The sequence below is a fragment of the Mesorhizobium tianshanense genome (genome assembly GCF_007830515.1).
Taxonomy (GTDB): domain Bacteria; phylum Pseudomonadota; class Alphaproteobacteria; order Rhizobiales; family Rhizobiaceae; genus Mesorhizobium; species Mesorhizobium tianshanense.
On the sequence record NZ_VLKT01000009.1, the window covers coordinates 108,991 to 165,080 of the forward strand.

At 62.7% G+C, this 56,090-nt stretch carries 60 protein-coding genes (2 of these 60 only partly in view); 37 read left to right on the forward strand and 23 right to left on the reverse strand.

Annotated features, from left to right (window positions below; genetic code table 11):
* The 3 genes from IQ26_RS09250 to IQ26_RS09260 form a co-directional block, all read left to right on the forward strand.
* A protein-coding gene (locus IQ26_RS09250; protein ID WP_145716084.1) for a LysR substrate-binding domain-containing protein crosses the window boundary here: on the forward strand, positions 1–519 show its 3' portion. 396 nt of this gene lie to the left of the window's left edge; the window shows 519 of its 915 coding nt (coding positions 397–915); the start codon falls outside the window, past its left edge; the stop codon is at positions 517–519.
* 84 nt (positions 520–603) lie between these two features.
* Positions 604–1,860, forward strand: coding sequence for an aminopeptidase (locus IQ26_RS09255; protein ID WP_145716086.1), 1,257 nt, complete (start codon positions 604–606; stop codon positions 1,858–1,860).
* Between the two features lie 22 nt (positions 1,861–1,882).
* Positions 1,883–2,239 (forward strand): DUF488 domain-containing protein, encoded by a 357-nt coding sequence (locus tag IQ26_RS09260; protein WP_145716088.1) that lies wholly within the window; start codon positions 1,883–1,885, stop codon positions 2,237–2,239.
* A 142-nt stretch (positions 2,240–2,381) separates the two neighbouring features.
* On the opposite strand, the gene IQ26_RS09265 is transcribed toward IQ26_RS09260, so the two are convergent.
* The 5 genes from IQ26_RS09265 to IQ26_RS09285 form a co-directional block, all read right to left on the reverse strand.
* Complete coding sequence (locus IQ26_RS09265) at positions 2,382–3,449, reverse strand: ABC transporter ATP-binding protein (protein WP_145716090.1); 1,068 nt, start codon at positions 3,447–3,449, stop codon at positions 2,382–2,384.
* A gap of 30 nt (positions 3,450–3,479) precedes the next feature.
* Positions 3,480–4,205 carry an SDR family oxidoreductase gene (locus IQ26_RS09270; protein WP_145716092.1) on the reverse strand — a complete coding sequence of 242 codons (726 nt, stop codon included), beginning with the start codon at positions 4,203–4,205 and terminating at the stop codon, positions 3,480–3,482.
* Positions 4,206–4,269: 64 nt separating this feature from the next.
* On the reverse strand, positions 4,270–5,775 hold the full coding sequence (locus tag IQ26_RS09275; RefSeq protein ID WP_145716095.1) for an ABC transporter substrate-binding protein: 1,506 nt from the start codon (positions 5,773–5,775) through the stop codon (positions 4,270–4,272).
* 59 nt (positions 5,776–5,834) lie between these two features.
* Positions 5,835–6,707, reverse strand: a complete 873-nt coding sequence (locus IQ26_RS09280) for a carbohydrate ABC transporter permease (protein WP_145716097.1) — start codon at positions 6,705–6,707, stop codon at positions 5,835–5,837.
* Position 6,708: 1 nt separating this feature from the next.
* Positions 6,709–7,596, reverse strand: a complete 888-nt coding sequence (locus IQ26_RS09285) for a carbohydrate ABC transporter permease (protein WP_145716099.1) — start codon at positions 7,594–7,596, stop codon at positions 6,709–6,711.
* A 155-nt stretch (positions 7,597–7,751) separates the two neighbouring features.
* On the opposite strand from IQ26_RS09285, the gene IQ26_RS09290 reads away from it, so the two are divergent.
* Positions 7,752–8,672, forward strand: coding sequence for a sugar-binding transcriptional regulator (locus IQ26_RS09290; RefSeq protein WP_162457903.1), 921 nt, complete (start codon positions 7,752–7,754; stop codon positions 8,670–8,672).
* A gap of 189 nt (positions 8,673–8,861) precedes the next feature.
* Here the strand turns inward: IQ26_RS09290 and IQ26_RS09295 are convergent, their stop codons facing one another.
* A complete protein-coding gene (locus IQ26_RS09295; RefSeq protein WP_145716103.1) occupies positions 8,862–9,665 on the reverse strand; it encodes an HAD-IIB family hydrolase in 804 nt (267 codons plus the stop codon).
* A gap of 4 nt (positions 9,666–9,669) precedes the next feature.
* Positions 9,670–10,998: a sn-glycerol-1-phosphate dehydrogenase gene (locus tag IQ26_RS09300; protein WP_145716104.1), complete on the reverse strand. Its 1,329-nt coding sequence runs from the start codon at positions 10,996–10,998 to the stop codon at positions 9,670–9,672.
* Positions 10,999–11,137: 139 nt separating this feature from the next.
* Between IQ26_RS09300 and IQ26_RS09305 the strand changes: the two genes are divergently transcribed.
* Both IQ26_RS09305 and IQ26_RS09310 read left to right on the forward strand, forming a co-directional pair.
* Positions 11,138–12,121 carry a sugar-binding transcriptional regulator gene (locus IQ26_RS09305; protein ID WP_145716106.1) on the forward strand — a complete coding sequence of 328 codons (984 nt, stop codon included), beginning with the start codon at positions 11,138–11,140 and terminating at the stop codon, positions 12,119–12,121.
* Between the two features lie 38 nt (positions 12,122–12,159).
* Complete coding sequence (locus tag IQ26_RS09310; protein ID WP_145716108.1) at positions 12,160–13,656, forward strand: xylulokinase; 1,497 nt, start codon at positions 12,160–12,162, stop codon at positions 13,654–13,656.
* 20 nt (positions 13,657–13,676) lie between these two features.
* Here the strand turns inward: IQ26_RS09310 and IQ26_RS09315 are convergent, their stop codons facing one another.
* Positions 13,677–14,033 (reverse strand): ArsC family reductase, encoded by a 357-nt coding sequence (locus IQ26_RS09315; RefSeq protein ID WP_145716110.1) that lies wholly within the window; start codon positions 14,031–14,033, stop codon positions 13,677–13,679.
* A 180-nt stretch (positions 14,034–14,213) separates the two neighbouring features.
* On the opposite strand from IQ26_RS09315, the gene IQ26_RS09320 reads away from it, so the two are divergent.
* Both IQ26_RS09320 and IQ26_RS09325 read left to right on the forward strand, forming a co-directional pair.
* The gene (locus IQ26_RS09320; RefSeq protein ID WP_145716243.1) at positions 14,214–14,573 is read left to right on the forward strand and encodes an ArsR/SmtB family transcription factor; all 360 of its coding nucleotides are present in this window, start codon (positions 14,214–14,216) and stop codon (positions 14,571–14,573) included.
* A gap of 2 nt (positions 14,574–14,575) precedes the next feature.
* The gene (locus IQ26_RS09325) at positions 14,576–15,055 is read left to right on the forward strand and encodes an SRPBCC family protein (RefSeq protein WP_145716245.1); all 480 of its coding nucleotides are present in this window, start codon (positions 14,576–14,578) and stop codon (positions 15,053–15,055) included.
* A 20-nt stretch (positions 15,056–15,075) separates the two neighbouring features.
* On the opposite strand, the gene IQ26_RS09330 is transcribed toward IQ26_RS09325, so the two are convergent.
* A complete protein-coding gene (locus IQ26_RS09330; protein ID WP_240547044.1) occupies positions 15,076–15,549 on the reverse strand; it encodes a 2'-5' RNA ligase family protein in 474 nt (157 codons plus the stop codon).
* On the opposite strand from IQ26_RS09330, the gene IQ26_RS40320 reads away from it, so the two are divergent.
* The 3 genes from IQ26_RS40320 to IQ26_RS09340 all read left to right on the forward strand — a co-directional run bounded on the left by IQ26_RS40320 (position 15,481) and on the right by IQ26_RS09340 (position 16,459).
* Positions 15,481–15,714 (forward strand): hypothetical protein, encoded by a 234-nt coding sequence (locus tag IQ26_RS40320; RefSeq protein ID WP_240547045.1) that lies wholly within the window; start codon positions 15,481–15,483, stop codon positions 15,712–15,714. The two genes, IQ26_RS09330 and IQ26_RS40320, sit on opposite strands and share 69 nt — an antisense overlap.
* Before the next feature lie 74 nt (positions 15,715–15,788).
* Entirely contained in the window at positions 15,789–16,055 is a 267-nt protein-coding gene (locus tag IQ26_RS09335) for an AbrB/MazE/SpoVT family DNA-binding domain-containing protein (protein ID WP_145716113.1), read from the forward strand.
* Complete coding sequence (locus IQ26_RS09340) at positions 16,052–16,459, forward strand: type II toxin-antitoxin system VapC family toxin (protein ID WP_145716114.1); 408 nt, start codon at positions 16,052–16,054, stop codon at positions 16,457–16,459. The genes IQ26_RS09335 and IQ26_RS09340 overlap by 4 nt, the downstream gene beginning before the upstream one ends.
* A 7-nt stretch (positions 16,460–16,466) precedes the next feature.
* Here the strand turns inward: IQ26_RS09340 and IQ26_RS09345 are convergent, their stop codons facing one another.
* The 7 genes from IQ26_RS09345 to IQ26_RS09375 are packed head-to-tail and all read right to left on the reverse strand — an operon-like array spanning position 16,467 to position 23,081.
* Positions 16,467–17,450 carry a 2-dehydropantoate 2-reductase gene (locus tag IQ26_RS09345; RefSeq protein ID WP_145716115.1) on the reverse strand — a complete coding sequence of 328 codons (984 nt, stop codon included), beginning with the start codon at positions 17,448–17,450 and terminating at the stop codon, positions 16,467–16,469.
* Positions 17,451–17,452: 2 nt separating this feature from the next.
* On the reverse strand, positions 17,453–18,985 hold the full coding sequence (locus IQ26_RS09350; RefSeq protein WP_145716116.1) for an acyl--CoA ligase: 1,533 nt from the start codon (positions 18,983–18,985) through the stop codon (positions 17,453–17,455).
* Positions 18,978–19,676, reverse strand: a complete 699-nt coding sequence (locus IQ26_RS09355; RefSeq protein ID WP_145716247.1) for a fumarylacetoacetate hydrolase family protein — start codon at positions 19,674–19,676, stop codon at positions 18,978–18,980. The genes IQ26_RS09350 and IQ26_RS09355 overlap by 8 nt, the downstream gene beginning before the upstream one ends.
* A gap of 2 nt (positions 19,677–19,678) precedes the next feature.
* Complete coding sequence (locus IQ26_RS09360; protein WP_145716117.1) at positions 19,679–20,434, reverse strand: ABC transporter permease; 756 nt, start codon at positions 20,432–20,434, stop codon at positions 19,679–19,681.
* A gap of 6 nt (positions 20,435–20,440) precedes the next feature.
* The gene (locus tag IQ26_RS09365) at positions 20,441–21,244 is read right to left on the reverse strand and encodes an ABC transporter ATP-binding protein (protein ID WP_145716118.1); all 804 of its coding nucleotides are present in this window, start codon (positions 21,242–21,244) and stop codon (positions 20,441–20,443) included.
* Between the two features lies 1 nt (position 21,245).
* Complete coding sequence (locus IQ26_RS09370; protein ID WP_145716120.1) at positions 21,246–22,073, reverse strand: ABC transporter permease; 828 nt, start codon at positions 22,071–22,073, stop codon at positions 21,246–21,248.
* A gap of 12 nt (positions 22,074–22,085) precedes the next feature.
* Positions 22,086–23,081: an ABC transporter substrate-binding protein gene (locus IQ26_RS09375; protein ID WP_145716122.1), complete on the reverse strand. Its 996-nt coding sequence runs from the start codon at positions 23,079–23,081 to the stop codon at positions 22,086–22,088.
* Positions 23,082–23,260: 179 nt separating this feature from the next.
* On the opposite strand from IQ26_RS09375, the gene IQ26_RS09380 reads away from it, so the two are divergent.
* The gene (locus IQ26_RS09380) at positions 23,261–23,953 is read left to right on the forward strand and encodes a FadR/GntR family transcriptional regulator (protein WP_126043905.1); all 693 of its coding nucleotides are present in this window, start codon (positions 23,261–23,263) and stop codon (positions 23,951–23,953) included.
* A gap of 66 nt (positions 23,954–24,019) precedes the next feature.
* Here IQ26_RS09380 and IQ26_RS09385 read toward each other — a convergent pair whose 3' ends face one another.
* A complete protein-coding gene (locus IQ26_RS09385) occupies positions 24,020–25,447 on the reverse strand; it encodes an aldehyde dehydrogenase family protein (protein WP_145716125.1) in 1,428 nt (475 codons plus the stop codon).
* 40 nt (positions 25,448–25,487) lie between these two features.
* On the reverse strand, positions 25,488–25,703 hold the full coding sequence (locus tag IQ26_RS09390) for a TOBE domain-containing protein (RefSeq protein ID WP_240547040.1): 216 nt from the start codon (positions 25,701–25,703) through the stop codon (positions 25,488–25,490).
* Between the two features lie 176 nt (positions 25,704–25,879).
* Between IQ26_RS09390 and IQ26_RS09395 the strand changes: the two genes are divergently transcribed.
* The 6 genes from IQ26_RS09395 to IQ26_RS09420 all read left to right on the forward strand — a co-directional run bounded on the left by IQ26_RS09395 (position 25,880) and on the right by IQ26_RS09420 (position 32,079).
* Positions 25,880–27,037: a fumarylacetoacetate hydrolase family protein gene (locus tag IQ26_RS09395; protein WP_145716127.1), complete on the forward strand. Its 1,158-nt coding sequence runs from the start codon at positions 25,880–25,882 to the stop codon at positions 27,035–27,037.
* Between the two features lie 79 nt (positions 27,038–27,116).
* Positions 27,117–27,911 carry an SDR family oxidoreductase gene (locus IQ26_RS09400; protein WP_145716129.1) on the forward strand — a complete coding sequence of 265 codons (795 nt, stop codon included), beginning with the start codon at positions 27,117–27,119 and terminating at the stop codon, positions 27,909–27,911.
* Between the two features lie 236 nt (positions 27,912–28,147).
* Positions 28,148–29,080: a substrate-binding domain-containing protein gene (locus tag IQ26_RS09405; RefSeq protein WP_145716131.1), complete on the forward strand. Its 933-nt coding sequence runs from the start codon at positions 28,148–28,150 to the stop codon at positions 29,078–29,080.
* 124 nt (positions 29,081–29,204) lie between these two features.
* Complete coding sequence (locus tag IQ26_RS09410; protein WP_145716133.1) at positions 29,205–30,191, forward strand: ABC transporter permease; 987 nt, start codon at positions 29,205–29,207, stop codon at positions 30,189–30,191.
* 3 nt (positions 30,192–30,194) lie between these two features.
* On the forward strand, positions 30,195–30,989 hold the full coding sequence (locus IQ26_RS09415) for an ATP-binding cassette domain-containing protein (protein WP_145716135.1): 795 nt from the start codon (positions 30,195–30,197) through the stop codon (positions 30,987–30,989).
* A gap of 67 nt (positions 30,990–31,056) precedes the next feature.
* Complete coding sequence (locus IQ26_RS09420; protein ID WP_145716137.1) at positions 31,057–32,079, forward strand: LacI family DNA-binding transcriptional regulator; 1,023 nt, start codon at positions 31,057–31,059, stop codon at positions 32,077–32,079.
* Positions 32,080–32,403: 324 nt separating this feature from the next.
* On the opposite strand, the gene IQ26_RS09425 is transcribed toward IQ26_RS09420, so the two are convergent.
* Complete coding sequence (locus IQ26_RS09425; protein ID WP_145716139.1) at positions 32,404–32,994, reverse strand: TetR/AcrR family transcriptional regulator; 591 nt, start codon at positions 32,992–32,994, stop codon at positions 32,404–32,406.
* Between the two features lie 256 nt (positions 32,995–33,250).
* Between IQ26_RS09425 and IQ26_RS09430 the strand changes: the two genes are divergently transcribed.
* The 3 genes from IQ26_RS09430 to IQ26_RS09440 are packed head-to-tail and all read left to right on the forward strand — an operon-like array spanning position 33,251 to position 37,852.
* Entirely contained in the window at positions 33,251–33,508 is a 258-nt protein-coding gene (locus IQ26_RS09430; protein ID WP_145716141.1) for a hypothetical protein, read from the forward strand.
* A complete protein-coding gene (locus tag IQ26_RS09435; RefSeq protein WP_145716154.1) occupies positions 33,502–36,678 on the forward strand; it encodes an efflux RND transporter permease subunit in 3,177 nt (1,058 codons plus the stop codon). Before IQ26_RS09430 ends, IQ26_RS09435 begins: the two co-directional genes overlap by 7 nt.
* Before the next feature lie 16 nt (positions 36,679–36,694).
* Positions 36,695–37,852: an efflux RND transporter periplasmic adaptor subunit gene (locus IQ26_RS09440; protein ID WP_145716156.1), complete on the forward strand. Its 1,158-nt coding sequence runs from the start codon at positions 36,695–36,697 to the stop codon at positions 37,850–37,852.
* Between the two features lie 9 nt (positions 37,853–37,861).
* Here the strand turns inward: IQ26_RS09440 and IQ26_RS09445 are convergent, their stop codons facing one another.
* Entirely contained in the window at positions 37,862–38,800 is a 939-nt protein-coding gene (locus IQ26_RS09445; RefSeq protein ID WP_145716158.1) for a LysR substrate-binding domain-containing protein, read from the reverse strand.
* Positions 38,801–38,904: 104 nt separating this feature from the next.
* On the opposite strand from IQ26_RS09445, the gene IQ26_RS09450 reads away from it, so the two are divergent.
* The 3 genes from IQ26_RS09450 (at position 38,905) to IQ26_RS09460 (ending at position 41,715) form a co-directional block, all read left to right on the forward strand.
* Positions 38,905–39,693: a HalD/BesD family halogenase gene (locus IQ26_RS09450; RefSeq protein WP_145716160.1), complete on the forward strand. Its 789-nt coding sequence runs from the start codon at positions 38,905–38,907 to the stop codon at positions 39,691–39,693.
* Between the two features lie 103 nt (positions 39,694–39,796).
* A complete protein-coding gene (locus tag IQ26_RS09455) occupies positions 39,797–40,534 on the forward strand; it encodes a GntR family transcriptional regulator (RefSeq protein WP_145716162.1) in 738 nt (245 codons plus the stop codon).
* 74 nt (positions 40,535–40,608) lie between these two features.
* Positions 40,609–41,715 carry a mandelate racemase/muconate lactonizing enzyme family protein gene (locus IQ26_RS09460; protein WP_145716164.1) on the forward strand — a complete coding sequence of 369 codons (1,107 nt, stop codon included), beginning with the start codon at positions 40,609–40,611 and terminating at the stop codon, positions 41,713–41,715.
* 165 nt (positions 41,716–41,880) lie between these two features.
* Here the strand turns inward: IQ26_RS09460 and IQ26_RS09470 are convergent, their stop codons facing one another.
* Positions 41,881–42,585: a GntR family transcriptional regulator gene (locus IQ26_RS09470; protein ID WP_145716166.1), complete on the reverse strand. Its 705-nt coding sequence runs from the start codon at positions 42,583–42,585 to the stop codon at positions 41,881–41,883.
* A 116-nt stretch (positions 42,586–42,701) separates the two neighbouring features.
* On the opposite strand from IQ26_RS09470, the gene dctP reads away from it, so the two are divergent.
* From dctP to IQ26_RS09500, 7 genes are all read left to right on the forward strand, one after another.
* Positions 42,702–43,727, forward strand: coding sequence for a TRAP transporter substrate-binding protein DctP (gene dctP, locus IQ26_RS09475; protein WP_145716168.1), 1,026 nt, complete (start codon positions 42,702–42,704; stop codon positions 43,725–43,727).
* Positions 43,728–43,875: 148 nt separating this feature from the next.
* Positions 43,876–44,964, forward strand: coding sequence for an SMP-30/gluconolactonase/LRE family protein (locus IQ26_RS09480; protein WP_145716170.1), 1,089 nt, complete (start codon positions 43,876–43,878; stop codon positions 44,962–44,964).
* A gap of 97 nt (positions 44,965–45,061) precedes the next feature.
* Entirely contained in the window at positions 45,062–45,583 is a 522-nt protein-coding gene (locus IQ26_RS09485) for a TRAP transporter small permease subunit (protein WP_145716172.1), read from the forward strand.
* Entirely contained in the window at positions 45,573–46,889 is a 1,317-nt protein-coding gene (locus IQ26_RS09490) for a TRAP transporter large permease (RefSeq protein WP_145716174.1), read from the forward strand. Before IQ26_RS09485 ends, IQ26_RS09490 begins: the two co-directional genes overlap by 11 nt.
* Before the next feature lie 10 nt (positions 46,890–46,899).
* Positions 46,900–47,073 (forward strand): hypothetical protein, encoded by a 174-nt coding sequence (locus IQ26_RS39675; RefSeq protein ID WP_167522676.1) that lies wholly within the window; start codon positions 46,900–46,902, stop codon positions 47,071–47,073.
* Between the two features lies 1 nt (position 47,074).
* On the forward strand, positions 47,075–48,811 hold the full coding sequence (araD, locus tag IQ26_RS09495; RefSeq protein WP_145716176.1) for an L-arabinonate dehydratase: 1,737 nt from the start codon (positions 47,075–47,077) through the stop codon (positions 48,809–48,811).
* A 63-nt stretch (positions 48,812–48,874) separates the two neighbouring features.
* Positions 48,875–49,600, forward strand: coding sequence for a ribonuclease activity regulator RraA (locus tag IQ26_RS09500; protein WP_145716178.1), 726 nt, complete (start codon positions 48,875–48,877; stop codon positions 49,598–49,600).
* Positions 49,601–49,665: 65 nt separating this feature from the next.
* Here the strand turns inward: IQ26_RS09500 and IQ26_RS09505 are convergent, their stop codons facing one another.
* Complete coding sequence (locus IQ26_RS09505) at positions 49,666–49,872, reverse strand: hypothetical protein (protein WP_145716180.1); 207 nt, start codon at positions 49,870–49,872, stop codon at positions 49,666–49,668.
* A 149-nt stretch (positions 49,873–50,021) separates the two neighbouring features.
* Here IQ26_RS09505 and IQ26_RS09510 point away from each other — a divergent pair, with 149 nt between their 5' ends.
* The 4 genes from IQ26_RS09510 (at position 50,022) to IQ26_RS09525 (ending at position 53,639) form a co-directional block, all read left to right on the forward strand.
* Complete coding sequence (locus tag IQ26_RS09510) at positions 50,022–51,344, forward strand: NAD(P)H-dependent oxidoreductase (protein WP_145716182.1); 1,323 nt, start codon at positions 50,022–50,024, stop codon at positions 51,342–51,344.
* A 20-nt stretch (positions 51,345–51,364) separates the two neighbouring features.
* Positions 51,365–52,858 carry a xylulokinase gene (locus IQ26_RS09515; RefSeq protein WP_145716184.1) on the forward strand — a complete coding sequence of 498 codons (1,494 nt, stop codon included), beginning with the start codon at positions 51,365–51,367 and terminating at the stop codon, positions 52,856–52,858.
* A gap of 108 nt (positions 52,859–52,966) precedes the next feature.
* On the forward strand, positions 52,967–53,257 hold the full coding sequence (locus IQ26_RS09520; protein WP_145716187.1) for a hypothetical protein: 291 nt from the start codon (positions 52,967–52,969) through the stop codon (positions 53,255–53,257).
* 73 nt (positions 53,258–53,330) lie between these two features.
* Entirely contained in the window at positions 53,331–53,639 is a 309-nt protein-coding gene (locus IQ26_RS09525; protein WP_145716189.1) for a hypothetical protein, read from the forward strand.
* A gap of 324 nt (positions 53,640–53,963) precedes the next feature.
* Here IQ26_RS09525 and IQ26_RS09530 read toward each other — a convergent pair whose 3' ends face one another.
* Complete coding sequence (locus IQ26_RS09530; RefSeq protein WP_240547041.1) at positions 53,964–54,920, reverse strand: sugar-binding transcriptional regulator; 957 nt, start codon at positions 54,918–54,920, stop codon at positions 53,964–53,966.
* Positions 54,921–54,972: 52 nt separating this feature from the next.
* On the opposite strand from IQ26_RS09530, the gene IQ26_RS09535 reads away from it, so the two are divergent.
* Positions 54,973–55,209 (forward strand): hypothetical protein, encoded by a 237-nt coding sequence (locus IQ26_RS09535; protein ID WP_145716193.1) that lies wholly within the window; start codon positions 54,973–54,975, stop codon positions 55,207–55,209.
* 141 nt (positions 55,210–55,350) lie between these two features.
* Positions 55,351–56,090, forward strand: the 5' portion of a protein-coding gene (locus tag IQ26_RS09540; RefSeq protein WP_145716195.1) for an ABC transporter permease. Its footprint extends 271 nt past the window's final position; only the first 740 of its 1,011 coding nucleotides appear in the window; it begins with the start codon at positions 55,351–55,353; its stop codon lies beyond the right edge, outside the window.

Below are 56,090 nucleotides of genomic sequence, written 5' to 3' on the forward strand. Positions count from 1 at the left end.
ATTGCCGATCTCGATCGCTCGGACATTGACATCGCGATCCGGCTTGGCGACGGCAAATGGCCGGGCGGTCGCGCGGAACTGCTGCTGGCGCAGGAGGTCTTCCCGGTCTGCGCCCCGGTGATCGCCGACAAGCTGAAATCGATCGAGGACCTCGCCTCGACGTGCGCGATCACCGACGAAAAGGCGATGATCAGTTGGGAAAGCTGGTTCGAGGCCGCCGGGGCAGAGCCGGTCACCTTCCTCAAGGGCGCACGCTTCACCGACCCGATGCTGTGCCTGGAATCGGCGATTGCCGGCCACGGCGTCATGCTCGGCTGGCAATTGCTGGCCGCCGACGCGCTGGCCGACGGCCGCCTTGTCGCGCCTTTCGGCGTGCGTGCCCAGAGCGGGCTCGGCTATTGGCTGGTGACCTCCGCCGCCAAGAGCGAAAGCCGCAAGGTCAGGGATTTCAAAGCCTGGATCCGCGAAGAAATAGCGGCGACGATGGCGCAATTCGGGTCGCTCGCCAGCGCGGACTGAGCCTGCCCAATGCAATCGCGGTGGAAAGAAGAGCGGCGCCGGCCTATGTAGGAGCCAGACTCCCACATGGCGACAGGCAGGATCATGACCACACATTCGCGCGGCGTTTCCGCAACGATCGACCCGGTGAAGCTCGACAGGCTGGCCGAGGTTGCCATCAAGGTCGGGCTGCAGTTGCAACCGGGGCAGGACCTGGTGCTGACATCGTCGATCGCAGCGCTTCCTTTGACGCGACGGATCGTCGAGCATGCCTACAAAGCGGGCGCCGGCCTGGTGACGCCGATCTTCAACGACGACGAAATCACGCTGGCGCGCTTCCGCTACGGGGCGGACGCCAGCTTCGACCGCGCCGCCGGCTGGCTCTATGAGGGCATGGCGAAGGCCTTCGCCAACAATGCGGCACGGCTGGCCGTGCGCGGCGAGGATCCATCACTGCTGTCGGCACAGGATCCGGGACAAGTGGCGCGCGCCAACAAGGCGAACTCGATCGCCTACCAGCCGGCGCTGGAAAAGATCACCGGCTTCGACATCAACTGGAACATCGTTGCCTATCCCGATCAGGCCTGGGCTAGCCAAGTATTTCCGGACGATACCGACGACGTCGCAGTGGCGAAACTCGCCGACGCCATCTTTGCCGCCGCACGGGTGGATGTGGACGACCCGATCGGCAACTGGAAGGCGCACAATGCGGCCCTGCGCGATCGCACCGAATGGCTGAACGGACATAATTTCCATGCGCTGCATTTCACCGGACCGGGCACCGACCTAACCGTCGGCCTGGCCGATGGTCATGAATGGATGGGCGGTGCCTCGACCGCCAGGAATGGCATCACCTGCAACCCCAATATCCCGACCGAGGAGGTTTTCACCACGCCGCATGCAAGGCGCGTCGAAGGCCATGTCTCAAGCACCAAGCCGCTGTCCTATCAGGGCACGCTGATCGACGGCATTGCCGTGCGTTTCGAGGCTGGCCGCATCGTCGAAGCCAAGGCCAGCCGCGGCGAGGACGTGCTGAAGAAAGTGCTCGACACCGATGAAGGCTCGCGCCGTCTCGGCGAGGTCGCGCTGGTGCCGCATTCCTCGCCGATCTCGAAGAGCGGCCTGCTGTTCTTCAACACGCTGTTCGACGAGAATGCCGCCAGCCACATCGCGCTCGGCCAGTGCTATTCGAAGTGTTTTGTCGACGGCGCCTCGCTCAGCCAGGACGAGATCGCGGCGCGCGGCGGCAACAAGAGCTTCATCCATATCGACTGGATGATCGGCTCGGACAAGATCGACATCGACGGTGTCGGCAAGGACGGCAGCCGCATGCCGGTGATGCGCAAGGGCGAATGGGCCTGACAGGAACGCGTCGCGAGGTTCCATGACCTTCGATGTCGCGGTCAAGCGCATCTATGAGCCGGCATCGCCCGCCGACGGGCAGCGGGTGCTGGTAGACCGGATATGGCCGCGCGGCGTCCGCAAGGCAGATGCCGCGCTGACGCTTTGGCTGAAGGACATCGCGCCAAGCGATGAATTGCGCAAATGGTTCGGCCATGAGCCGGCGCGCTGGGCGGGATTCCAGCAGCGATACCGCGACGAGCTCGACGGGAATGGCGAGACCGTCGCGCAATTGCGCGCCCTGCTGGGGAAAGGCCGGGTGACGCTGCTCTACGGCGCCCATGACGAGATGCACAACAACGCAGTGGCTCTGGCTGACTATCTGCGCGAAACGGGCTGAGACGGCGGCGCGCACCCTGCCGGTTCTGCCGCCGCCACGCAGCACAAGTTCAGGATCGCCTCCAGGCAGCCGTTGTATAGGTGCTACCGCCTCGTGGTCGGACCATTCTTGATTTCATGATCATCCGATCGCGAATCTCTCCTCAGGCGACACGCAGTTCCGTGGCCGCATCGAAAAGGTGCACCTTGCCCGGCAGTACAGAGAGATTGATCGCGGTGCCGGCGCTGCGGCGCTCGTCACGCGGCACCACGGCGACGGCATCGTATCCCGCGACGCGCAAATGAATCTGAACATCCGCGCCGGTCGTTTCGGACAGCACGACCTCGCCCTTGATTTCACCCGCATCCGAAATGCCGAGATCGTTTGGCCGGACGCCCATGATGACCTTCTGGCCTGGCACCGCCTTGATCTCCGGTGAGAGGCCGATCGACACGCCTTCGGCGACAAAGCGAGGACCGCCGCCCGCGGTCTCGACGGCGCCAGCGATGAAATTCATCGAAGGCGAGCCGATGAAATCAGCGACATATTTCGAGTTCGGGCGCTCATAGACCTCGTCGGGCGTGCCGATCTGCATGATTCTGCCGGCGTGCATCAGGACGATCTTGTCAGCCATCGTCATCGCCTCGATCTGGTCATGGGTGACGTAGATCGTGGTCGTGCCTAGACGATTGTGGAGTTGCCGGATCTCCACGCGCATATGAGTGCGCAGCTTCGCATCGAGATTGGAGAGCGGCTCGTCGAAAAGGAAGACGGCGGCATCCCGCACCATGGCGCGGCCCATGGCGACGCGCTGGCGCTGGCCGCCCGACAGTTCCTTGGGATAGCGCCCGAGATAGGGCGTGAGATTGAGGATTTCCGCCGCCCATTCGACCTTCTTCCTGATCTCCGCCTTTGGCAGTTTCGCCACTTCGAGACTGAAGCCGATATTGTCGAACACCGTCATTGTCGGATAGAGCGCGTAGTTCTGGAACACCATTGCGATATCGCGATCGCGCGGGTGAACGTCGTTGACCCGCCTGTCGCCGATCAACAGATCGCCGTTGGTCACGCTCTCGAGCCCTGCTGTCATGCGCAGGAGCGTCGTCTTTCCGCAACCGGACGGCCCAAGAAGCACGACGAATTCGCGGTCGGCAATGCCGAAGGAGATATCCTTCATCACCTCGACATGCCCGAAACTCTTGGCGATGTTCCTATATTCTACGGTGGCCATTCTCTCTCTCCAGAAGCCGGGGGCGGGTCGTCAGTATTTCTGCCTGGTCGGCGTGATGACGATTTCCTGCACGAGAGCGTTCTGTGGCATCTGGTAGGTGTGCAGCATGAGGTCAGCGACGTGCTCCGGCCCGATCCCGCCGCCGATCTTGAGCTTGTTGGCCTTGTAGTTGGCCAGCGTCTGCGGATCGAGGACGCCGCTCAGAACTTCGGTTTCGATCACCCCGGGCGAAAGCACGACCACGCGGACGTCATAGTCGGAAAGATAGTCGCGCAGCGATTCCGACACGGCGTGAACGAAGAATTTCGTCCCGCAGTAAACGGTATGATCCGGATAGACCTTCCGGCCAGCGATCGAACTCATCATGAACAGCGTCCCATGACGGCGCTCCATCATGCCCGACATCACCGCGTGGACCGAATTCAGCACGCCTTTCGTATTGATGTCGATCATCTCGTCCCATTCCTCGGGCGGCTGGCGGCCTATATCGGCAAGACGCGCAATGCCCGCATTGGCGAATAGCATGTCGACCGGTCCGTATTTGGCTTCCGCCTCCTTTACGGCGGCCGCGATTGCGGCGCGATCCCGGACATCGACCTGCCGGGCCGTGCTGTCGGGCAGGTTCAGCGCCTCCATGCGCTCCAGACGGCGGGCCATCATCAAAACAGGGTGGCCGGCGCGCGAAAACGCCTTGGCGACGGCCTCGCCGATACCGGAACTCGCTCCTGTCACCGCTACGAGCTGTTTTCCAGCCATTGCTTTTCCTCTTGGGAATTGTCGATACCCAGGATGGCGGCCTCAGGCCGCCACCCTGGAACACTCAGCTCTTAGCGACGAGATCGTCGACCTGGGTTTTCAGAGCGTCGAGCGACTCCTTGGCCGTGCCCGACTGGCCGGCGAAGTACTTGCCCAGCGCAACCGGGATCATGTCGCTCGAGAGTTCCGCCCATGCCGGCAGGTCGGGCTCGGATCCCATGTAGTTGGCGATGGTGTCGCGCACGACCGGCAGATGGCGGGTCGTACCAGCGCCGACACGGGCATTGGCCAGCACGCGCGGATCGTCATAGACACTGGTGCGCGTTGGGCCCGTACCGCCGCCCAGAACGGTTATCAGCGCCTGGGTGTCGGCTGAAGTCGCCCACTGCATGAAAATCCAGGCAGCGTCCGGATTCTTCGAATATTTCGACACCGCGAGCGAAGAACCGCCTTGGTGACCAACGCCCGGAATTTCGCCGAATCCGGTCTGTTCGACCGTGCGTAGCGTGGCGGCTGGCTTCGGCGGAACCATCGCTTCCATCAGACCGGAGACCTTGGAGGCGTTGGGATCGTCGAAGAACGGGAAGAATTCGCCCCAGGACAGCATCGAGGCGGCAACGCCCTGGCCAACCGACTGGCCCTCACCATCCCATGTCCAGCCATCGACGCCGGGCGGCATCGTCGCCTTGAGCTTGTCCCAGTAGGCCATCGCGGCCAACCCTGCGTCGTCGTTGCCGCTGAATTTGCCGTCGGCGCCGAAAATCGAGCCGCCATGGCCCCAAAGCCACGCCGTCCAATCGCATTCGAGGCTGTAATGGCCCGATTTCATCTGGCCGCTGGTGCCGTACATGTTCGGGCCCTTGGCGTCGGTGATCGCCGCGGACGCCTGCAGCAAATCCTCCAGCGTGGCTGGAGGCGGCAGCTTGAGCTCGTCCCAGATGTCCTTGCGGTACTGCGTGATGAAGATCGGGATGTCGTAGGGCACGCCGACCATGCGATCCTCGTACATGGCGATACCGTCGACGAGCGGCTTTAGGAAGTCGTCGATGTTGTAGTTCGGCATCGCCAGATCGGCATTCTTGAGCTGCTCGCGCGGATCGAAGACGTCCTGGCTGAAGCTCGCCGCCCAGCTCTGGTCGATATAGTAGAGGTCGTATGTGCCGAGGCTCGACGCCACGTCGAGCGTCAGCTTTTGCAGCACCTGCTCGAGCGGCAGCACTTCGATCTCGACCTTGATGCCGGTAGCCTCCTCGAAATACTGCTTGAGCTGCGTAGCGATGGCGTTCGACGGCGGCGTCGATTCGGTGGCGAGACGCAGCGTCGTTCCGGCAAAGGGCTTACCGACATCCGAGAGCCACTTGGTGATTTCGGCGCTGGGCTTCAGTTCCTGTTCCTGAGCCGATGCCTGGCTGATGCCGTAGAACGGACGTCGTCCCAGACCCATGCCGAGCGCGCCGGCGCCGAGGCCGAGAATGCTTGCTGCGCGAAGAAACGAGCGCCGGTCCATCTGTCCGCGAACGAAGCGATCGGTGACAGAGGCAAGATGCGCCTTTCTGATGCTGTCTTTCATTGTCTACTCCTCCGGTTTAATTCGCGATTTTCACAAGGCTGCGAATTCGAGCCTCCCATCTATTGTTTCAACGATCCCATCGTGAGACCGCGCACGAGATGCTTTTGAACCAACAGAATGAAGATGAAAGCAGGAATGATGGATGCGGCTCCAAGCGCGGCCATGTTGCCCCAGGCGGTGCCGATCGAGGTTACGAAGGTCGACGAGACGACAGGCACTGTCTTGAGCGACGTGGTGGTCAGGGTCAGCGCAAAGAGGAATTCGGTCCAGCTGAAGATGAAGCAGAGGACCGCCGTGGCGGCGACGCCGCCCTTGGCCATCGGCAGCACAATCCGCCGGAAGATCATGAAGCGGCTGGCGCCATCGACGATCGCGCTCTCGTCGATCTCGGAGGGAATGTCGTCGAAGAAGCTCTTCATCAGGAGGACGGCGAGCGGCAGGTTCATCAGCGCGTGGATCAGCACCATGCCGGTATAGGTGTCGATGAGCCCGAAATTCTTGTAGATGAAGAACATCGGAACCGCGACCGCGACAGGCGGCATCATGCGCGTGGACAAAACCCATCCGACGAAACTATGCCGGCCGCGGAAGTTCATGCGCGACAGGGCGTAGGCGGCAACCGTGGCGATGGCGACGGCGAGCACGGTCGACAGCGTCGCGATCACGATCGAATCCCAGACGCGGGGCGCCATGTAGAAATTGCCGCCGCCCGGCGTCACGGTGATGCCGCCGCTGCCCAGCGAAATCCCGAACACCTTCTGGAAATTGTCGAAGGTCGGCGTGAAGGCGAACAGTTTTGGCGGCCGGTTGAAGATGTCATTGCCGTGTTTGAACGCCACCGACGTCCAGTAGTAGATCGGAAAGAAGAAGACTGCGACCACAACCCAGGCGGCGATGGTACGAAGCATGCGCGTTGAGAAGGAGCCGTTCATTCTACCATTTCACCTTCGCAATACGGATGAAGAGGTTGGCAATGACGAGGATGATTACGAGGGTGACGAGGCTGAGCGTGGCGCCATAGCCCCACTTTACGAAGCTGAACGTCTGCTGCCAGGCATAGAGGGAAAGCGAATAGGTCGCCGCTCCCGGCCCACCGGATGTCATGACGAAGACGTAGTCGAAGACGCGGAAGAGATCGATGCCGCGGACCAGGACGGCGATCGCGATCACCTTGGACATCATCGGCAGGGTGATGCGCCGGAAAATCTGGAACGACGACGCGCCGTCGATCATCGCGGCCTCGTAAGGCTCCGGCGGTAGCGCCCTGAGACCGGCAAGGAAGATGAGGACCATGAACGGCGTCCACTGCCAGATTTCCGCGACGAGAACGCCGGCAAGCGCGGTCGACGCCGTGGCGAGGATGGGATTGTTCGGATTGAGCAGGCCAATCGACTGCAGGAGATAGCTGATCACCCCGAACTGCGGATCCTCCATCAGCAGATACATCATGCCGACAATGGCCGGCGGGATGACGAGCGTCATCGTCAGCACGCCGCGCAGGAATCCGAAACCGAAGCCGTCGCTGTCCAGGAGCAGCGCGATCGCCATGCCGAGCACCAGTTCAAAGGCCAGCGCGATGGCGAAATAGGTGAAGGTGATGACGAGCGACTGCCAGAAGCGCGTGTCGTTCCAGAGCTGCACCCAGTTTTCCGTTCCGACGAATTCGAGTGCCCGCCTGCGCGGGACGAACTCGTGGAAGCTCAGCCAGATGTTGTAGATCAGGGGATAGACGGTGAAGACAAGCAGGATCGCCACCAGCGGCAGCAGCCAGGGCAGCGGATGGTCCGAAATGACGAAACGTCTGGCTTGGGCAACCCGCACGCGTTCCTCCCGAACCGCTTCGTTTTGCGATGCACAAATGTTCATATCTTGTGCATTTGTTCAAATGCTATATCGTCACCATGTCCGAAGCAAGCGCTTGTTGGCCGGCGACAGCGGCGTTCGGACGGGTGCGCCACCAGCATCGGAGAACCCTCATGACGTCGATCGGTCTCCTGGCCCGGGTTGCCCATCAATATTTCGTGCTGGGCGAAACGCAGCAGGCCATCGCCGAGCGGCTGCAGATCAACCGCACCAAGATCCACAGGCTGCTCGCCGAGGCCAAGGAGCGCGGCATCGTCTCGATCCGCATCAATGCCGGGACGTCCCAGGCCCTCGAAATGGAAGAACAGCTCAGGCGGAAGTACCGGCTCGACATATGCAGCGTCACGCCAAACGACACCGGGTCGGAGCTCGGGCTCTCCGAAGTGATCGGCATCTATGCCGCGCAAACCGTTGAGACGCTGCTCAGGGACGATATGACGGTCGCCATGGCGTGGGGCCGAACCATGAGATGGCTCGCTTCCAACATCGAACCGGTGACGCTCAGGAACGTTACGGTCGTGCCGCTTCTCGGCTCTCTGTCGCGCCGGTCGTCGATCGACAAATATGACGCCGCCGCCGTCTTTGCCCAGCGCACTCAGGCCGAATCCTATTATCTCCCCGGACCCATCATCTGCGACAGCCGCGAAAGCCGCGAGACGATCCTGCAGCAACCGAGCGCGCGCGAGGTTATCCAGAAGGCGCTGAACGCCGACCTTGCGCTGATGAGCGTCGGCGGCACGACCAGCTCGACGCTTCGGAGCGTCGGTTATATGACGGACGAGGAATTCGACGACGTCCTGAGAATGAAGCCGATCGGGAACTTCCTCGGCTATTTCTTCGACCGGAACGCCGAACTCATCGACCATCCCGTCAATGAACGCATCGTCGGGGTTTACCCTCTCGACACGCTGAACATTCCCAAACGCATCCTTGTTTCCGGCGGAAAGAACAAGGTCGGCATCATGGCCAAGCTCCTGGAAAAAGGATTCTTCACCGGCCTCATCACCGACCAGGAGACAGGCGGTTCGCTCTGACATCCACCGGCCGGGATCGCTGCAGCAACCGCAGGTGCTGCGTGATGTTGCCCGGAACATCGCACTCGCTTTCATCTGAAAGCAGATTGGCACCGAATCTTGCCTAAGCCGTCCCTGGTTCTGTTCCATCGCCTGCAGAACATCCTTTGCGTCTTTTCCTGGCGGTCCACTTCGCGCCGGCCAATCAGGCTACCCCAACCTCCGATTTGCCAGGATCATGTCGGCAATCTCGACGAAGCCGCGGCCACCCCGCGAGGTGGCGACGAAAGCAGGCTCGGCGTCGATCTGTCCCTGGAAATCCATCACATTCGCGACCCCGAACGAGTTCGGAAAGAACCCAAACATCGGCGCGTCGTTCGGGCTGTCTCCGACAAACGCATAGGCCTGTCTTTCAACATCGAGATCGGTCCCGAGCCTCTCGTTTGCAAAGCGACGCGTCATCGACAGCTTGTCGTACCGGCCAAACCAGCCGTTCACATGGATCGACGAAATCTTGGCGACAGCGCCGGCTTCCTCGAATATCTGCTTGATGCGCCTGGCATCGGACATCGGCAGTGCCGGAACATCTTCGCAAAAGTCGATGGCCAGATCGGCTTCGCGATATTGCTGGTCGGCGGACACGGCCGAACCCGGCACTTCCCGGACAATGCGTTTTTCCAGTTCGGCGAGTCTGCGCCTGTTTTCCCGGCGTTCCTCAGCGCACGCCGCGAAAACCCGGACCATCTTTCGCGTTGGCTGATCGTAGGCGAAGTAAAAAGCGCCATTTTCGCCGACAACGCCCGTCACCGGCCAGAACCGGGCAATCATATCGCACCAGCCCGCGGGTCTCCCGGTAATGGGAGCGACGACGAGGCCTGCCTCACGCAGGCGTTCGAGCGCATGGTAGGCCTCGGCTGGAAGACGGCCCTCGGTCGTCAACGTATCGTCGATATCGCAGAAGACGCCGCGAATGCGCGACGCAGCTTCCGGGCCGAATTCGACGAGGTCGCGCATCCGGTCAGGCTTCCCCGCGAGCAAAATCCCCCAGCATTCCTGCATCCGCAGCAATGTCGAGGAACGAGAAGCGATTGCGCATCTCCCGGCAATGAACGACGGCTTCGCGATAGAAATCGGCTGGCGTGCCCAATTCGGCCGCCGAGATCGGCCCGCCGGTGGATTTCAGCAGGCGCCGCATCTCGTGGACAGGCAGCATGAATTGCTTGAGCTCCTGCCTGAGCGTCGGCCAGAGCTCCTGCAGCCGCTCGTTGAATGCGGCGGCGGCATTCTCGTCGAAGGCCTTCTTCTTCAATTCGTCGAGACATTGGGCGGCGACAGCCGGCCCCATGCGGCGCACCATGTCGTCGGGATCGATCTTCGTCGCCTTCACCACCGGCGGCTTGTCACTTGCAAGCATTGCTTGCTGCAATCGCGCCATCGTGAGTGAAGCGACGCCGACCTGGGTGCCGTGGAGCGTACCGGGGTGACGCTCGCCGGCGAAGCAGTCGATGTAGTGCGATATCTGATGCTCGCCCATGGAACCGTGATTGGAGACGCCGGTGAAGGAAATGCCGAGGCCGCAGAGCGTTAGCACGCGGTAGAGGTAGCCATTGGCCTCGATGTCGTGCTCGGCAAGCTTTGCCGCACGCTCGTTGAGCGCCGCCTCATCCTTTTCCTGGATGAGAAACGGTACCTGATGGTAGGCGGTGCCAAGCAGACGATGCGACATCCACCAGTCGATCTGGGCGACCGAGCGGCAAAGGCAGTCACCGAACCCCGCCGCCGACAGATAGGTCGGGGCGGCAGCGGAGACGCCAAGATCGACGAAAAAGCCTGACGGCGCATGGGAGGGGAGCGAGACTTTCAGGCCGCTTTCAAGTGTGATGGACGCGGTGGTCGATGTGTAGCCGTTCATCGAACCGGCCGTCCCGAACACGCAATAGCGCCGCTCATTCCTCCCGGTGACGAACTTGCAGAGATCGTTGATCGTGCCGGAACCGACCGCGACCACGGCATCCGCATCTGCGAGTTTGACGGCCAGGCTTTCGACATTGGCCATGTCGGCATGTGGGTGATCCAAAATCAGGACATCGACAGGGCCGAGCGTCTTCAGTTCGCGCGCAACGCGTTCGCCAAGCGCATCATAGGTCGCGGCATCGGCAACAACCGTGAACCGCTCACCCAGATCGAGCTCCGAAACAAGATCGGCCGCCCGGCCTTCGAGGCTTTCTTCGATGACAATCCGGTCATACGGCACCACGGCCTTTTTCCCGGTCTCCGGGCTGGTCCAGTTCCCGTCCAAAATGTCGTCGATCAATGTCGTCCAGGATCCGGCTGCCGGATTCGTCATGGCGTCCTCTTCTGGGGCAACTCTGTAATCGAGACGCAGGCGGGCTGCGCGATCAAACAATAGTCACCTATCCCTGTCTTTTGTCAAGCATGCGCCCGCAACGCTTGACTTCGTTCTGCAAACCTGCGGAAAAAGGGGCATGAATGCCGATGCCGACATCGACCTGGTCCGCCCCTCTGGGCTCTCGGCACTGCCGTCCGAATTCGACAGCGCGGTGGCGTGGGCTGCCTGGCTCTACTATGTCGACCAGCTTAACCAGAGCGATGTGGCCAAGGTTATGAACGTCTCCAGGGCGAGTGTGGTAAACTATCTGCAGGAGGCGCGCGAAAGCGGACTTGTCGCCGTGCAGGTCGACCACGACGCTTTTGCCCGCACCTTGACCTCGCGGCGTCTCATGGAAAAATACGGGCTTCGCGGCGCGGCGGTTATCCCCGACCTCGATCCCAGCGATGCCGACCGCCGCATCGGCGAAGCGGCAGGGCGGTTGCTCGCATCCATGGTCGATCCGGGCGACACGATCGGCGTTGCCTGGGGAAAGACCGTGCTCGCTGCCGCCCGCTCGATCCCACGACTACGGCATAATCGGAACCTCACCGTCGTCCAGCTCTCGGGAAGCTCGATCGGCACCAGCGATTTCTCACCGGAATTCTGCACCTCGCTGATGGCCAATCGGCTCGGCGCCCGCTGCATCAACCTGCTTGCCCCGGCGATCGTCTCCACCGACGAGCTGCACGACGAACTCATGCGGGAGCCGATGCTCGTCAACCAGTTCCGCATGATACATGCGGCCGGCAAGGTCATCTTCGGGATCGGCGATATCGGGCCGGAGAGCACCTATGCCCGAGCCGGGATATCGGATGCCGCCGCGCTTGCCGGCATGATCGAGCAGGGAGCGCTCGGGGTCATCATCGGGCGATTCATCGACGCTCAAGGGGCCGCTTTCGCAACTCCTCTCGACGGACGCACCGTCGGCATCACGCTCGACGAACTGAAAGCGGTGCCCGTCCGCATCTGTGCGGCCGGTGGCGCCCGCAAGATCGGGGCGATCAGGGCTGGGCTCGGCGGCGGATACGCGACACATTTTGTCACCGACCTGGCCACCGCGAACATTCTCTTGGAATAGCCAGGCTCGGCGGAACTCATCGTCTCGGGAGGACAATCATGGGAAGCAGCGACGAACCTCTTGTCGTCGGCCTCGACAGTTCCACGCAATCCTGCAAGGCGATTGCCTGGAGCCGGGACGGACGAGCCGTGGCGGAAGGCCGCGCGCCGCTCGATCTGATGAAGCCGAGGCCGGACTATGTCGAGCAGGAGGCCACCGATTGGTGGCGGGCCGCAACGGCGGCGCTGCGACAGCTCGTCGGCGCGGTCGATGCAAAACGCATCGCCGGTATCGCGATCTCCAACCAGCGCGAGACCGTTGCCCTCATCGACGGCGCCGGCGCGCCGATCGGACCCGCGAGCCTGTGGCTCGACGAACGCGCCGCCGGGCTGGTCGACCGTTTCGCGGCGGAAATCGGTCGTGAGCGGCTGCACGCGATCACCGGCAAGCCGATCGACGTGACGCCGGTCGTCTACCGCCTGAAATGGCTGCGCGAGAACGAGCCGAAACGGTTGGACGACGCTGACAAAATCCTCGACGTGCATGGCTATCTGACGCTGAAACTGACGGGAACGCCGAGTGCGAGCTGGACGAGCGCCGATCCGTTCGGCCTCTTCGACATCTCGCGCAAGGCATGGTCCCAGCCGATCCTCGATCACCTCGGCATCAAGCCGTCGCAACTTCCCAATGCGGTGCGGTCCGGCACGCGGGTCGGGACCGTTCATGCCGCGGCCGCTGCGGCAACTGGCCTCTCCGAAGGGACGCCGGTGATTGCCGCCGGCGGCGATGGGCAATGCGCCGGGCTCGGCGTCAATGCCATGCGCGACGGCGTCGTCTATCTCAATCTCGGAACTGCGATCATCGCGGGAATCTGGTCGCGGGAACCGGTGGTCGGCGCCTTTTGGCGTACCATGACCTCGCCGACAGGCGATGGCTATTTCCTCGAGGCAGTGCAGCGGGCGGGCGTCTATTTCGTCAACTGGTTCGTCGACACGTTTGCCGGCGGACGCTCCGATCCGGCGATCTTCGACCGCCTGGAACGGGAAGCGGCGGCCGTCCCGATCGGCTCGGACGGGCTTCTCGCCGGCACCACCCTGGTCGGCTGCATGGACCCGCATTGGGATCCGAGCGCACGCGCGAGCTTCATCGGCATGCACCCCTCGCACACGCTCGGTCACTTTTATCGTGCGGGGCTCGAGGCGATGACACTGCAAACCGCCCGGGCTCTCGAAGAGATGCGCGGCCATGGTCTTTCGCCGGCGCAAATGGTGGCGATCGGCGGCGGCGCCAACAGCAAGCTTTGGACAAAGATGATCGCGGACGCAACCGGGATCTCGATCCATAAGGGTCACAATGCTGAAGCCTCCTCCCTCGGCGCAGCCATCAGCGCCGCGGTCGGGACCGGATGGTTCGAGAGTTTTTCTGAGGCCGCGGACGCCATGACGAGCATCACTGAGACAATCGAACCGGACAGACGCGACCGCGAAGCGTGGGACGCGCTGTCGGCCAGGCAGGCCAAGGTCTTCCCCGCGACCCAATTCGCCTGGCGGAATTGAGATCGACGCGGGCGCTACACCTACTTCAGCCCACCCACCGCCTGCTGATAGACATCAGGCCTGAAGCCGACGAGGATACGGTCGCCAAGATCGAGGACCGGCCGCTTGATCATCGTCGGTTTGGCCAGCATCAGCGCCTTGGCCTTCTTCTCGTCGAGGCTCATCTTGTCCCTGTCCGACAGTTCGCGAAAGGTCGTGCTCGCCTTGTTGAGCAGGAGTTCCCAACCGACCTTGCCTGACCAGTCATCGAGCCGATCCGCGTCCAGACCTTCGACCCTGTAGTCGTGAAAGCGGTAGGCGACATCATGGCTCTCCAGCCAGACACGCGCCTTCTTGATCGTGTCGCAATTAGTGATGCCGTACATCGTGATGGTCAAAACCGGGGTCCCTCGGACTGATCGCTGGTCGTATCTGGCGGCACCCTAAAACCACGCTTCCCGCTTTGCCAGCGGCCCCGCCGGGCATCTCCGATTTTTTGGCCTTGCCAATACTAAGGAATTTTCCTAAGTATTGTGAACCGTCTTTGCCCGACGCGGTGACGCAAGGAAGACATGACCATGGCAACAAACCAGCAGTCCGCAAGTCCGAGCCCCCCACCGATCGACGGCATTTTCCGGGCGCTTGCCGACCCGACGCGCCGTCGTGTGGTGGAGCGGCTGAACAGAAGCCCCGCCTCGGTCGGTGAGCTTGCCCAGCCCTTCGACATGGCCCTGCCCTCCTTCATCGAACATCTGAAGGTGCTGGAAGGTTGCGGGCTGGTGCGCTCGCAAAAGGCCGGCCGCGTCCGGACCTACCAGCTCGCGCATGAGCCGCTGGAGCTTGCGGAAAACTGGCTGGCCGAGCAACGCGCGCTGTGGGAACGCCGCCTCGACCAGTTCGATGACTATGTGCTGAAACTCAAGGAAAGCGACAAATGAATATGACCCCGCTGTTCAAACCCGATCCGAGATTCGACCTTGTTCTCGAACGCGTTGTCGATGCGCCGCGAGAACTGCTCTGGACCGCCTACACCAAGCCCGAGCATGTCCGCCAATGGTTCACACCGAAACCGTGGATCATCACCGATTGCGAGATCGACCTGCGGCCCGGCGGCCTGTTCAGGACCCGCATGCAATCGCCTGATGGCAAGGAGGTCCACGACCGGCGTTGCTGCTACCTCGACATCGTGCCGAACGAGCGGCTGGTGTGGACCGATGCACTGCTGCCTGGCTATCGCCCGTCGGGGGATCCATTCATCACCGCGGTCATATCCTTCCAGCCGGAAGGCAAGGCGACACGCTACACCGCGACCGCCATCCACCGCGACGAAGCCACGCGCAATAACCACGAGGAGATGGGCTTTTACGACGGCTGGGGCACCGTGCTCGACCAGCTTGCGGCGTATGTCAGGAAGATATGAGGCGGCGGCCTCGCTTCGCGCTACATAGCCGCCAAGGAATCGTCATGGCCGTTCAGCTGCCAGCGTCCGAGCTCCTTATACAGACCCTGCCGAATGAGACTGTGGATGAGCACAAAATCACGCACAGTCCAGCCGATCGGTTCAACGATCCGTTCGCGAACTCTGGGAACACGCACCTCGTCACGGAGCAGTGTGACGTGCGGTTCGATGGAATTCGTCACAAAGGGCTTCAGCGGGCTGTCGGCAATGACGGCGGCGAGGTTGCGCCAGAATGCCTGCAGCGACGGGGCGCCATCACTGCCGCGTAGAACCAACGCGCCACCTCCAAAGGCCGACAACCAATCAAAACTCACATCGAAAGGTTTTGCCTCGATCATTGTGCCGATGCGGCAAGCGATTTCGACCAGGCCGCCAGGTAGTCCGTCATGGTCGCCAAGCCCAACAAGCGAGATGTGCAGGCGTTCTGCCTGAAACAGTATTCCTCGCAATCCCAACTCTCGGCGCCAGGCGGCGGCCCGGCGGACAAGCGCGGTGGCGACCACGTTCTCAACAAGAATGGCAAAAAATCAACCGGTCGTCCCGATGCCGATCCAAAAACGCGCAAACGCCTGCAAACTGGTTCGATGGGTGTAACCCTGCCGGCCCCCACGGGCGGATAGCCGGGGAAGGCCGGCGCTTGAACGTAATGCACTTTTGCATTATATTTCAGGTTAACCAATCAGGAGATTCTGCTATGACGACACTGACCGTAACGGCACGCGGGCAGGTCACTTTTCGGAAAGATGTGCTCCAACACCTGGGCATCAAGCCGGGAGAAAAAATTGAACTGGATTTGCTACCAGATGGCCGGGCAGAGCTAAGGGCATCGCAGCCGAAGGGATCGTTTCGGGACCTTCATGGCTTCCTGAAAGGGAAGACGAATGGCCAAGTTCTCACTATTGAGGAAATCAATGAGGCAATCGCCGAGGCTGGTGCGGCCGCCGGGGCCGGCAAGGAATGAAAATCACGGCTGATACGAATGTTCTGCTCCGCGCCTATGTGGCTGACGATGCCAAGCAGGCGAGTGCCGCTGTCGAGTTGCTGGCAACCGCGGATATCGTGGCTGTAAGCTTACAATCCCTCTGTGAATTCACGTGGGTCTTGGCCCGCCAATATAAGACTGCTTGCGAGGACATTTCCGCCGCGATCCGTGCCCTGCTGAATACGGAAAATGTCGTGGTCAATCGGCCCGCAGTTGAAGCTGGTCTATCGGTCCTTGATGCTGGTGGTGATTTTGCTGATGGTGTGATTGCCTATGATGGTAGCTGGCTGGGCGGGGAAGTCTTTGTTTCCTTTGACAGAAAGGCTGTGAAGCTTCTTTCTTCACAAGGGCGTTCCGCCCGCCTCCTAAAGGCGAGCGCCTGACTCGTGACTATATCAGATAGCACCCCCGCTCGATGGCGAGGCGGCGCACCAGCGCCAGCACGCTGTCGATGGTGGGCGTCGGCAGGCCAGTCAGCCGGCCAAGCTCCTGGACCGCCGTCACCAGCGCGTCGATCTCCATTGGCCGGCCGCGCTCCAGGTCCTGCAGCATCGAGGTCTTGTGCTCGCCGACATCCCCGGCGCCCTTGATCCGCCGGTCGACCGATATCGGGAAACGGACGCCCAGGCTTTCGCCGATCGCCTGCGCCTCCAGCATCATGGCGCGGGCAAGCGCGCGGGTTGCCTCATCGGCAGCGATCGCCGCAAGCGTGCTGCCGGTCAGCGCGGAAATCGGGTTGAAGGAGAGATTGCCCCAGAGCTTCACCCAGATCTCACTGCGGATGTCGTCGCGAACCGGCACCTGCAGCCCCGCCGCAACCATCTCCTCGGCAAGCCGCGTGACACGTTCGCTCTTCTCGCCCGAGGGCTCGCCGAGCGAGAAGCGTTTGCCCTCGATATGGCGGACCAGGCCGGGCGCATCCACCTCGGCCGCGGGATAGACGACCGAGCCGATGACGCGATCCGGCCCAAGCCGATCCCAGATCACGCCACCGGGATCCACCGCTTGCAATCGCGTGCCTTCGAGCGAGCCGCCGATCTTGTGGAAATACCACCACGGCACGCCGTTCTGCATGGTGACGACGGCCGTCCCCTCGCCCAGCAGCGGCGCGATCTGGTCGAGCGCTGGTGCGAGGGAATGGGCCTTGAGTGCCAACACGACATAGTCTTGGACGCCTAGCTCCTGCGCCTGCGCGGCGGCCCTGACAGAGGCGATGGAATCATGTCCGTCCTCGATCAGGTGAAGCCCGCCCGCCTTGATCGCATCAAGATGCGCGCCACGCGCCACAATCGACAGATCGACCCGGCCGGCCATGGCAAGTTTGGCCGCGAGATAGCCGCCGATCGCGCCGGCGCCAAAAATGGTGATCCGCATCATTATCCAAGGCCGGGTTTGGCAAGACCGAGTTTGGTCGCGAGACCAATGCGCTGCAGCTTGCCCGTCGCACCCTTCGGGATTTCGTCGAGGATCAGGACAATGCGCGGCACCTTGAAGTCGGCAAGCCGCAGCGCGGCAAAGCTGCGGATGTCGCCTTCGGTGGCGGCCATGCCCTCGCGCAGCACGATCGCAGCCGCGACCTCCTCGCCGAGCTTGTCGTGCGGCGTGGCGAAGGTGACGACCTGCGCCACCGCCGGATGGTCCATCAGCACGTCATCGACCTCGAGCGGCGAGATCTTCTCGCCGCCGCGGTTGATGATCTCCTTGAGCCGGCCGGTGACGCGAAGATAGCCGTCTTCGTCGAGGACGCCCTGGTCGCCGGTATGAAACCAGCCATGCGCGAAGGCCGTGGCATTGGCGTCCGGATTCTTCTCGTAGCCCGAGGTCACATTGGGTCCGCGAATGACGATCTCACCGGTCTCACCCGGCTTCAGCAATTGCCCATCGAGCGCCATCACCGCCACCTCCGGTCCGGCGGCAGCACCGACGCTGCCCGGCTTGCGCAGGCCCGGCGGCAGCCGGTTCGAGGCCATCTGGTGCGCGGCTTCCGTCATGCCGTAGGATTCGATCACCGGGCAGCCGAAGGTCGCCTCGAGCTCTGCCATCACCTGCGGCGGCAGCGATGCCGAGGAGGAACGGATAAAGCGCAAAGGCGCCGCGGCCAGCGCATCGGCATTGCGCGCCGCCCGCGGCAGTATCGCCTGATGCATGGTCGGTACGGCCGTGTACCAGCTCGGCCGCGCCTCGCTCAGCCAATGGAAGAAGCGCAGCGCGTTGAAGCCCGGCGTGCAGAAGACGCTGCCGCCGGCGGCGAGCGAGGACAGCACCGCCGCGATCAGCCCATGGATGTGGAACAGCGGCATGATGTTGAGGCAGCGATCGCCTGCCGTCAGGCCGAGCGTCGCGCCGATATGGGCGGCCGAGGCGGCAAGATTGGCATGGCTGAGCGGCACCAGCTTGGGCCGCGACGTGGTGCCGGATGTGTGCAGCAACAATGCAATGTCGCCGCTCTCCGCCAATTCTGGCGCAGCCGGCGGGCCGATCGGTTGGCCTTCGATCCTGAAGCTTCCGGCCGGCGCGTCACGCAGTGCTGCGAGCCTGAGCACGGCTATGCCCAGGCGCTCGGCAACGGTCACCGCCGGGCCGCTTTCGTCCTCGGCGACAAGGATCGCCTTGGCGCCGATGTCGGTCAGGTAGAAGTCGAGCTCGTCGGCCCGGTAGGCCGGGTTGAGCGGCGCCGTGGACGCCGCCGCGGCCACCGCGACGAAGGCCGTCGCCATCTCCGGCCCGTTCGGCAGCACGATGGCCACCCGGTCGCCACGGCCGAGGCCGAGCGCATTGAGCCGCGCAGCCGTTTCTGAGTTCAGGCGGCGCAGTCCGCCATGGGTGAGCGTCATCCGGTCGGGTGCCGAAATCGCCGGCGCGTCGTCTGCTCCGGCAGCAAGCCGTTCAACGATCGACGCTTCAGACAACGCGAACCTCTATGTCGCCGACGCCATCGATATGACCGCGAAGAACATCACCGCGAGTGACCGCCCCAACGCCCGCCGGCGTGCCGGAAAGAATGATGTCCCCCGGCATCAACGTGAAAAGACCCGACAGATAACTGATCATTTCCGAAACTTTCCAAATCATCTGGTTGAGGTCGCCGGTCTGTTTTCGCTCGCCATTGACGTCCAGCCAAATCGCCCCCTGGCCGGGATGGCCGATTGAGCTTGCCGGAACCAGCGGCGTGCATGGCGCCGATGCCTCGAAGGCCTTGCCGACCTCCCATGGACGGCCCATGTCCTTCGCCTTCCCTTGCAGGTCGCGTCGCGTCATATCGAGACCTACGCCATAACCGAAGACGCAGTCCAGAGCCTTTTCGACCGGGATATCCGTACCGCCGCTTTTCAGCGCCACGACCATTTCGATCTCGTGATGGACATCGTTGGAGGCCGGAGGATATGGAAATTCTCCCGTCGTATCGAGGTTGTCGGGGTTCTTCTGGAAGAAGAACGGCGGCTCCTTGTTGGGGTCGTGTCCCATCTCGACTGCATGCGCGGCATAGTTCCGTCCGACGCAATAGACCCGATGCACCGGGAATAACTTGTCGGTTCCCACCACCGGAATGCTCGGGATCGCGATCGGTTCGATGACGTAGCTTGAGGTCGTGCCGTGCATGTTCACTGTCTTGCTCCTGCATAGTATTCGACTTTGGCTTCGGCCCGTTCGATCAGTTCGGCAACCAGCAGGGCGAAGGCAAAAAGGATGATGGTAAGGGCCCAGAATTCGGCCATGCGGAAATTTCGCGAGAAGGTCTCGAACAGTGCACCGTAGCCGACGATGGCGACGAGCAACTGGCCGATGACGACGCCCTTGACGCCGCGGATGAGGCCGAGGCGGATGCCGGCAAGAATTTCCGGAAGCGCCGCCCAAAGGATGATCTTGGTATAAAGCGCCGGGCGCGAGGCGCCATAGGAACGCGCCATTTCGATCAGCGATGGCGAGATATGGCGGACCCCGGCGCGGGTGTCCAGAACGATGATCCAGATCGCAAACAGGAACACCGCCGCAACGATCGTCTTCTCGCCGAAGCCGAACAGGATCATCAGCACCGGGACGATCGCCGAGAGCGGCGCGCTTGAAAAGATGTTGACCCACATGCCGAGCAGGTCGTCGGCGATCTTGACGCGCCCCATCAGGATGCCCAGTGGCACGCCGATCACGATCGACAGGACCATGCCCATGGCGAAGGCGCGAAGGGTCGTGACCGTGGCGCTCTGCCAGGACGGGGTCTGCACGAGATCGACCGCTGCAGCCAGCACCTCGCTAAACGGCGGCAGCATGAAGACAAGGTCCAGCCGGCCGACGATTTCCCATACGACGCACCAGACGAGCAAGGATGCCATCATCGGTACACGGTAACCGAACAAGGTCATGGCCGATCATTCCACATATTGCTTCAGCCCCTGCCATATCTCCTCGACGGTATCGAGATAGTGCCTGTCGCGATGAATGCGCTCCGGGTCGCCGGAGCGGTCGATTGCCGGTTCGATGATCTGCGAAACCCGGCCGGGCCTCGGTGACAGCAACACGATGCGGTCGGAGATGTAGACCGCCTCCTCGATCGAGTGCGTCACGAAGATGAAGGTCTTGTTCTGGTTGGTGCGCAGCCGGATCAGGTCCTCCTGGAACTTGCGCCGGTTCTGCTCGTCGACCGCCGAAAACGGTTCGTCGAGGAGCAGGACGTCGGCATCGACCGACAATGCCCGCGCCAGGCCGACGCGCTGGCGCATGCCGCCCGACAGTTCGTGGGGATATTTGTCCTCGAAGCCGGCGAGGCCCACCTCGGCGATATAGCCGCGAGCGATCTCTTCGCGTTCGGCCTTGTTCGTGCCGCGCAACTCCAGCCCGAAGGCCACGTTGCGTGTCACGGTCGCCCAAGGCATCAGCGCGAAGTCCTGGAACACGAAAGCGCGTTCAGGACCTGGTGCGCTGACGCGCTTGCCGTTGATCGCGACGGTTCCGCCATCGGCCCGTATCAGCCCCGCTATGATCTTCAACAGAGTCGTTTTTCCACAACCGCTGGGCCCGAGAAGGCTGGTCAGCTTGCCGCGCGGGAAGTCGAGATCGATGCCGCGCAACGCCTCGACATTGCCGTAGGCCTTGGAAATTCCTCTCACTTCTACGATTGAATCGATCGGTGCGGGAACCGGAGACGGTCCGTTTCGCAATGCGGTCGCGCCCATGTCAAGCACCTCTACTCTCGGGCCTGAAAACACGGACTTCCACCCACTGCAGAAAGACAAGCGTCAGGGTGGAAAGCGCAATGATCGAGGCAATTGTTGCGTACATCTCGGCATAGTCCGCGCGCGAGCGGTGGAATGTGATGAGGTCGCCGATGCCGGTCGGGGTGATCAGCAGTTCAGCGAGCACCACGCCGACGAATCCAGCAGCGACACCGAGGCGCAAACCAGCAAAGATCACCGGGCTGGCGTCGGGAAGAATGATCTTGGCAACGGTCTGCCAACGTGTGCCCAGGAACGATCGGCACATGACGAGCAGCGACTCGTTGACGTTGCGCACGGCCTTGTAGGTGTTGAGCACGATGACCGGCAGCGCAAGGATCATGACGGCGAGCGTCTTGGCGGTCATGCCGATCCCGTAGACGAAGGTGACCATCGGAATGAAGGCGGCGACGGGCGCTGCCTGAAGCACGATGAAGACGGGGATCATCAGCCATTCACCGGTGCGCCACAGGCCACAGATCGTGCCGAGGCCGACACCCAGGAACGCCGACAGGACGACGCCGAGCACCAGCGGCTGCAGTGTCGAGAGGTAGGCGGTTGCCAAGCTCCCGTCGGCGAGCAGCCCGAAAAACGCGACGATCGTGTCGGAAAAGGTTGGGAAGGCGAAGCTGACCGGAATGCGACCGGCCACCTCCCAAATTCCGGCGAACATGGCGATCGACACAAGCCTGAGCAGGATTGGCTGGTCCCACGATGCGCCCGTTGCATTGCGATTGGAAAGTGGAGCGAGGCCGGCAGCCTCGCCGTCGGTTCTGATGCTTACGGCCATCCGGCAGGCCGCCTATTTCTTGCCGAGCTTGGCGACAGCGCGGTCGAGTACCGAGACATCCCAGAAGTCCTCGACCTTGAGGCTCGCAGGATCGCCTTCGATCTGGCCGGCAACGCTGAAGAAGGCAAAATCGTCGGCGGCCGCATCCGCTCCGCCGCCACTCAGGGCAAGGCTGCCGGCTTCCGCGGTTTCCTTGTAGTATTCGGTGATTTCGCTATCCGCTTCCGCGCCGAGATCCGGCAGCAATTTGTACTTGTTGCGGAATTCGACCGCGACAGCCGGGTTCTCGGTTATTTCCCGCGCGGTCTTCATCAATTCCTCGACCAGGATGTCAACGTCGGCGGCATTGTTCTTCAGATAGTCCGCGGTCGCGAAAAGCGCTTCGTCCGAGGCGCCGAGATCCTCGACCGGCAAAACGATGAACTTGCCGGGGGCTTCGGCCTCGAGCGCACGCCTGTTGGCGGCATCGACAATCGACGCCTTCAGCGTCCCCTGGAGCAACGCATTGCGGCGAACCTCGGAACCCGGGACATAGCTGATGTTGCCGAGCTTGATGCCGTGGTTCTTCGCCATCAGGAGCATGACCGCCTCGGTGCCGGAGCCGCGCGCCTGAACGGCGACTTCCTGCCCGTCAAGATCCTTCCATTCCTTGTAGAATTCGCTGTTGACGACAGGAAAGAAGCGCAGCGTCGATATCTGCGCGAAAATGCGGATCGGCACGCCTACCTTCTGGATCAGCGTATAGGGCGCGCCGATGCCGACATCGGCCTGGCCGCCGACAATCGCCTGCGCAGCCAGGTCTTCGTCATTGAGAATGATGAGTTCGACATTCACGCCGCGCTCCTTGGCGCGCTCTATGGCGGCGAGTGTCTGGATGGATTCGATCCCGGGAAGGTCGCCGAATGCGATGCGCATGTCGCCGGCACTTGCGGCCGCAAAGGGTGCCGCACTTGCCAGAACTGCGGCGAAAGCGGCGGCAAGGATGGTACGTCTGGATACGCTGGCCATTTGTCATTCCTCCCGTTTCTTGTAACCATTACCTTAATTGGTTAAGCCTGCAGAGCGGATTGGTCAAGGAGAAACTGCACCATTCCGGCCGCATCTGCCCAGAAGTCTTGGCAGTTGACGGTTTCTGCCAATCGTTTTAACACCAACAAAAGGAATCAATATGCGAATTGGTTAAATTGATGGACGATCCCGGCAATGGCGGCCACGCCGCCCTGGTTCAGCTTCAGGCCTATCTTGCCCAGATGGACCATTCTGGGGAAACGCGGCTGCCTGCCGAGCGGGAACTGTCCGAGAGCCTTGGCGTATCGCGCGGCGATCTGCGCAAGGCGCTGGCGGTGCTCGAGAAGGACGGCCGCATCTGGCGTCACGTCGGCAGGGGCACCTTCGTCGGCAGCGGACCCGTCGAGGAGACGATCGGCATTTCCGAAATCGCCGGGCGCACGAATCCGGCCGACGTGATGCGCGCGCGCCTCATCATCGAGCCCGAGATTGCGCGCGAAGCGGCGCTGCACGCGACGCTGTCCGACATCGCGGCGATGCGGCAATCGCTGGTGCAGACGCGGGAAGCCGGCACATGGCGGCAATACGAGAATATCGACAATCTGCTCCACCGGCAGATTGCGCAGGCGAGCCGCAACAATGTGCTGCTCGGCCTGTTCGATGTCCTGAACGCCGTGCGCCGGACCGTGGTCTGGGGACGTCTTCGTTCAGAAGGCGCCCGTCCCCCGGCAGACCATCACAGCTTCGCCGACCATGAGCGGATCGTCGAAGCGATAGCCGAGCGCGACCTGGGAGGCGCGGCCGCGGCGATGCGCCTGCATCTCCAGCAGGTCGAGCGGCGCTTGATACCGGTTCGCGAAGCGGCCGAATAGCTTGGATTGGCACGTAACAGTGCCGCGTGTCCTTCTTAGACGCGCGGCGCTGTCCGCGGTAATACGCTAGGCGCCGTAGCCGATGATGCCCTTGATCTCGAGGAAATCATGGATCGCCCAGTCGGCATACTCGCGGCCGTTGCCCGATTGCTTGTAGCCGCCGAACGGCGCGAACGTGTCCCACTCCGGATAGTTGATCGAAACCTGCCCGGCGCGCAAACGCCCTGACACAGTACGAGCGTGCTCGATATCCTTCGACTGCACATAGGCGGCTAGACCATAGACGGTGTCGTTGGCGATCTTCACGGCATCGTCGTCATCGTTATAGGAGATGACCGAAAGCACCGGCCCGAAGATCTCCTCCTTTTCGATGGTCATGCCGGGCGTGACGTGACCGAAGACGGTTGGCCGTACGTAGTAGCCGCGATTGAGATGTTCCGGCCGACCGGGTCCACCGGTGACCAGCGTCGCACCCTCGGAGATGCCGGCCTCGATCAACCGCTGGATCTTGTCGAACTGGATGTTGCTGACCACCGGCCCGAGCTTGGTCTCTTCCGAGCGCGGATCGCCGACCTTGTGCGCCTCGGCCGCCTTCTTGGCGATCGTCAGCGCCTCGTCGTGGCGGGCGGCCGGCACCAGCATGCGCGTCGGCGCGTCGCAGGACTGGCCGCTGTTGCCGAAACAGGCATTGACGCCCTGGCGCACGGCTTCCTCGAAGTCGGCGTCGGGCAGCACGATATTGGCCGACTTGCCGCCGAGTTCCTGCGCCACGCGCTTGACCGTCTCGGCAGCCGTCTTGGCGACGATGATGCCGGCCCGGGTCGAACCGGTGAACGAGACCATGTCGACATCGGGATGGCCGGCCATGACCTGTCCGACATCCGGGCCGGTGCCGTTGACCATGTTGTAGACCCCCTTCGGCGTGCCGGCCGCTTCCATCACTTCCGAAAAGACGATGCCGCTGATCGGCGCGATCTCGGAGGGCTTCAGCACGACCGTGCAGCCGGCGGCGATCGCCGGCGCCACCTTGCAGACGATCTGGTTGAGCGGCCAATTCCACGGCGTGATCAGCGCGCAGACGCCGATCGGCTCCTTGACCACCATGGTGGTGCCGCGCTTCTCGCCGAATTCGTAATCCTCCAGCGCCTTGATGGTGGATTCCATATGCGCCCTGCCCGCCCAGGCCTGCGCCTCGCGGGCCCAGGTGATCGGCGCGCCCATCTCCTGGCTGACGGCCTGCGCAATGTCCTCGTAGCGCTCGTTGTAAACCTCGAGGATGCGCTTCAGCAGCTTCAGGCGCTCGGCCTTGCTGGTCTGCGAAAAGGCCGGAAAGGCCGCCTTGGCCGCCGCCACGGCGCGATTGACATCGGCCTTCGAGCCAACGGAGATCTTCGTATAGGCCTCTTCGGTGGATGGGTCGATCACGTCCAGCGTTGCCGTCGCTACGGGCGCGACCCATTTTCCGTCGATGAAGAAGTTCAGATGATTGCTCATGGGTAGCGCTCCGGGTTTTCTGGGAAAGATGAGGGTCGGATTAGCTGGGCAGCATAGGGCAGTTAGCGCCACGGCGCAGGCTGATATGCGCCTCGTCGCCGACGCTGAATTGAAAACCTTCAGCCCGGCGCGGTGCATCGATCACCACCGGTATCCCCTGCCCCAACTCGGCGTGCAGGCGCAAGGTGCGGCCGTGAAAGACGATGCTGCTCACCCGCACCGGCGCGGTGCCGGTCGCAGCTTCGGTCGTCGCCAAAAGATGGGCGTCCGACGATGCGAAATGCAGCGGATGGGCTCGACCGCGAGGAACGGGATAGACCTTTGGCAGGAATTTGTTGAAAGTGCCGCCGCCGCCGGCCAGGCTTTTGACGAGCCATGGGTCCGGCGGCGACGACCGTCGCAGCAGAACAAGACAGCAGAGGACCGCAAGCCATGACGAACACCACTCTCCTGCCCGACGAGGGCCTCTTCATCGGCCGCGCCAGGACAAGCGATGTGCTCCATCCGCAGGTGGTCACGGTGCGCGGCGGAACGGTGTTCGACATCACGTCGAGCATGGCACCAACGGTGCGCGACATCTGCGAGATGCCGGACCCGGCAGGCTACGTCCACGCGGCCGGGGGCGAACCGATCGGATCGCTTGACGCGATCGCCGCCAACAGTCTCCAGGCCGCGCGCGATCCGCAAAAACCATACCTGCTTTCTCCGGTCGACCTGCAGGCGGTCAAGGCGTCGGGCGTCACCTTCGTCGTCAGCCTGCTCGAACGGGTCATCGAGGAGCAGGCGCGCGGCTCGGCGGAGAAGGCGGACGCCATTCGCGCCGACATTGCCGGGCTGATCGGCCATGATCTGTCAAAACTCAGACCCGGCTCGCCGGAGGCGATGGAGATCAAGGCGAAGCTCATCCAGCGCGGCGCCTGGTCGCAATATCTGGAAGTGGGCATCGGCCCCGACGCCGAGATCTTCACCAAATGCCAACCGCTGGCATCTGTCGGGTTCGGCGCCGATGTCGGCTTGCATCCGGTTTCAACCTGGAACAACCCGGAGCCGGAGATCGCCATGATCGCCGCCAGCAGCGGCAGGATCGTCGGCGCGACGCTCGGCAACGACGTCAATCTGCGCGACGTCGAAGGGCGTTCGGCGCTGTTGCTCGGCAAGGCCAAGGACAACAACGCCTCGGCGGCGCTCGGCCCGTTCATCCGACTGTTCGATGCAACATTTTCCATCGATGACGTGAAGCAGGCCACCGTGCGCCTGAAGGTCGAGGGCGAGGACGGTTTCTCGCTGGAGGGCGCCAGCTCGATGGCCGAGATCAGCCGCTCGCCGGAAGAGCTGATCGCCGCCGCCATGGGGCCGCATCACCAGTACCCGGACGGGCTGGCGCTCTATCTCGGCACCATGTTCGTGCCGTCGAAGGATCGCGGCGAAAAGGGCAAGGGTTTTGCGCACAAGGTCGGCGACATCGTCACCATCTCGTCGGAGAAGTTCGGCGCCCTGGTCAACCGGGTGCGGCTGTCGCCCGACTGTCCCCATTGGACCTACGGCGCCAGCCATCTGATGCGCGACCTCGCCGGGGCCGACCTCATCTAGTCCCCCAGCCTAACATCCGATAGGTTTCTAGAATTCCCTGATTGGAAATTACCTGCTCGTCGGCATTCGGGAGAGTCCATTGATCGTCGCTCTTGAGGGCAAGACCCTTGTCGTTACCGGCGGAACGCAAGGGCTTGGCGAGACCATCGCCCGGCTGGCCTCAGCCGGCGGCAGCGAAGGGATCGCCATTGCCGGCCGCAATGCCGAGCGTGGCGGACGCATCGCCGACGAGCTTTCACGACCAGGCCGGCCCGTCGTCTTCATCCAGGCCGACCTTGCAGATCCGGCCGCGCCTGCAGTCGTCATGGCGGAAGCGATCAAAAGACTCGGCCGCATCGATTGTCTGGTGAACGCCGCCGCCCTCACCGACCGGGCCTCGCTGGAAACTGGCACAATCGACGACTGGGACAGGTTGTTTTCCGTCAATGCGCGCGCACCGTTCTTCCTCATGCAGGCGGCCGTAGCCGACATGAAGACACGGCGGGCGGCGGGCGCCATCGTCAACATCCTGTCGGTGAATGCGCATTGCGGTGCGCCGGACCTTGCCATCTATTCCGCCACCAAGGGCGCACTTTCGACCCTGACCAGAAACATTGCCAACGCGCATCTTTCCGATCGCATCCGCGTCAACGGCATCAACATGGGCTGGGTAGCGACGCCGGCCGAACAAGAGATGCAGGCGCGCACGCTGGGCAAGGGCGAACACTGGGCAAAGATCGCCGCCGCCGACCTGCCGCTTGGTCGATTGCTGACCATGGACGAAGTCGCCCAGCTAACGCTGTTCCTGCTCAGCGACGCCTCCGGGCTGATGACCGGAACGCTGATCGACCTAGAGCAATCCGTGCTCGGCGCGCCGCCGCGCGGCATTGCATGATGGTCACAAGGCCGATCGTCAGCCTGCCCGGAAATATCACCCAAACTGATGCAATCTGATGGGACCGCTGATGGCGCCTCGGGTTGCGCCAACTACCACTGGCAAATGGAGGCTTGCCTTACGTCGAAAAAGCGGATGCTCTGGTCCGTCCAGATCGGCGCTGGCAAGAAATACGATCGGGTTTGCCGTGATCGTCGTCGGAGGTGGAGGAGTTTTTTCAAATGGGAGGAAATCAAATGCTGACAAGGCTACGACTATTTGTATTCGGCCTGATCGTGGCGCTGGCCATTCCGGCGGCAGCGCAGGCCAAGACCTTCTACTGGATTTCGCATGGCGGTCCGGCCGATCCGGTCTGGACCTACTTCCTCGCCGGCGCCAAGCAGTGGGCGGCGGACACCGGCAACACCGTCAACACCTCGTTCCACAATGGCGACGTGGCGTCCCAGCAGGAAGCTGTCCGCGCGGCCATCGCCGCAAAGGCCGACGGCATTACCACCACCAGCCCCGACCCGGGCAGCCTTATCGAGATCGTCAAGGAGGCACGGGCGGCAAACATCCCGATCATCAACTTCAACACGCCCGACCCGAAGGCGGACTTCAACGCCTATGTCGGCGGCGACAACGTCACCTTCGGCAAGAACTGGGCGCAGTATCTGGTCGACAAGGGCCTGGTGAAGAAAGGTGATTTCGTCTGGATGCCGGTCGAAATCCCCGGCGCCACCTATGGCGTCCAGGAAGAAGAGGGCATCAAGAGCGTGTTCGAGCCGCTCGGCATCACCTATGAAATCACCGAAGCCACGCTCGACCAGGCCGAAGCAATCAACCGCATGGTCGACTACCTCACCGCCAACAGGGCCAAGGTCAAGGCGATCATCGGCCTTGGCGATCTGGTGACCGGCTCGATCAAGCGGGTGTTCGATCAGGCCGGCATTCAGCCAGGCGAAATTCCGGTCGTCGGCTGGGGCAACTCGCTCGACACCACCCAGGAGGTGCTGACCGGCTACGTCAATGCCGGGCAATGGCAGGATCCGCAGGCGACCAGCTATGTAGCGCTCTCGCTCGCCAATATGGCCGCCAGCGGCATTCCGCCCGGCTTCGACGTGATCACCGGCGCGCTCTACGAAAAGGACACCGCGCAGGTCTACGACGACATCTTGTCCGGCAAATAAAACCGCGATCGGGATGATTGCGGCGGCGCTGCCGCAGCGATCATCCCCATCATCCCGCCGAGCCTCGAATCCCGCTTGATGCGGCCCTGGGTTCTGGCCAGTTCCATCCTATCGCGGGGTCAACGTGGAAAATCGCTCCATCATCCAACGCTCGATCGCGAGGCCGGAATTCGGGCCTTTCGTGTTGCTTGTCGCCGAGCTCGCCGTGTTCTGGGGATTAAACCACGACTTCCTGTCGCCGCAGAACATCAGCAACATACTTGCCTTCACGGTCGAGCTCGGCCTGATTGCGCTGGCGATGACGCTGTTGATGACATCGGGCGAATTCGACCTCTCGGTCGGATCGCTGTTCGGCTTCTCGCCGGTCTTGATGTGGACGCTCTTCAACAGCGGCCTCACCTCGCTGGAAGCCGGCTTCGTCCTGGCCTTGCTGGTTGCCGCCTTCATCGGGCTGGTCAATGGCTGGTTCGTGACGCGGCTCAAGATCCCGTCCTTCCTGGTGACGCTCGGCATGCTGCTGGTGGTGCGCGGCACCGCTCTGTTCGTCACCAACGGATTTCCGCAGCGGACCTGGAGCGCCGAAGGCAGCTGGCTCGCCGAGGCGCTGGTCGGCGATTTCTTCATCGGGCCGTTCCGCATCTACATGTCGCTGTTCTGGTTCATCGCCGCCGCAATCGCACTCGGCTACGTGCTGACGCAAAGCCGGACCGGCAACTGGATCCAGGCGGCCGGCGGCAACCCCAGCGCGGCAAGGGCGCGCGGCGTCAACGTCAGCGGCGTCAAGATCGGCCTGTTCATCCTGTCGTCGGTTATGGCTTCGCTGGCCGGCATCATCAGTTCGCTGCGCACCTCGGCGGCCAACCCCAACAGCGGCACCGGCTACGAGCTCGAAGTCATCGCCATGGTGGTGATCGGCGGCACGGCGCTGACCGGCGGACGCGGCACCATCATCGGAACCGTACTCGGCATCCTGATCCTGCGCGTGATGCGCAACGGAATCGTGCTGATCGGCGTGCCCGGGCTTGCCTACAACATCTTCATCGGCGCGATCATCCTCGGCATGATGGCGCTCCACTCCTGGCTTGAACGCCGGCATCAGACGGGGACTTGAACCATGGCTGAACCGCTTGTCCGCATGAAGAACATCCGCAAGTCCTACGGGCGCGTGCAAGCGCTCGTGGACACCAATTTCCATGTCAACGAAAGGGAGATCGTCGGTCTTCTCGGCGACAATGGCGCCGGCAAATCGACGCTGATCAAGGTGTTGTCGGGCGCGGTTCCGCTGACCAGCGGCGACATCTTCATCCGCGGCAAGAAGGTGGACTTTCGCAGCACCAGCGACGCCATAGCCCACGGCATCGAGACGATCTACCAGGATTCGGCACTGGTCACGCAATTGTCGATCGCGCGCAACCTGTTCCTCGGACGCGAGCCGATCAAGCCGCCGCGTTTCCTCAACCGGATGGACCAGGAGGCGATGAACGTCGTCGCCCGCGATCTGCTCAAACAGGTCGGCATCTCGAAGAACATCCCGCCGACCACGCCGATCGGCTCACTCTCGGGCGGCGAGCGGCAGGCGGTGGCGATCGCGCGCGCCATGCATTTCGACAGCGACCTCATCATCCTCGATGAGCCGACCAACAATCTCGGCGTCGCCGAGACGCAGGGCGTGCTGAGCTTCGTGCGCAGCGCCCGCGATTCGGGCCATTCCTGCATCTTCATCGCCCACAACATCCACCACGTCTTCCAGGTGGTCGACCGCATCGTCGTCATGCGCCGCGGCAAGGTGGTTGCCGACGACATCGACCCGAAGAACACCAGCGTCGCCGAGGTCGAACGGATCATCACCGGCATGTCCGACGAGGAGATCCACGAGGCCATCGTCCAGGGCAAGCAATCGCAGGGCTGAGCGGCGGGCGCAAGCCGGTTGGCCGCATGTCTGGCACAGGATCGCATCCGCTCCTATGACTGTGACAATGAAAGCCACCGTTGCGGACATCGCCAGAAGCTGCGGGCTGTCGACCGCGACGGTCGACCGGGTGCTGAACAACCGGCCGGGCGCAAGTGCGGCCAACCGGCAGCGCGTAATGGAGGCGGCCAAGCAGCTCGGCTATTTGCCGGTCGTGGATCAGGTCACGCTGCCCTCGCGGCCGGCGCATCTCGAGTTCTTCCTGCCGATCGGCTCCAACGCCTTCATGATGGATCTGGCAAATCATATCGAGGATTATTCGGCGCGCCTGCCGCTCGTCGCCTCCTGCCGGATCCACAAGCTCGCCGGCATCTCGCCGAGCGCGTTGCAGGCGGCCGTCGAAAACCTCTCGCTCAAGGCAAACGGCGTCGGTGTCATCGCGGTCGACCACCCGAGAACGCGCAACATCCTGCGCGAGATCGTCGAGGCCGGCATCCGCCTGGTCACGCTGGTGTCGGATGTTCCGGGCGCGCCGCGATCGGCCTATGTCGGCATCGACAACCGCGTGGCCGGGCGCACCGCGGCCCTTTTGATGGGGCGTTTCCTGGGCGGGCTCCCAGGCCATCTGGCAATGGTCGTCGGCTCACGCTCCTATCGCGGGCACGAGGAACGCGAAATGGGCTTTCGTTCCGTGCTCAGCGAGGAGTTCCCCAACCTGACCGTCACCAGTGCCGTCGAGATCAACGACGAGCCTGATATCAGCTACACGGCAACGATGAAGGCGCTGCACAACGAGCCGGAGCTGCTCGGCATCTATTGCGTCGGCGCCGGACGCTCCGGCGTGGCGAAAGCGCTGCTGGAAGCCAAGCCGCAAAGGAAGCCGGTGTTCATCTGCCACGACCTGACAAGGGCGACGCGCGGCTATCTCGTCGACGACCTGCTCGATGTCGTCATCGACCAGAACGCGCGGCTGATCGCCGAGCAGTCGGTCATTCGCCTGCTTGGCTCGATCGCATCCTCGGCGCCCTATTTGACGCGGAAATTCATCGAACCGCGCCTGATCTTCAAGGAAAACGTCCCGGTGCAGTGACGGCGCGCAAGGGCGACGTTCAATCTGCCCCATAGTTAAGATTCGGTTGATGCCGCAAATCTGCACATCTGCTATGCATCTTTCGCAGTTGCCGAATCATTGGGCAACCGGTAGTTATGTAGGTGTCGGCCATCTACTCCTCCCAGATGCGATGCCGACCCTGAGTGCGGTACACCTCCTCCCGTGCCGTATTCGAAATCAAGCCCGCTGCCACCTCCTCCCGGCAGCGGGCTTTTTTGTTTCATCGGATGACCGGTGGGAAAACGCCGTGGCGCGATGGGCTAATGGGCAGCGCCGTGTCGCCACCGTGCATCCAGGCGATATCTATCTGGCCGCAGCGCCCCTGAAGGACGTGATCAGGCCTTCCGCCATGCGGACGAATTGCGCGCTGGGGCCTTCGGCTCCGACGCTTTGAAGGCTGACGCGAGCGCCTTCAAGCAACAGCGACAATGTATCGGCGAGAAGTTCCGCCTGGCCGACGCCGGCCTCCCGGCACAGATTCACCAGGCGGTCGCGCTGAGCCTCCTTGAGTTCCTTGATTACACGCCTCGCCGGATGATCGGTCTCGCTCAATTCGATGGCGGCATTGGCCATGTCGCAGCCGCGACTGTCAGCATTGAGCATATCGGCGGCCTTGCGAACCCAGGCGTGCAGTTGGGCGAGCTTGTCGCCAGGGTACTCAGCCTCAAATGCGTCCCACATCGCACCGGCCTTGCATGCGGTCGCTCGCAGGCACTCGATGACCAGATCGTCCTTGGACTCGAAATGGCGGTAGAGCGTCATCTTGTTGGTGCCGGCGGCCTCGGTAATGGCATCGACGCCGACGCCCTTGATGCCATGCTTGTGAAACATATCCCGCGCCGTCTCCAGGATCCTATCCCGGGGGCGGATGCGTTCCACCGTGCCGTCTTCCATCGAAACCTCCTTGTTTTTCCGGTTTCCTGAAAAATCCCTCGGTACACCTCTTGACTAGGGTGTTACCGGTCTGTAACTTCCAGAATGTTACTTACTGGTAACACCTATATCGCCTCCCGTCAACGATTGGCATCGCCGTCAGGCCCTGCCGGAGCGGAATGGGCGAGAAATTTGCATGTCATGCGGCTTCGGCCGGTGAGAACGAAAAACGGTTCGCGATCATTTCGATGCGAATCGCAAGCCAGGAGCCGCTCCGATGTCGCAGCGCAAGGATTTGACGATCGACGAAGTTGTGAGGGATCCGATGATCCTGATGCTGATGAAGGCCGACCGCGTCGACCCGCGTTCCTTCGAGGCGATGCTGCGTAGCCTGGCGGATGCGCAAGGTCGCGGCCGCAAGGCGCAGCCTCGTTTCCTGGAAGACCCGGGTCAGAAGCGCAGCCGGCGGCTGTCCAGAGTGGCCAAGGCCTTTGGCGCGACGAGAGCATCGGGCGAGGGGTACGTGTCATGGTGAATTTCTTCATCCACCGACCGATCTTCGCATCGTCGATAGCCATCATCATGGTGCTCGCCGGGGCGATCTGCTATTTCTTGCTGCCTGTCTCGCAGTTTCCCGACATTACGCCGCCTCAGGTCGTGGTCAGCGCCCATTATCCGGGCGCCAGCGCGCAAGTCGTGGCCGACACCGTCACGACGCCGCTCGAACAGCAGATCAACGGCGTTGAAGGCATGACCTATATGTCGTCGTCGAGTTCCAATGACGGCTCGTCGACGATCACCATCACCTTCGACGTCGGCTACTCCCTGAGCACGGCCGCCGTCGACGTCCAGAACCGCGTGTCGCAGGCCGCGTCATCGCTGCCGGCCATCGTCAACCAGGGCGGCGTGACGATCAAGAAGCAGAATCCGAATTTCGTCCTGATCGTCAACCTCACCTCGCCCGACGGCTCCGTCGATCCGGTCGCGCTCAGCAACCTCGCTTACCTGCAGGTCGTGGACCCGCTGAAGCGCCTGCCCGGCGTCGGCGACGTGCAGATCTTCGGCGAACGGCGCTATTCGATGCGCGTATGGCTCGATCCCGACAAGCTCGCCAATCTCGGCATCACCGCCGTCGATGTCCAGAACGCCATCGCCGAGCAGAATGTCCAAGTCGCGGCCGGCAAGATCGGGCAGTCGCCGGCGCCCGCCGGCACCGCTTTCGAAATGCAGGTCAACGCGGTCGGCCGACTGAGCGACCCCAAGGAATTCGGCGACATCGTCGTGCGCGCCGATGCCGCGAACGGTTCGCTGGTGCGGTTGCGCGACGTTGCGCGCATCGAACTCGGCGCCCTGCAATATTCGTCGTCGGCTTTCTTCGGCGAGGACCCGACCGTGGTGCTGGCGGTCTACCAGATGCCGGGTTCCAACGCGCTCGATCTGCAGCAGCGCGTCAAGGACAAGATGCAGGAACTGTCGGCCCGCTTCCCGAAGGGCGTCAGCTATGCCATGCATTACGATACGACCCGTTTCGTTTCGGCGTCGATGCACGACGTGCTGGTCACGCTCGGCGAGGCGCTGGTCCTGGTCGTCGCGGTGGTGTTCATCTTCCTGCAGAGCTGGCGCACCACGATCATCCCGACGATCGCGATTCCCGTGTCGCTGGTGGCCACGCTCGTCGTCATGTACATGTTCGGCTTCTCGCTGAACATGCTCAGCCTGCTCGGCATGGTGCTGGCGATCGGCCTCGTCGTCGACGACGCGATCGTCGTCGTCGAGAATGTCGAGCGCCAGCTGGAGGCCGGCCTCGAACCGCTGCCCGCCACCCGCGCGGCGATGGCCGAGGTCACCGGTCCGATTATCGCAACGACCGCCGTGCTGATGGCCGTGTTCGTGCCGGTCGCCTTCATTCCCGGCGTTTCCGGCAGGCTCTACAACCAGTTTGCCCTGACGGTCGCGATCTCCTTCGGCATCTCCGCCTTCGTCTCGCTGACGCTCACCCCGGCACTCAGCGCCGCCTTCCTGCGCCACCGCCCGGCAACGCAGTTCGTGCTGTTCCGCTGGTTCAACACGGGCTTCGAACGGCTGTCGCACGCCTATGCCAATGGTGTGCGCATCCTCATCCGCCTGCGCTGGATCATGCTCGGACTGTTCGCTGCCGGACTTGTCGCGACCTATTTCGTCTGGCAGCGCCTGCCCTCTACCTTCCTTCCGGTCGAGGATCAGGGCTATTTCTTCGTGGTCATACAGTTACCGGATGGGGCGTCGCTGGAACGCACCGACGCGGTCGCCCGCAAGGCACGCGACATCCTGCAGAACACGCCCGGCGTCGATATCGTCGGCTCGATCAGCGGGTTGAACTTCCTCACCAATGCCGCCCAGTCGAACTCGGCGGTGGAATTCGCCATCCTGAAGCCATGGGACGAGCGCGGCCCCGACCAGAGCGCCTCGAAGCTCGTCGCCGACGTGCGCGCGAAGCTCATGGAACTTCCCGAAGCCTTCGCGCTGAGCTTCGATCCGCCTTCGATCCCGGGCATCGGCACGACTGGCGGCTTCGAATTCCAGGTTGAGGATCTGACCGGTCGCGGCAGTGTTGCGCTCAACGATGCGACGCAGGCAGTGCTCGCCGAAGCACGCAAGCAGCCCGAGCTCAGCCCGCAGCAATTGTTCTCGTCGTTCTCGACCTCGACGCCGCAGTTCAACTACGACCTCGACCGCAACAAGGCGAAGCTGCTCGGCCTCAGCCTGCCTGACGTGTTCAACACGCTGCAGATCTATCTCGGCTCGCTCTATGTGAACGACTTCAACCTGTTTGGCCGCACCTTCCGGGTGACGATCCAGGCCGACAAGGATGCGCGCGCGGGTGCTGCCGACATTTCGCGGCTCTATGTGCGCAATGCCTCCGGCGGCATGGTGCCGTTGAGCACGCTCGGCAAGCTGGTGCCCATCGTGGGTCCCGAAACCGTCCCGCATTACAACAACAATGCGTCGGCCCTGATCAATGGCGGTGCCGCACCCGGCTTCTCCTCGGGCCAGGCGGTCGCGGCGATGGAGCGCGCCGCTGCCATCGCACTGCCGAAGGATTTCGGCTACGAGTGGACCGGGATCACCTATCAGGAGCTCAAGGCTGGATCGATCGCCTCGATTGTCTTCGGTCTCGCCATGGTGTTCGTCTTCCTAATTCTCGCCGCCCAATATGAGAGCTGGGCCATGCCCTTCATGGTTCTGCTCGCGGTGCCGCTTGCCCTGTTCGGTGCCTTTGTCGCCTTGTTGATGCGCGGCATGCAGATCGACGTCTATTCGCAGATCGGCTTCGTCATGCTGATCGGGCTGGCGGCGAAGAACGCCATTCTGATCGTGGAGTTTGCCCGGCGCCGGCGCGAGGAAGGCCTCAGCATCGTCGACGCTGCAATGGAAGCGGCGCGTCTGCGGCTGCGGCCCATCCTGATGACCGCCTTCGCGTTCATCCTCGGCGTGGTGCCGCTGATGTTGTCCTCAGGTGCCGGTGCAGCAAGCCGCCAGTCGATCGGCACCACCGTGTTTGGCGGCATGGTCGCGGCGACGATCCTGTCGCTGGTGTTCGTGCCGATCTTCTATGCGGTCATCGAACAACTGCGCGAGCGCGGCAGCAAGAGCGAGCCCGTTTCCGAACCAACTGAACCCATTGCCGAACCCGCTTTCGAGCGATTGGCCGAAGCGGCCGAATAGGACTGGAGAATTGATCATGCGTAAATGGAAAATCGCGTTGGGAGCGGCTGTTGCCGTCGGGGCGATCTCGGTGGCCAGTGTTCACTTGCTCGACATGGGCAATTTCGGCCTCAATGCCGGCACGGCAGGGGCAGCGACGCCCGAACCCGCGGCGTTTGTCATGCCGGTGCCGGTGGTGAGCGTCGTCAAGAAGACGATCCCGATCTATCTCGATTATGCCGCCCGCACCGAGCCTATCCGCAGCATCACGCTGCAGGCGCGCGTGCCGGGTTATCTGCAGGAGCAGGTCGCGCCCGACGGCAGCGATGTCCAAAAAGGCGACCTTCTCTACAAGATCGCTCCGGAGGACTTCCACGCTGCCCTTGACCAGGCGAAGGCTCAGGTCCAGCGCGACGAAGCAACGCTCGACTATGCGCGTTCCAGCCTTGGCCGCGGCACCGAACTCGCCAAGAGCGGATACATCGCCAAGGATGCGTTCGACCAGCGCACCAGCACCTTGCGCGAGGCCCAGGCTTCGCTCGCCGTGAACCAGGCTGCTGTACGGACCGCCGAGCTCAATCTGAGTTATTCGGAAATCAGGGCGCCGTTCGCCGGGCGCGTCGGCCGCAACCAGGCCTCGGTCGGAACGCTGGTCAGCGTCGCCGGCACGGTGCTCAACACGCTGGTGCAGCTCGATCCGATCTATGTCACCTTCAATCCGAGCGAAACGGATCTGGCGCAGATCGAGGAAGCCCGCGCGGCCGGGCCTATCGATGTCGACGTCCTGCTTCCCGGCGAGACGGAACCGCGCCAGAGAGGTCAGCTCACCTTCATCGACAACACGGTCGATCATTCGACCGGCACCATCACGGCACGGGCGACGATCGGCAACGCCAAGTTCACACTGCTGCCGGGCCAATATGTTCGCGTGAGGCTGCACATCAAGCAGCAGCCCGATGCGCTGATGGTGCCGCAGACGGCGTTGGGATCGAGCCAGCTCGGCAAGTACGTCTACGTCGTCGGAAAGGGCAACACCGTCGACCAGCGCATCGTTTCGCTCGGGCCGACCAATGGCGACCTGGTGGCTATCTCGAGCGGCGTATCGGAAGGCGACAAGGTGATCACCGGCAACCTGCAGAAGATCGGCCCGGGAATGCCGGTCTCGCCGCTGCCACAAGAGAAACCGGCAAGCTGATAACCCCCATCAGATCCGGTCCTGTGGCGCCCTTGGCTCCCACGCCAAGGGCGCCGTTTTGCTGAGCAGCGCGACGAGCTCGGCAATGTCGGCACGCTCGGCCTTTGCCGAAGGCATGAAGGCGCAATAGGGCTGGCCGAGCCGGACCGAGACCGACGACAGCGCGATCAGCCGGCCCGCCTCCAGATCGGCGCGGGCCATGACTCTCTGGCCAAGGGCTATCCCGAGGCCCAGCCGGGCCGAGGCGATCGCCAGGCTCGACAGTCCGACGCGGCGCCCGTGCGACGGGTCGGGGGAGCGATTGCCGCCCGACGCCGTGAACCAGTCCGCCCATGTCGGATGCGAGGCATAGTTCGGACCCCAGTTGGTGTGGATGAACAGGCTCTCGTGCACTTCCGCCAGGCTGGACGCGCCATCGCCGTATCTTTGCCAGAAGTCCGGCGCGCAGACCGGCAGGACGTCGTCATGGACGAGACGGACCATCCTGAGCGCCGGATAGTGATAGTCACCGTAGGAGATGCGCAAGTCGATGTTCTGGCGCACGACATCGACCGGATCGTCCTCGACCCGAACGTCGATCGCCATTTGCGGGAAGGCATCGAGAAGAACGGCCAGCCTGGGCGCCAACCACAATTCGGCCAGCGAAAACGGCACGCTGACGACGAGACGCGTTCTCAAGCCGCCTTCCAGCATGCGCCGCCCGATCGCGGCGATGTCGCCCAGGGCACGCGCCGTCTGCGGATAGATTGCGTGGCCGGCATCGGTCAGCGCGATGCGGTTGCCGCTGCGCACGAACAGCTGCTTGCCGAACCAGGTTTCGAGATTGCGGACCTGCTGGCTGACCGCCGCTGACGAAACGCCGAGTTCGGTGGCGGCCAAGGTGAAGCTGCCGGCGCGCGCCGCGACCTCGAAGGCCTTGATCGCGTTCAGCGGAGGGAGCCGTTCCATGCGCGCCTTCCATAAGTTTTTCCTATGGAAGACTAATAATTTTCAGGCGTTGAGAGAAAGATTTTTTTGCCGTCTTCTATGCTCGAACCTGGGAGCATGAGACGATGAAAGACATTCTCGATCTGGACCGATACCCGCTCGACCGTGAAGGCAGCGCCGAATGGAAGCGCCTCGTGGAGACCTCGATTGCGGCGCTAGAAGCCGACGGCATGTTCAATCTCGAGGGTTTTCTGCGGCCCGGCGTGGCTGAACGGGCGGTGCGGGAAATCCAGCCCGTCATGGCGACCCGCTCGCACATGCACAAGCGGATGCACAACATCTACTTCAAGCCTGACATCCCGGAACTCGCTCCGGACCACCCTGCCCTGCGCAAGGTCGAGACCATCAGCCATACGGTCTGCGCCGACCAGATTCCTGGCAGCCTCGTGCTCGCCATCTATGAGTACGAACCGCTGCTGCGCTTCCTGGCGGCAGCGATGGGAAAGACGCGGCTGCACGTCATGCAGGACCCGCTGGCGCGCACCAATGTGATGGCCTATCGCGCCGGCGAGGCGCTGAACTGGCATTTCGATCGCTCGGAATTCACCACGACGCTTCTATTGCAGGCAGCGCAACGCGGCGGCGACCTCGAATACCGCACCGACCTCCGCTCGGAAGACAATCCCAACTACGACGGCGTCGCCAGGCTTCTCGAAGGGCGCGATCCCGAGGCAAGGATCCTGCGCATGAAGGCAGGCACGCTCAACGTCTTCCGCGGCAAGAACACAGCGCATCGCGTCACCACCGTCGAAGGCGAGCGCGAACGCATGATCGCGGTGTTTTCCTACTACGAGAAATCAGGCGTGACGTTCAGCGACGAGGAGCGGGTCGGCTTCTACGGCCGGGCTGCCTGAGGCGGACCCACATTCCGCCCGGAAACTGGACGCCAGAAAATAAACCTCTTGTTAGATTGTCGACAATCTGCTTGTCTTGATCCGTTCCTTGCGGAGTGGCCGAATGGGCAAGCTGGATTTCAGTCCGATCGCGGATACGACAAGGCGCGCCGAGATCGTGGCGCTGCTCAGGCGCGCGATCCTGACCGGCCAGCTGGAACCGGGGCAGAAGCTCAACGAACTCAGGATCGCCGAGCAGATGCGGGTGAGCCGCGCACCGCTGCGCGAGGCGATGCGCGAACTGGTGCAGGAAGGCATCCTGACCAGCATCCCCTACGCCGGGACCTTCGTCATTGACGTGACCGCCAAGGACATCGACGACGCCTATTCGCTCAATAAGGTGCTGGACGAGTTTGCCATCGAGCGGATGTGGCCGCTTCGCGACCAGCGCTTCTTCGACGAGCTCGACCGGCGCCACGAGGCCGTGAAGCAGGCGACGCGGAACCTCGACACCACCCGGCAGATCGAAACGGCGCTGCAATTGCATGGCCTGATCCATGAATGGGCCGACAATTCGGTGCTGCTGGAGACATGGCAGCGGCTGACCAGCCGGCTGCAGATGTATTTCGCGCTGCACCAGCGAGCGCGCAACGAACCGGTGCCTGCCGAAGACGTCCACGATACCTATGTGCGGCTGTTGAAGGGCAGCGACATGGGCGCCGCCCAGCGCCACGCCCGCGAACATATCGAGCTCGATTTCGAGGAACTCCTTGCCTATGCGCGCAGCCTCGAACAGCGTACCTCCAAGGGCGCCAGGGCCGATCGCGCCGGCCTGACGCGCAACCGGCCGGAAGGCGACTGAGCCGACAGAAGCGAGCCGACAGAAGCCGCTAATTGCCGGCTTCGTCGGGGTATCACAGACAACGGACAGAGAACGTGAAGATCAAGACCATCAAGGCCTACCATGTCGTGCAGCCCTTCGTGGATGGGCCCTACCGCATGTCCAAAGGGCGTGTCGCCGACGCCTTCGACGCGGTGATCGTTGCCATCACCTCCGACAGCGGGCTGACCGGCTGGGGCGAGATGGCGCCGCTCGGCAATTTCTACTCGCCGGCATTCGCGGCCGGTGTTCGCGCCGGTGTCGTGGAAATCGCGCCGCATCTTCTTGGTCAGGAGCCGCGCGGGCTGGCCAGTATCGGCCGGCTGATGGACACGGTGTTCAAGGGCCATCCCTACATCAAATCGGCACTCGACATGGCATGCTCGGATCTTGCGGCACGCGCCGCTGACGTGCCGCTGGTGACGCTGCTCGGCGGACGCGAGAGCGAGACGGCGGAACTCTACAAGGTCGTCACCCATGGCACGGTCGACGCCATGGCGGCAATTGCCAGGCGCATCGTCAAGGACGGGTTCCGCCGGCTGCAGGTCAAGGTCGGCGGCAACGTCCGTGACGACATCGAGCGCGTCACCGCCGTCGCCGCTTCGGTGCCGAAGGGCACCGTCATCTTCTGCGACGCCAATGCCGGCTGGACGCCCTATCAGGCGCGCCAGTTCGCGGATGCGACGCGTGCCGTCGACTACACGTTCGAACAGCCCTGCACCACAATCGACGAATGCATGTCGGTGCGCCGCTCGCTCGACAAGCCGATGGTGCTCGACGAATCCGTTGCCTCGCTGGACGACATGCTCGACATTCACCGCAAGGGCGCGGCCGACGGGCTGACGCTGAAGATCTCGCGGCTCGGCGGCGTGACCAAGACGCGCCAGATCCGCGACCTTGCCGTCGATCTGGGCTTCATGATCACCGTCGAGGACACCGGCGGCGCCGAGATCGACACCGCAGCCATGGCGCATCTGTCGCTGTCGACGCCGGAGGAGCGCCGGCTGCACGCCATCGCCTTCCACGAATGGGTGACGGTGCGCACCGCATCGAACATGCCGCCGGTCTCGGGCAGCCACATGGGCGTCCCGGACGGGCCCGGCCTCGGTATCGATGTCGTTCCCGACCTGCTCGGCGCGCCCTTCTTCGAGGTCGGCGGCTAAGATGGAGATCCGCCGCATCACCGTGACCTAACGACGAGTACCAAGCGCCACGAAAACCTTGTCTGGCACTATCCCGAGCCGGTTCACGAGGCCGAGCGCATCAATTCACAGTCTCAGCAATGGTCAATTCGCAAAGCCGATTCGCACTTCGGCCAGCGGGCGAGCTCAGAAGAACTGGCTGTGCGCCTGTCGGATCTCATCGACCTGTGCGAGGGTGCCCGAAAGATGCCGGCGGACGGCTTCCTGGGCTCCCGGCGCATCGAAGGCCTTCATCCGATCGAGGATCTCGTGATGCGCCGTGAGAATCGTTGCACCTTTGCCCGGATCCATGAGGTTGAGCTTTCGAAGCCTGTCGATATGGCCTGAGCGGGATTGGATGAGCGTCCATAAATCCGGCACGCCGGCGGCCTCGAACATCGTTTGGTGGAACTGTCGGTCGAGCTGGCTGAAGCGCTCCAAATCCCCGTCGATCTTGAGGGCCGTTTCCTGCAATTGGACGATACGGCTGGCGTGGGCGACCACGCTCCGGCCCGCCTCGGTGCTCAATGATCGAACGACCTCAAGCTCGAGCGACATGCGCAGGAACTGGGTCTCCCGCGCTTGATGGAGATCGATCCGAGTCACCTCGGTGCGAGATTGCGGAACGACGGCGATCAATCCCTCCTTTTCCAGCATCTGCAGAGCGTCGCGCACCGGCGTTTGGCTGACACCATAGAACGCGGCGAGATCATTGCGCGACAACTGCATTCCCGGCCGCAGCTCCAGCGAGATGATCCGGTCGCGCAACAGGTCGTAGAGCTGATGCGACGTCGACGTCCGTTTCAGCGCACCACTGAGCGGCTGAGCGGGCAGGGCGGAAAGCAATGTCATCTGGTCGTCCTCGATGTGGGATTCACTATAGCGCAGCGGTTGACTCGGTGAAACTAATATATTAGTGCATTTGAGAAGGAGATGGAGGTCTCCATAATTTCCCATGGGAGGACAGAATGAACGTCAAACTCGCCCTTCTCGCCGGCTGTACCGCGCTCGCCTTCGCGTCGACCGCACGCGCCGATCCACTTTCGATTCAATCGTCGTTCAATGCCGGCGACTTCTCAATGCAGTATCTGACCGAGACCTGGCTGCCCAAGGTTCCGGAGATGACAGGCGGCAGGATCGAAATCACGCTGACGCCGAACGCTTCGGTGGTTCCGGCGAAGGAAACGCCCGATGCGGTGGCTGCAGGGGTGATCGACGGCGACTTCACATCGGTCAACTATTTCTCTGGAATCGAGCCTGCCTTCGCGATCATGGCCGATCTTATCTCGGGTTATGACACGCCGGCACAGATGCTGGAATTCTGCAAGAATGATCGTGGCGAGGAGATCCAGCAGAAGATCCTCGACAGCGTGACCGACGGTGAGGTGAAGCTGATTGCCTGTGGCCCATACAGCCGCGAATCCCTGCCTGCGCGCATTCCAATCCGGACGTTCGAGGACCTGAAGGGCAAGAAGATCCGCGCGCCCGAGGGGCTGGCTTCCGCGATCTTCGCCTCCGCCGGCGCAAGTCCGGTTTCCATTCCCTTCTCGGAGGTCTACGGGGCGCTCGAAAAAGGGATCGTCGATGCGGCCGATGCTTCCGCCTATGTCAATAACGTCGCGACCGGTTTGCACGACGTAGCTCCCTATCCCCTCTACCCCGGCATTCATTCGATGCCGCTCATGCAGTTCACGATGAATCGCGAGCGCTGGGATGCACTTTCGGCAGAAGACCAGAAGGCGCTCAGGGACTGGTGGTATGCAGCCATGGAGGACCTGACCAAGGTCGTGAACGAGCAGGACCAGGAGAAGGCTGCTGCAGATTCCAAAGGCGGAAAGATTGAGGTCATCAACTGGGCGCTGGAAGACCGCGACCAGCTGCGCGAGGTGGCCCGTGCGGAATGGCTCAAGTTCGCAGAAAAGAGCGAGCTCGCCCGCGAAGCGCTGGATGCGAATCTGGCCTACATGAAAAAAATCGGCCTCCTCAAGGACTGAATGAGCTGCCTCTCCGGCCGCCCCTGGCGGCCGGAGAGGCAGCATAGGCGGCCACGCAATGGCTTTCCGTATGTGTTGTTTCGCTGGAGATCTCCGAGCGGTGAGCAGGGATTCTCTCGCATCGTCGAAACAGAGGAGGAAACTGGCTATGGGAATGACACGCCGGGATATTCTTTCCCTCGGCAGCGCGGGGCTCGTCGCCGTCGCTGCCGGCAAAGCATGGGGGCAGTCTCTCCCATTTAAGCCGAACCTGCGCTATCCGGATCCTGCAATAGAGATCCTGGACCCAAGCTTCGCCAAGTATCGCATCTATGCATCCAGCGTGGAACAGCTCGCGTCCGGGATGCGATGGGCGGAAGGGCCGGTCTATTTCCCGGAGGGGCGTTATCTTCTTGTCTCCGACATTCCTAACAACCGTATAATGAAGTACGATGAGGTGAAGAACAGCTTCACCGTCTTCCGCTCTCCTGCCAATTTCGCCAATGGCAACACCCGCGACAAAGACGGTCGTTTGATCACTTGCGAGCATTCGGTGACGCGCCGCGTCGTGCGTACGGAAAAGGACGGCACGATCAAGGTCCTGGCCGACCAGTTCGACGGCAAGCGGCTCAATGCGCCGAACGACGTGGTGGTCAAGTCGGACGGAACGATCTGGTTCACCGATCCGCTTTTTGGCATCAACGGCAACTATGAGGGTGAGCCCGCGAAGCCAGATCAGGCAACAACGAATGTCTACCGCGTCGGTGCCGATGGCAAGCTTGCCGCCATCATCACCGATCTCGTCAATCCGAACGGGCTCGCCTTCTCGCCGGATGAAAAGAAGCTCTATGTGGTGGAATGGAAGGGTACGCCCAATCGCAGCATCTGGAGCTATGACATTTCAACCGACGGCGCGGCATCCAACAAGACGAAGGTGGTGGACGCCGCTGATTTCGGAGCGCTCGACGGAATCAAGGTGGACCGCGACGGCAACCTTTGGTGCGGCTATGGCAGCAATGGCGCTCTCAATGCGGAACCTTCCCAGGTCGATGGGCGCAAGATCTACACGCTGAAGGGCAACCCGGAACACCTCGACGGCGTGATGATCTTCAATCCGCAAGGCAAGCCGATCGGCTTCATCCACCTGCCGGAGCGCTGCGCCAATTTGACCTTTGGCGGACCAAAAGGCAGCCGCCTCTACATGGCGAGCAGTCATTCGCTCTATGCGGTTTATGTCGAGACACAAGGCGCAGCGTGACCAGCTCAACTGATCGTCCTGCTGGTGCGGTGAAAAGACCGACCAATCGCCCGCCGCTAAGCGGCCGCGCGTTACCATCGAGCGCACGGGAGGGATCATGAGACATCTTCTTGCGCGCTATGCCTCGATCATGGACCGCTTCAGCGTCTTCGTCGGGCATGGCTGCTCAATGCTGTTCTTCGCCTGCATCATCGCCTCGGCGCTCGAGGTCGCGATGCGCTATGGCTTTGATCGGCCGACCACGTGGTCGACCGAGCTTTCCATGACCCTTTGTGCGACTGCCTGGGTGCTTGCCGTCGGCTACGTGACGGAGCGCAACCGGCACATTTCGATCACCATGCTGGAGATCGTCGTCGGTCCGCGCGTCTGGCGCTTCTTTCGTCTGGTCCAGCTCCTGGCTGCCGTCGTCGCGGTGTTCTTCCTTGCGCGCGCGGTCTGGGCGCCGGCAATGAAAGTCATCGCCCGGCCCGAATATTCCGGCACGGCGATGAACTCCCTGCAGCCGAGCTACCTGAAGGTACTGCTGCTCGTGGGCTGCGTCTTCCATCTGATGCAGCTTGTCGCCAACATCACCCGCTGGTTCCAGCGCACCGAGAAGGGAACCTCCGGTGGGCATTGAATACATCACCCTGTTGATCGTCATTTCGCTGCTGGCGCTCATGGCGATCGGTATCCCGCTGGGGATCACCACGCTTCTTGTCTCGCTCGGCACGGCGATCCTTTATTTCGGCGAGCGCGCCGGCTTCTTCATCGTTTCAGCGAACGTCACCGAGGTGCTGCACAAATATGAGCTGATCTCGGTTCCGTTCTTCGTCTTCATGGCGAATATCCTGGAGCGATCCGGCATCGCGCATTCGCTGTTCGAATCGATGGCGATCATGGGGGGGCGTTTCCGCGGATCAGTCGGCGTCCAGACCTGTGTTGTCGCGGTGGTGCTGGCCGCCATGTCAGGCATTATGGGCGGCGAGATCGTGATGCTCGGCCTGATCGCACTGCCGCAGATGCTCCGGCTCGGCTACGACAAGAAGCTCGCGATCGGCATCATCTGTGCCGCCGGCGCACTGGCCACGTTGATCCCACCGTCGGTGGTGCTGATCGTCTATGGTCTTGCCGCGCAGGTTTCGATCACCAAGCTTTTTGCCGCTTCGATCGGCCCCGGATTGCTGCTTGCGTCGCTTTACATCATCTACATCCTGGTGCGCGTTCGTCTCAATCCGGCGCTTGCCCCGATCTACGACATTCCCGAGACAGGGCTACCCTTCGTAAAGCGATTGCCCTTCCTGAAAGGGGTGATCCTTCCGGCAATCCTGATCGGTGCGGTGCTAGGCGTGATCTATTCGGGGATTGCCACCGTCACGGAGGCTGCGGCCGTCGGCGCGGTGGGCGCGGTGGTGATTGCCGCAATCCGCGGGGAACTCTCCTGGATGAAGATGCGCGACGCGATGCGTCAGACCGTGCTGACGGTGGGTTCGATCATCTGGCTCGTGCTGGGCGCCGTCGCGCTCATCGGTATCTACAACCGCATCGGCGGCGGCGACTTCCTGCGCGGATTGCTGACCTCGCTCGACGTGTCGCCGATCTGGGTGATCGTGGTGATGATGCTGATCGTGATGGTGCTCGGCACCTTCCTGGAATGGATCGCGATCCTGTTCATCACGGTGCCGATTTTTGCCCCCGTCGTGGTGGATCTGGGCTTCGACCCGATCTGGTTCGGCGTGCTTTTCGCGATGAACATCCAGATTTACTACCTCTCGCCGCCTTTTGGCCCGGCCTGCTTCTTCCTGAAGTCGGTCGCGCCCAAAGAGATCAGTCTGCAGGATATCTTTGCCGCCGTGCTTCCCTTCATCGCGCTCCAGGCACTGGGTCTGATGCTGGTGCTGTTCTTCCCGCAGATCGCCCTCTTTATCCCGACATCCCTGAACTGAGGAGACCGTCATGACCGATGAGCACGACGTCACCCGTGACCTGATGAAGGGAGACGAGGACATCTCACCTTCGGAGTTCGCCGCGGACGAGGCCATGGAGCCGGACTTCGGCAACTGGCCCGAAATCGTGGGAGTGGTCGGCACGGCCGTGCTGATCTGGTTTACCTTCGCTTTCACTGGATAGAATCATGACCCGCAGGACCTACGATCAACTGCGCTCCGCGCGCTGGATGACGCCCGACGACCAGCGTTCGTTCGGGCATCGCTCACGGACCATGCAGATGGGCTACGATCCTATCGACTGGGAAGGCCGCCCGATCATCGCGGTCATCAACACCTGGTCCGACGCCCAACCCTGCCACATGCACTTCAAGGACCGGGTGGAATGGGTGAAGCGCGGCGTCCTGCAGGCGGGCGGCTTTCCGATGGAGCTTCCGGCGTTGTCGCTGTCGGAGAACTTCGTGAAGCCCACCACCATGCTCTACCGCAACCTGCTGGCGATGGAGACGGAGGAGCTTTTGCGCAGCCACCCCATCGACGGCGCCGTGCTGATGGGCGGCTGCGACAAGACCACGCCGGGCCTCGTCATGGGCGCGCTCAGCATGGGACTGCCCTTCATCTACCTGCCCGCGGGGCCGATGCTGCGCGGCAACTACGCGGGCAAATATCTTGGTTCGGGCACCGACGGCTTCAAATACTGGGACGAACGCCGCGCGGGCACGATCAGCAAGGAAGAATGGCAGGGCATCGAGGGCGGCATCGCCCGGTCCTACGGCCACTGCATGACGATGGGCACGGCTTCGACCATGACGGCGATCGCCGAGGCGATGGGCCTGACGCTGCCCGGCGCCTCCTCGATCCCCGCCGCCGACGCGAGCCATCAGCGGATGAGCACCCAGTGCGGCCGCCGGATCGTCGACATGGTCTGGGAGGATCTGACGCCGACCCAGGTCGTCACCCCCGCCGCCGTGAACAATGCGGTGACGGTCGCCATGGCGACGGGGTGTTCGACCAACGCGATCATCCACCTGATCGCGATGAGCCGCCGCGCCGGCGTGCCGCTGGAGCTCGACGACCTCGACCGGATCGGCCGCATCACGCCGGTCATCGCGAACATCCGTCCCTCGGGCACGTCCTACCTGATGGAGGATTTCTACTACGCCGGCGGCCTGCGCGCGCTGATGAAGCAACTGGGCGACAAGCTCGACAGCTCGGCCATCACCGTCACCGGCAAAGCGCTGACGGAGGGTCTGGATCAGGTCAAGATCTGGAACGAAGACGTGATCCGGCCGCTGTCCAACCCGGTCTATCACGAAGGCTCACTCGCAGTGCTGAGGGGCAACCTCGCGCCCGACGGGGCGGTGATCAAGCCCGCAGCCTGCGATCCGAAGTTCCATCGCCACTCGGGCCCCGCGCTGGTGGCCGACAGCTATGGCGAGTTGAAGAAAATCATCGACGACCCGGACTACCCGATAACGCCCGACACGGTGCTGGTGCTGCGCAACGCAGGACCGCAGGGCGGGCCGGGGATGCCGGAATGGGGCATGATCCCGATGCCCAAGGCGCTTCTGAAGCTCGGCCTGCGCGACATGGTGCGCATTTCGGACGCGCGGATGTCCGGCACTTCTTTCGGGGCCTGTGTGCTGCACGTTTCCCCCGAGGCTTATGTCGGCGGTCCGCTGGCGCTTCTGGCGACCGGCGACATGGTTGAGCTCGACATTCCGGACCGCAGCCTGAACATGCTGGTCTCCGACGAGGAGCTTGCGGCCCGACGCAACGCCTGGACAGCGCCCACGCCACGTTACGAGCGGGGCTACGGGTTCATGTTCTCCAAGCACATTGAACAGGCGGACAAGGGCTGCGACTTCGATTTCCTCAGGACCGAATTCGGCCGGGTGGTCGATGAACCGGCGATCAACTGACACAACGCCGCTGTCCCCCGCCTGGGCTGCGGCTCCGGCAACATGAACGAAGCGAGGCCGATGATGACAGACTACGTCCTTTCCGATGAAACCCGCGCGAAGCTGATGAAGGTGTCCACTGCCTCAGTGGCGACGGCGCTCTACAAGAGGGGCCTTCGCAACCAGTTTATCCAGAACGTTCGGCCCGTGGCCTGGAAGGGCATCAACATGGTCGGTCAGGCCTTCACGCTGCGTTACATTCCGGCGCGCGAGGACCGCAACCCAATCACCGTTTTTCGCAACGTCGACCATCCGCAGCGCGTTGCGGTAGAAACTTGCCCGTCCGGCTGGGTTCTGGTGATGGACAGCCGCAAGGATGCGCGCGCTGCCTCGGCCGGCTCCATCCTCGTCACCCGCCTTGCCGTTCGCGGCTGTGCGGGCGTGGTCTCGGATGGCGGCTTCCGGGATGCGGAAGGAATCGGCAGGCTCGACATGCCCGCTTATCACCAGCGCCCGTCCGCGCCCACTAATCTGACTCTGCACGAGGCGCTCGACATGAACCTGCCAATTTCCTGCGGCGATGCACCCGTCTTCCCGGGCGATGTGATGCTCGGCGACGGCGACGGCGTGATGGTCATCCCGGCCCATCTGGCAGACGATATCGCCGAGGAATGCACCGGTATGGAGAACTTTGAGGATTTCGTGCTCGAGCAGGTCCTGGACGGAGCCGCGATCATCGGCCTCTACCCGCCGACGACGCAGAAGGCGCTGACGGACTATGCGGAATGGCGCAAGAAGACCAGCCGCTAAGCTGTTCCAGATCCCAACGAGCGCCGCGAGAATTCCGGTCCCAACGGTTGGCAAAAAGTGCCTCCTCAGGCGGCGGAGAGTTCCTTGAGAACCTTCTCTGCCTGTGGATCCGCTTCTTCAGGCTGGCTGACTAAGAAATCGCGGTCCAACCTGTAAAGGGCACAGGTCGAGCTGCCACGGCCGTCGTCAATGCCACGGAACAGGCGGCTTTCGCCAAGAGTTCGTGCGCTTCTCGATTGGCTCGCCAGCTGCTTCGCGAGCGCACCGTCCACCCACTGCCGCGTGCAGGACGATCGCATCCAAATCCGCAATTTGGATCGGGATTGCCGATTGTCGGGTTGAAATATTTTTCATTTGGAAATAGGAATGTTCAAAGTGATGGCTTCGACGCAGCGGCGCGTCAGGAACTGGAGGAAGCGACATGGCCCATCCGCAATTTGCAGCGGAACTTTTGCAACGCGCTGAAAAGCAGGGGCCGATCACCATCGGGCTTGCCGGCGCCGGGCAGATGGGCACCGACATCGTCGTCCAGGTCGCACTGATGCCGGGCATGCGGATCGGCGCCATTTCCGAGGTCCGGCCGCAGGCGGCGATCGACGCCGCGCTGCTCGCCGGCCACGACCGCTCGGACATCATGCAGGCCGGCAACGCAGCGGCCATCGACCGCGCCATCGAGGCCGGCAAGATCGCGGTGACCGAGGACCTGCATGCGCTGGCGGCGGCCGGCCGCATCGACGTCATCATCGACGCCACGGGCAATCCCAATATCGGCACGCTGTTCGCGCTCGAAGTGATGAAGAACGGCAAGCACATCGTCATGCTCAACGTCGAGGCCGACATCACGATCGGCCGCTTTCTCAAGGAGGAGGCGCGCAAGGCCGGCGTCGTCTACACGGGTGCCGCCGGCGACGAGCCCGCCTGCACGTTGGAGATCATCGGCTTTGCCAGGAGCCTCGGCTTCAACATCATCGCCGCCGGCAAAGGCAAGAACAACCCGCTGAAGATCGACGCCATGCCCGCCGACTACGAGAAGGAGGCGGCAGAGCGCAACATGAATGCGCGCATGCTGGTCGAATTCGTCGACGGCTCGAAGACCGCGATCGAGATGGTGGCGATCGCCAATGCCACCGGCCTGGTGCCGGACGTGCCGGGCATGCACGGCCCGACCGCGACGCTGGAGGAACTCGCCAGCGTGCTTTGCCCGCGCGAGGATGGCGGCGTGCTGCATCGCAAGGGCGTGGTCGACTATTCGATTGGCAAGGGCGTGGCGCCCGGGGTGTTCTGCATCATCGAGACCCGGCATCCGCGCGTGCTGGAGCGCATGATCGATCTCAAGGTCGGCAAGGGCCCGTATTTCACGATCTTCCGCCCCTATCATTTGACCAGCCTGGAAGTGCCGCTGTCGGCGGCGCGCGCCGTGGTCTACAAGCGCGCCGACATGGAACCGCTCGACCATCCGGTCGCCGAGGCGGTGGCGGTCGCTAAGAGCGACCTTGGCCTTGGCCGGTCGCTCGGCATGATCGGCGAGAACGACTATCGCGGCTTCGCCATGACCTGGGAGGACGCGCGCGCCCGCGGCGCCCTGCCGCTCGGCCTCGCCGAACGCGCCAAGGTGGTCAAGCCGGTCAAATCAGGCGACCTCCTCACCTATGAAAATTGTGTACCCGACGATTCGATGGTGATAACCCAGATCCGCCGTCGTCTCGACCAGTCGGACGGACGGTTCGTTACGAACGCTGCCTGAACCGGCCGGATTTCCGCCTGATGGACGATGTCGTAATCGGGATCGACGCCTCGACGACGGCCGTGAAGGCAATTGCCTTCACGCATGACGGCGAGGAGCTGTTCCAGGCGCGCGAGCCCTATCCGCTTTCAAATCCCAGGCCCGGCCATTTCGAGCAGGATGCCGAAGACTGGTGGACCGCACTGCTCGGCGCGCTGAAGCAAGTCACTGAGGCGGTGGGCGCTTCGCGCGTGGCGGCGATTTCCATCGCCCACCAGCGCGAGACCTTCACGCTGATCGATCACGCCGGCAAGCCGCTGATTCCGGCGATCCTGTGGCTGGACGAGCGCGCCCGCCCGCAAGTCATCAGGCTGTCGGCCGAACTCGGCCGCGAGGCGATCCGCGACTGGAGCGGCAAGCCGCCGGACCCGACGCCGGCACTCTATGCTGTTCGCTGGCTTGCCGAACACCAGCCGCAAGCGCTCGCCGACGCAGCCGCACTCGTCGACGTGCATGGCTTCCTCGTCCACCGACTGACCGGACGTCTGGTCACCAGCACGGCCAGTGCGGATCCGCTCGGGCTGCTCGACGTCAAGAATGGCACTTGGCATCCTGAGCTCGTTGCGGCCGCGGGGCTGCGGCCGGAGCAGTTGCCGGAATTGGTCGCGCCGGGCGCGATCTGCGGCGGACTTGTCGAAAGTGCGGCACGGCTGACCGGCCTGAAGGCCGGCACGCCCATTGTAGCCGGCGCCGGCGACGGCCAGGCGATGGGCCTCGGCATGGGCGTCCATGGCGAAGGCAAGAGCTATCTTTCGCTTGGCTCAGGCGTTGTCAGCGGCTGCTACTCCGGCAAGGTCAAACCGTCGGACGCGTTTCGAACACTGGTCTCGCCTACCGGCTTGGGGTTCATGCTGGAGACCGTGCTGCGCTCGGGCATGCAGCTGGTCGACTGGATCGTTCGCACCACCGGCTCGCCGTCGGCCGCAGCGCTGGAGAAGGCGGCGGTGAACGTTGCCGCTGGCAGCGAGGGCCTGCTCGTCATGCCCTATTGGGCCGGCGTCATGAGCCCCTATTGGGATGGTGCTGCGCGCGGCGCCATTGTCGGCCTGTCCCTCGACCACCGACCGGAGCATCTCTTCCGCGCGGTATTGGAAGGCATCGCCTTCGAGCAAGCCATCGCCAGTGAGGCAATGGAAACTCAAGCCGGCGGCAAACCGGCGGCGATGATCGCCGCCGGCGGCGGTACCAATTCGGCGCTGCTGATGCGCATCATGGCAAGCGTGCTCGAGCGGCCGCTCTCCATCTCGCCGGTCAACGAAGCCGCGGCACTCGGCGCCGCCATGCTGGCGGCTTCGGCGATAGGATGGTTTGCCTCGCCCGAGACGGCAGCCGAAGCGATGACCGCGCCGCCCACCAGGCATGTCGACCCGGTCGACGGGCTGGTCTCCGATTACCGCGCGCGCAAGGCGATCTACCGCGACCTCTATCAGGCGACGCGCGACATCCACACCCGCTTGAGCAATGCCTCGGCGTAAGTTAGGCGGGCGGTTGCCAAGCGTGAACTTTTCACATGCCATCGAGCCGAAAAACCAATGGTACGCGGGCCGTACAGGAAAGTGGCTGACCGACTAATGAGCCTTCACGTGCTGAAATTGATAGCGTGCGCAGACGGGCACGAACAATACGTTGATGGCGAACGCCACGCGCTTTTGGTTTTTGCCAGCGCCAATAGTTTGGAGTCGGCGCTATCCTCAACGCCGAAGCGCCTTATCACGTGCGGCTGGCAGCACGCGGAAGTGAGGGGCGCGAAGAAGTTGGCAGTTGAAGTTTCTTCGATAGGCGATGACGTTTTGCGAAATGCAGCAAAGGCAGCACTTCAAGATGGATACGCGATCGTCGTCTATGCAACGCCTATCGGGGAACTCAACTCGTAGATTTCAAACCGACCCGCTACCGCCGTGCGGCCGACTTTGCGTCTTGTCCGGCCAATGCAAGGTCTGCAGGCTCATGACGAACGCGCTCCATCATGCAGCCCTGCCCTGGATCGTCGCCTTTGCGACAGTCCTGATGTCTGCGCTCGCGAAGAACGTGCTTGCAGCCGAGGCGCCGTTCGAGATCACGCTTGATATGGACAATGACGGCCAGATGGATCGGGCCGTGATTGCGCAGGATCCCGACAGCGAGAAAGCGGACCTTTACATCTATCTGGCAGCCGGTGACGGCAAGCTCGATCCCTCGCGCCAGCCTAGTTCGTCAAGAAGGCCCTTACGGAGGGCCGAATTCTTGAGCTCGAAAGCAAGGCCAAGGGATCGCTGACCGTCACCTCCTGCTTCGGCTGCGGAGCCAACAAATCATGGGAGGAGACCCTCATGATCGTCCATCGCGGCGGCAAATTTCTGGTCGCCGGCTACAGCCGGAACTAGGACTGGAACGTCCAGACCTCCGACGGCGACGTCGAGACCACCGTGGGGAGTTGTGACATCAACTTTCTCACCGGCAAGGGCGTCGCCTCGCAAGGACTGGATGACGGCCAACCGATCGAAGGAAAATTCACGCCCGTGGCTCTCGCCGACTGGTCGTATGACAGCCGCCCCAAGCCCTGCGAATTTTGAGGCGCCTTTCCTAACGGTGCCAGCAGGCTCAGCGGCTAAGCAAACCCTTGGCCGCATCCTCGTCGGTGATCAGAACCGATATCTTGGTGTTGGCGAGCGCCGCCCGCATGATGGCAACTTTTTCCTGCCCTCCCGAAACCAGGATGATGGCCGGGATGTCTGACAGGTCCTGCAGCGGGTAGGCGCAGACCCGGCGGTTGACCTCATGGTCGACCGGACGGCCTTCGGCGTCGATGAAATGACATAAAATATCGCCAACGGCTCCGGCCGTCTGCAATTCCTCGAGTTCGCTGGGCTTGATGAAGCCGTAATTGGCGATCGGACTGTCGTTTGAAAACGAGCCGACGCTGAGCACGGCAATGTTTGCGCGGCGCGCGCGGAAGACGACGTCCTGAACGCTGCGCTGGCTCATGAAGGCGTCGCGCTGTTCCGGCCTGTCGGCATAGACCGGCACCGGCAACAGAAAACACTCCGCACCGATCTTTTCGGCAAACTCCCAGGCGCTTTCGGTCGGATTGAGCGGCTGGGCGTGGGTGAGGCCACCCAGCATGGAGACCACCGTCGTCCTGGCGATCGGCCGCCGCGGCAATTCGTTGATGGCGAATTTCAGCGTCCGCCCCCAGCCTAGCGCGATGACGTCGCCGGCATTCACATTGTCGGCCAGATAGGCGCCCGCGGCATGGCCGATCATCAGCGGCGCGTTGCTGCGGTCGGCTGCCGACGGCACCACGACGGCCTGGCTGAGCCCGAAGCGCTGCTTCAGGGCCTCTTCCAGCACCATGCACTCGACGACACTGTCGCGAATGCGGAACTGGACGACGCCCTCCTCGCGCGCCGCGGAAAGGATGCGATGCACCTTGATGCGGCCAATGCCGAGGATTTCGGAAATCCTCTCCTGCGTCAGCCCCTCGACATAATAGTGCCACGCGGCACGGGCTTTCAGCTCGGCATCCGGGAAGCGCGAGGCCCTGTCATTCTCCGTCATCGCCATCTTTTTTGCCCTCCCGCGGTCGTCCGGATCCTTCCAGGCCATTCAGATGGCGCATCCGGCCGAGCGATCCAAAATCGTTCTGCGCGCCCACGATTCAAGCCCAGGATACCGTCCACAACGCGAGATGAAAGCCAAAATGGTCAACATTTACTTCGTCTTGGCCGTTTTGCCCTGCTCAAGCAGCGAAAATGAATTCGCAGGACGGGAACCGGACCTGAAACGCGGCATTTCGTGCGCCTTCCGTAAGGCAAACCGCCTGGCGGCGCAAACCGGCGTGGAATGATGCGGCAGGCCTTGACAATTTTCCGACGAACAGTTTAGCTGAACAAAATTGCATATCAAAGATAAATTGTTCACAGGGAGGCACTTGGTGAACAAGAGTGAGCCGGCAACGCATCGCCGGACTGCTGGTGGAGGAGACAAAGTGGCAGTGAGCAACGATGCAAGCGAGTTGAAGGCCGGCTCAGGGGCGCAGGCCGCGGCGAGCGCGAAGCTTTCGGCCCTGTTCGCCGGGACCATGGGACCGCTGATCGGGCTGGTGCTTTTGTGCCTTGTGCTCTCGCTGACCACCGACACGTTCCTGACCTTCCGCAACATCCTCAACGTGCTCGACCAGGTCACCGTGCTCGGCATCATGGCGATCGGCATGACGCTGGTCATCCTGATCGGCGGCATCGACCTGTCCGTCGGGTCCGTCCTGGCGCTCGCCGCCATGGTGATGGGCTTCGTCGCTCATCCGGACCATCTCAATCTCGGCATGTCCGCCGGCATCGTCACAGCGCTTGTCGTTGCCGGGCTTTGCGGACTGGTTTCAGGCCTGCTCGTGACCGTCACCAAACTGCCGCCCTTCATCGCCACGCTGGCCATGATGTCGGTAGCGCGCGGTCTCGCCAACATGATCACCGACGGCTCGCAGATCATCGGCTTTCCCGACTGGTTCACCAGCCTGTCGATCATTCGCCATTTCGGCTTCCTGTCGGTCACCGTCGGGCTGATGATCTTGCTGGCCATCATCTTTGCGGTCTTCCTGAACTACCGCGCGACCGGCCGCAGCCTCTACGCGATCGGCGGCAGCGCCGAGGTCGCCCGGCTGTCCGGCATACCGGTCAAGTCGCTGACCAACTGGGTCTACGCGATCTGTGGCGTACTGGCCGGGCTTGCCGG

Coding starts and splice junctions, on each gene's coding strand:
- IQ26_RS09420 (WP_145716137.1), top strand. CDS start 31,057: ATGAAAGCCACCGTTGCGGACATCGCCAGAAGCTGCGGGCTGTCGACC.
- IQ26_RS09500 (WP_145716178.1), top strand. CDS start 48,875: ATGACAGACTACGTCCTTTCCGATGAAACCCGCGCGAAGCTGATGAAG.
- dctP (WP_145716168.1), top strand. CDS start 42,702: ATGAACGTCAAACTCGCCCTTCTCGCCGGCTGTACCGCGCTCGCCTTC.
- IQ26_RS09380 (WP_126043905.1), top strand. CDS start 23,261: ATGGACGATCCCGGCAATGGCGGCCACGCCGCCCTGGTTCAGCTTCAG.
- IQ26_RS09255 (WP_145716086.1), top strand. CDS start 604: ATGACCACACATTCGCGCGGCGTTTCCGCAACGATCGACCCGGTGAAG.
- IQ26_RS09530 (WP_240547041.1), bottom strand. CDS start 54,920: ATGACGGAGAATGACAGGGCCTCGCGCTTCCCGGATGCCGAGCTGAAA.
- IQ26_RS09375 (WP_145716122.1), bottom strand. CDS start 23,081: ATGGCCAGCGTATCCAGACGTACCATCCTTGCCGCCGCTTTCGCCGCA.
- IQ26_RS09270 (WP_145716092.1), bottom strand. CDS start 4,205: ATGGCTGGAAAACAGCTCGTAGCGGTGACAGGAGCGAGTTCCGGTATC.
- IQ26_RS09435 (WP_145716154.1), top strand. CDS start 33,502: ATGGTGAATTTCTTCATCCACCGACCGATCTTCGCATCGTCGATAGCC.
- IQ26_RS09335 (WP_145716113.1), top strand. CDS start 15,789: ATGACGACACTGACCGTAACGGCACGCGGGCAGGTCACTTTTCGGAAA.
- IQ26_RS40320 (WP_240547045.1), top strand. CDS start 15,481: ATGGTCGCCAAGCCCAACAAGCGAGATGTGCAGGCGTTCTGCCTGAAA.
- IQ26_RS09470 (WP_145716166.1), bottom strand. CDS start 42,585: ATGACATTGCTTTCCGCCCTGCCCGCTCAGCCGCTCAGTGGTGCGCTG.
- IQ26_RS09290 (WP_162457903.1), top strand. CDS start 7,752: ATGACGTCGATCGGTCTCCTGGCCCGGGTTGCCCATCAATATTTCGTG.
- IQ26_RS09340 (WP_145716114.1), top strand. CDS start 16,052: ATGAAAATCACGGCTGATACGAATGTTCTGCTCCGCGCCTATGTGGCT.
- IQ26_RS09280 (WP_145716097.1), bottom strand. CDS start 6,707: ATGAACGGCTCCTTCTCAACGCGCATGCTTCGTACCATCGCCGCCTGG.
- IQ26_RS09405 (WP_145716131.1), top strand. CDS start 28,148: ATGCTGACAAGGCTACGACTATTTGTATTCGGCCTGATCGTGGCGCTG.
- IQ26_RS09415 (WP_145716135.1), top strand. CDS start 30,195: ATGGCTGAACCGCTTGTCCGCATGAAGAACATCCGCAAGTCCTACGGG.
- IQ26_RS09385 (WP_145716125.1), bottom strand. CDS start 25,447: ATGAGCAATCATCTGAACTTCTTCATCGACGGAAAATGGGTCGCGCCC.
- IQ26_RS09360 (WP_145716117.1), bottom strand. CDS start 20,434: ATGACCTTGTTCGGTTACCGTGTACCGATGATGGCATCCTTGCTCGTC.
- IQ26_RS09510 (WP_145716182.1), top strand. CDS start 50,022: ATGGCCCATCCGCAATTTGCAGCGGAACTTTTGCAACGCGCTGAAAAG.
- IQ26_RS09370 (WP_145716120.1), bottom strand. CDS start 22,073: ATGGCCGTAAGCATCAGAACCGACGGCGAGGCTGCCGGCCTCGCTCCA.
- IQ26_RS09300 (WP_145716104.1), bottom strand. CDS start 10,998: ATGACGAATCCGGCAGCCGGATCCTGGACGACATTGATCGACGACATT.
- IQ26_RS09275 (WP_145716095.1), bottom strand. CDS start 5,775: ATGAAAGACAGCATCAGAAAGGCGCATCTTGCCTCTGTCACCGATCGC.
- IQ26_RS39675 (WP_167522676.1), top strand. CDS start 46,900: ATGACCGATGAGCACGACGTCACCCGTGACCTGATGAAGGGAGACGAG.
- IQ26_RS09450 (WP_145716160.1), top strand. CDS start 38,905: ATGAAAGACATTCTCGATCTGGACCGATACCCGCTCGACCGTGAAGGC.
- IQ26_RS09430 (WP_145716141.1), top strand. CDS start 33,251: ATGTCGCAGCGCAAGGATTTGACGATCGACGAAGTTGTGAGGGATCCG.
- IQ26_RS09535 (WP_145716193.1), top strand. CDS start 54,973: ATGGCGCATCCGGCCGAGCGATCCAAAATCGTTCTGCGCGCCCACGAT.
- IQ26_RS09295 (WP_145716103.1), bottom strand. CDS start 9,665: ATGCGCGACCTCGTCGAATTCGGCCCGGAAGCTGCGTCGCGCATTCGC.
- IQ26_RS09305 (WP_145716106.1), top strand. CDS start 11,138: ATGAATGCCGATGCCGACATCGACCTGGTCCGCCCCTCTGGGCTCTCG.
- IQ26_RS09325 (WP_145716245.1), top strand. CDS start 14,576: ATGACCCCGCTGTTCAAACCCGATCCGAGATTCGACCTTGTTCTCGAA.
- IQ26_RS09345 (WP_145716115.1), bottom strand. CDS start 17,450: ATGCGGATCACCATTTTTGGCGCCGGCGCGATCGGCGGCTATCTCGCG.
- IQ26_RS09260 (WP_145716088.1), top strand. CDS start 1,883: ATGACCTTCGATGTCGCGGTCAAGCGCATCTATGAGCCGGCATCGCCC.
- IQ26_RS09445 (WP_145716158.1), bottom strand. CDS start 38,800: ATGGAACGGCTCCCTCCGCTGAACGCGATCAAGGCCTTCGAGGTCGCG.
- IQ26_RS09480 (WP_145716170.1), top strand. CDS start 43,876: ATGGGAATGACACGCCGGGATATTCTTTCCCTCGGCAGCGCGGGGCTC.
- IQ26_RS09485 (WP_145716172.1), top strand. CDS start 45,062: ATGAGACATCTTCTTGCGCGCTATGCCTCGATCATGGACCGCTTCAGC.
- IQ26_RS09525 (WP_145716189.1), top strand. CDS start 53,331: ATGACGAACGCGCTCCATCATGCAGCCCTGCCCTGGATCGTCGCCTTT.
- IQ26_RS09310 (WP_145716108.1), top strand. CDS start 12,160: ATGGGAAGCAGCGACGAACCTCTTGTCGTCGGCCTCGACAGTTCCACG.
- IQ26_RS09455 (WP_145716162.1), top strand. CDS start 39,797: ATGGGCAAGCTGGATTTCAGTCCGATCGCGGATACGACAAGGCGCGCC.
- IQ26_RS09425 (WP_145716139.1), bottom strand. CDS start 32,994: ATGGAAGACGGCACGGTGGAACGCATCCGCCCCCGGGATAGGATCCTG.
- IQ26_RS09365 (WP_145716118.1), bottom strand. CDS start 21,244: ATGGGCGCGACCGCATTGCGAAACGGACCGTCTCCGGTTCCCGCACCG.
- IQ26_RS09265 (WP_145716090.1), bottom strand. CDS start 3,449: ATGGCCACCGTAGAATATAGGAACATCGCCAAGAGTTTCGGGCATGTC.
- IQ26_RS09320 (WP_145716243.1), top strand. CDS start 14,214: ATGGCAACAAACCAGCAGTCCGCAAGTCCGAGCCCCCCACCGATCGAC.
- IQ26_RS09395 (WP_145716127.1), top strand. CDS start 25,880: ATGACGAACACCACTCTCCTGCCCGACGAGGGCCTCTTCATCGGCCGC.
- IQ26_RS09440 (WP_145716156.1), top strand. CDS start 36,695: ATGCGTAAATGGAAAATCGCGTTGGGAGCGGCTGTTGCCGTCGGGGCG.
- IQ26_RS09355 (WP_145716247.1), bottom strand. CDS start 19,676: ATGCACGGCACGACCTCAAGCTACGTCATCGAACCGATCGCGATCCCG.
- IQ26_RS09515 (WP_145716184.1), top strand. CDS start 51,365: ATGGACGATGTCGTAATCGGGATCGACGCCTCGACGACGGCCGTGAAG.